The organism is Geomonas paludis, from assembly GCF_014193585.1.
Classification (GTDB): Bacteria; Desulfobacterota; Desulfuromonadia; order Geobacterales; family Geobacteraceae; genus Geomonas; species Geomonas paludis.
The window spans coordinates 1-57,671 of the sequence record NZ_BLXY01000013.1 but is presented as its reverse complement, the minus strand read 5'-3'; the positions used below and the strand labels follow the sequence as shown (position 1 = coordinate 57,671).

The 57,671-nt window shown below is 60.7% G+C and carries 50 protein-coding genes and 2 pseudogenes; 37 read left to right on the top strand and 15 right to left on the bottom strand.

The genetic code is table 11. The annotated features are described in order from the left end of the window. Positions 1 to 445 precede the first annotated feature (445 nt). The 5 genes from H7687_RS19010 to H7687_RS18990 form a co-directional block, all read right to left on the bottom strand. The gene (locus H7687_RS19010) at positions 446 to 1,000 is read right to left on the bottom strand and encodes a recombinase family protein (protein ID WP_183350344.1); all 555 of its coding nucleotides are present in this window, start codon (positions 998 to 1,000) and stop codon (positions 446 to 448) included. A 187-nt stretch (positions 1,001 to 1,187) separates the two neighbouring features. Next, positions 1,188 to 1,946 (bottom strand): metallophosphoesterase family protein, encoded by a 759-nt coding sequence (locus tag H7687_RS19005; RefSeq protein ID WP_183350342.1) that lies wholly within the window; start codon positions 1,944 to 1,946, stop codon positions 1,188 to 1,190. 764 nt (positions 1,947 to 2,710) lie between these two features. Beyond that, complete coding sequence (locus H7687_RS19000; RefSeq protein ID WP_183350340.1) at positions 2,711 to 3,205, bottom strand: hypothetical protein; 495 nt, start codon at positions 3,203 to 3,205, stop codon at positions 2,711 to 2,713. Between the two features lie 11 nt (positions 3,206 to 3,216). After that, positions 3,217 to 3,768 carry an HNH endonuclease signature motif containing protein gene (locus H7687_RS18995; protein ID WP_183350338.1) on the bottom strand — a complete coding sequence of 184 codons (552 nt, stop codon included), beginning with the start codon at positions 3,766 to 3,768 and terminating at the stop codon, positions 3,217 to 3,219. Continuing rightward, on the bottom strand, positions 3,765 to 4,130 hold the full coding sequence (locus tag H7687_RS18990) for a hypothetical protein (RefSeq protein ID WP_183350336.1): 366 nt from the start codon (positions 4,128 to 4,130) through the stop codon (positions 3,765 to 3,767). The genes H7687_RS18995 and H7687_RS18990 overlap by 4 nt, the downstream gene beginning before the upstream one ends. Positions 4,131 to 4,275: 145 nt before the next feature. On the opposite strand from H7687_RS18990, the gene H7687_RS18985 reads away from it, so the two are divergent. After that, positions 4,276 to 4,674 carry a helix-turn-helix domain-containing protein gene (locus H7687_RS18985; RefSeq protein ID WP_183350334.1) on the top strand — a complete coding sequence of 133 codons (399 nt, stop codon included), beginning with the start codon at positions 4,276 to 4,278 and terminating at the stop codon, positions 4,672 to 4,674. A gap of 429 nt (positions 4,675 to 5,103) precedes the next feature. On the opposite strand, the gene H7687_RS18980 is transcribed toward H7687_RS18985, so the two are convergent. From H7687_RS18980 to H7687_RS22230, 3 genes and pseudogenes are all read right to left on the bottom strand, one after another. Beyond that, positions 5,104 to 5,697: a hypothetical protein gene (locus H7687_RS18980; RefSeq protein ID WP_183350332.1), complete on the bottom strand. Its 594-nt coding sequence runs from the start codon at positions 5,695 to 5,697 to the stop codon at positions 5,104 to 5,106. Positions 5,698 to 6,503: 806 nt separating this feature from the next. After that, positions 6,504 to 7,967 carry a Fic family protein gene (locus tag H7687_RS18975; RefSeq protein WP_183350330.1) on the bottom strand — a complete coding sequence of 488 codons (1,464 nt, stop codon included), beginning with the start codon at positions 7,965 to 7,967 and terminating at the stop codon, positions 6,504 to 6,506. Between the two features lie 270 nt (positions 7,968 to 8,237). Continuing rightward, positions 8,238 to 8,402, bottom strand: a pseudogene (locus tag H7687_RS22230) (helix-turn-helix domain-containing protein); the annotation flags it as partial. Between the two features lie 400 nt (positions 8,403 to 8,802). Between H7687_RS22230 and H7687_RS22225 the strand changes: the two are divergent. The 3 genes from H7687_RS22225 to H7687_RS18955 all read left to right on the top strand — a co-directional run bounded on the left by H7687_RS22225 (position 8,803) and on the right by H7687_RS18955 (position 10,756). After that, entirely contained in the window at positions 8,803 to 8,982 is a 180-nt protein-coding gene (locus H7687_RS22225; RefSeq protein ID WP_371877588.1) for an entericidin A/B family lipoprotein, read from the top strand. A gap of 364 nt (positions 8,983 to 9,346) precedes the next feature. Further along, entirely contained in the window at positions 9,347 to 9,724 is a 378-nt protein-coding gene (locus H7687_RS18960; RefSeq protein WP_183350324.1) for a hypothetical protein, read from the top strand. A gap of 894 nt (positions 9,725 to 10,618) precedes the next feature. Next, a complete protein-coding gene (locus H7687_RS18955) occupies positions 10,619 to 10,756 on the top strand; it encodes an entericidin A/B family lipoprotein (RefSeq protein ID WP_183350322.1) in 138 nt (45 codons plus the stop codon). Between the two features lie 202 nt (positions 10,757 to 10,958). On the opposite strand, the gene H7687_RS18950 is transcribed toward H7687_RS18955, so the two are convergent. Together H7687_RS18950 and H7687_RS18945 are read right to left on the bottom strand one after the other, a co-directional pair. After that, entirely contained in the window at positions 10,959 to 11,354 is a 396-nt protein-coding gene (locus tag H7687_RS18950; RefSeq protein ID WP_183350320.1) for a hypothetical protein, read from the bottom strand. Between the two features lie 125 nt (positions 11,355 to 11,479). Then, the gene (locus tag H7687_RS18945; protein ID WP_183350318.1) at positions 11,480 to 13,024 is read right to left on the bottom strand and encodes a multicopper oxidase domain-containing protein; all 1,545 of its coding nucleotides are present in this window, start codon (positions 13,022 to 13,024) and stop codon (positions 11,480 to 11,482) included. A gap of 492 nt (positions 13,025 to 13,516) precedes the next feature. On the opposite strand from H7687_RS18945, the gene H7687_RS18940 reads away from it, so the two are divergent. Next, positions 13,517 to 13,939 carry an arsenate reductase ArsC gene (locus H7687_RS18940; protein ID WP_281376735.1) on the top strand — a complete coding sequence of 141 codons (423 nt, stop codon included), beginning with the start codon at positions 13,517 to 13,519 and terminating at the stop codon, positions 13,937 to 13,939. 241 nt (positions 13,940 to 14,180) lie between these two features. On the opposite strand, the gene H7687_RS18935 is transcribed toward H7687_RS18940, so the two are convergent. Together H7687_RS18935 and H7687_RS18930 are read right to left on the bottom strand one after the other, a co-directional pair. Continuing rightward, the gene (locus tag H7687_RS18935) at positions 14,181 to 14,459 is read right to left on the bottom strand and encodes a hypothetical protein (RefSeq protein WP_183350316.1); all 279 of its coding nucleotides are present in this window, start codon (positions 14,457 to 14,459) and stop codon (positions 14,181 to 14,183) included. Positions 14,460 to 14,513: 54 nt separating this feature from the next. Then, complete coding sequence (locus H7687_RS18930; RefSeq protein ID WP_183350314.1) at positions 14,514 to 14,801, bottom strand: hypothetical protein; 288 nt, start codon at positions 14,799 to 14,801, stop codon at positions 14,514 to 14,516. Positions 14,802 to 15,084: 283 nt separating this feature from the next. Between H7687_RS18930 and H7687_RS18925 the strand changes: the two genes are divergently transcribed. Then, positions 15,085 to 15,330 (top strand): hypothetical protein, encoded by a 246-nt coding sequence (locus H7687_RS18925; protein WP_183350312.1) that lies wholly within the window; start codon positions 15,085 to 15,087, stop codon positions 15,328 to 15,330. Positions 15,331 to 15,456: 126 nt separating this feature from the next. Next, a complete protein-coding gene (locus tag H7687_RS18920; protein WP_183350310.1) occupies positions 15,457 to 15,786 on the top strand; it encodes a hypothetical protein in 330 nt (109 codons plus the stop codon). Here the strand turns inward: H7687_RS18920 and H7687_RS18915 are convergent, their stop codons facing one another. Beyond that, the gene (locus tag H7687_RS18915; RefSeq protein WP_183350308.1) at positions 15,787 to 17,049 is read right to left on the bottom strand and encodes a glycerate kinase type-2 family protein; all 1,263 of its coding nucleotides are present in this window, start codon (positions 17,047 to 17,049) and stop codon (positions 15,787 to 15,789) included. It lies immediately after the preceding gene. Positions 17,050 to 17,361: 312 nt separating this feature from the next. Then, the gene (locus H7687_RS18910; RefSeq protein WP_246405008.1) at positions 17,362 to 17,712 is read right to left on the bottom strand and encodes a hypothetical protein; all 351 of its coding nucleotides are present in this window, start codon (positions 17,710 to 17,712) and stop codon (positions 17,362 to 17,364) included. 323 nt (positions 17,713 to 18,035) lie between these two features. Here H7687_RS18910 and H7687_RS18905 point away from each other — a divergent pair, with 323 nt between their 5' ends. From H7687_RS18905 to H7687_RS18870, 8 genes are all read left to right on the top strand, one after another. Continuing rightward, positions 18,036 to 19,658 (top strand): methyl-accepting chemotaxis protein, encoded by a 1,623-nt coding sequence (locus H7687_RS18905; RefSeq protein ID WP_183350304.1) that lies wholly within the window; start codon positions 18,036 to 18,038, stop codon positions 19,656 to 19,658. A 208-nt stretch (positions 19,659 to 19,866) separates the two neighbouring features. Then, positions 19,867 to 20,631 carry a substrate-binding domain-containing protein gene (locus tag H7687_RS18900; protein WP_183350302.1) on the top strand — a complete coding sequence of 255 codons (765 nt, stop codon included), beginning with the start codon at positions 19,867 to 19,869 and terminating at the stop codon, positions 20,629 to 20,631. 68 nt (positions 20,632 to 20,699) lie between these two features. Next, positions 20,700 to 21,458 carry a substrate-binding domain-containing protein gene (locus H7687_RS18895; protein ID WP_183350299.1) on the top strand — a complete coding sequence of 253 codons (759 nt, stop codon included), beginning with the start codon at positions 20,700 to 20,702 and terminating at the stop codon, positions 21,456 to 21,458. Positions 21,459 to 21,500: 42 nt separating this feature from the next. Further along, the gene (locus H7687_RS18890) at positions 21,501 to 23,951 is read left to right on the top strand and encodes a methyl-accepting chemotaxis protein (RefSeq protein ID WP_183350297.1); all 2,451 of its coding nucleotides are present in this window, start codon (positions 21,501 to 21,503) and stop codon (positions 23,949 to 23,951) included. An 84-nt stretch (positions 23,952 to 24,035) separates the two neighbouring features. Then, the gene (locus tag H7687_RS18885; protein ID WP_183350295.1) at positions 24,036 to 24,710 is read left to right on the top strand and encodes a heavy metal response regulator transcription factor; all 675 of its coding nucleotides are present in this window, start codon (positions 24,036 to 24,038) and stop codon (positions 24,708 to 24,710) included. Beyond that, the gene (locus H7687_RS18880) at positions 24,688 to 26,127 is read left to right on the top strand and encodes a heavy metal sensor histidine kinase (RefSeq protein WP_183350293.1); all 1,440 of its coding nucleotides are present in this window, start codon (positions 24,688 to 24,690) and stop codon (positions 26,125 to 26,127) included. Before H7687_RS18885 ends, H7687_RS18880 begins: the two co-directional genes overlap by 23 nt. After that, the gene (locus H7687_RS18875; protein ID WP_246405006.1) at positions 26,114 to 28,327 is read left to right on the top strand and encodes a hybrid sensor histidine kinase/response regulator; all 2,214 of its coding nucleotides are present in this window, start codon (positions 26,114 to 26,116) and stop codon (positions 28,325 to 28,327) included. The genes H7687_RS18880 and H7687_RS18875 overlap by 14 nt, the downstream gene beginning before the upstream one ends. Positions 28,328 to 28,425: 98 nt before the next feature. Then, a complete protein-coding gene (locus H7687_RS18870) occupies positions 28,426 to 30,327 on the top strand; it encodes an LTA synthase family protein (RefSeq protein ID WP_183350291.1) in 1,902 nt (633 codons plus the stop codon). Between the two features lie 316 nt (positions 30,328 to 30,643). On the opposite strand, the pseudogene H7687_RS18865 reads toward H7687_RS18870, so the two are convergent. Further along, positions 30,644 to 31,386: pseudogene (locus tag H7687_RS18865) on the bottom strand (glucose 1-dehydrogenase). A gap of 268 nt (positions 31,387 to 31,654) precedes the next feature. On the opposite strand from H7687_RS18865, the gene H7687_RS18860 reads away from it, so the two are divergent. From H7687_RS18860 to gatB, 22 genes are all read left to right on the top strand, one after another. Then, on the top strand, positions 31,655 to 31,960 hold the full coding sequence (locus H7687_RS18860; protein WP_246405004.1) for a BrnA antitoxin family protein: 306 nt from the start codon (positions 31,655 to 31,657) through the stop codon (positions 31,958 to 31,960). A 197-nt stretch (positions 31,961 to 32,157) separates the two neighbouring features. Next, entirely contained in the window at positions 32,158 to 32,913 is a 756-nt protein-coding gene (larB, locus tag H7687_RS18855; RefSeq protein WP_183350289.1) for a nickel pincer cofactor biosynthesis protein LarB, read from the top strand. Then, positions 32,910 to 34,067 carry a nickel pincer cofactor biosynthesis protein LarC gene (gene larC, locus H7687_RS18850; protein WP_183350287.1) on the top strand — a complete coding sequence of 386 codons (1,158 nt, stop codon included), beginning with the start codon at positions 32,910 to 32,912 and terminating at the stop codon, positions 34,065 to 34,067. The genes larB and larC overlap by 4 nt, the downstream gene beginning before the upstream one ends. Continuing rightward, positions 34,064 to 34,513: a phosphatidylglycerophosphatase A family protein gene (locus H7687_RS18845; RefSeq protein ID WP_183350285.1), complete on the top strand. Its 450-nt coding sequence runs from the start codon at positions 34,064 to 34,066 to the stop codon at positions 34,511 to 34,513. The genes larC and H7687_RS18845 overlap by 4 nt, the downstream gene beginning before the upstream one ends. Then, positions 34,510 to 35,754, top strand: a complete 1,245-nt coding sequence (locus H7687_RS18840) for a competence/damage-inducible protein A (RefSeq protein ID WP_183350282.1) — start codon at positions 34,510 to 34,512, stop codon at positions 35,752 to 35,754. The genes H7687_RS18845 and H7687_RS18840 overlap by 4 nt, the downstream gene beginning before the upstream one ends. Positions 35,755 to 35,792: 38 nt before the next feature. Next, positions 35,793 to 37,763: an ATP-binding protein gene (locus tag H7687_RS18835; protein WP_183350280.1), complete on the top strand. Its 1,971-nt coding sequence runs from the start codon at positions 35,793 to 35,795 to the stop codon at positions 37,761 to 37,763. 331 nt (positions 37,764 to 38,094) lie between these two features. After that, the gene (gene recA / locus H7687_RS18830) at positions 38,095 to 39,111 is read left to right on the top strand and encodes a recombinase RecA (protein ID WP_183350278.1); all 1,017 of its coding nucleotides are present in this window, start codon (positions 38,095 to 38,097) and stop codon (positions 39,109 to 39,111) included. A gap of 3 nt (positions 39,112 to 39,114) precedes the next feature. Continuing rightward, a complete protein-coding gene (locus H7687_RS18825) occupies positions 39,115 to 40,278 on the top strand; it encodes a type IV pilus twitching motility protein PilT (protein WP_183350276.1) in 1,164 nt (387 codons plus the stop codon). Beyond that, positions 40,279 to 40,740: a regulatory protein RecX gene (locus H7687_RS18820; protein WP_183350274.1), complete on the top strand. Its 462-nt coding sequence runs from the start codon at positions 40,279 to 40,281 to the stop codon at positions 40,738 to 40,740. A gap of 339 nt (positions 40,741 to 41,079) precedes the next feature. Further along, positions 41,080 to 43,707 (top strand): alanine--tRNA ligase, encoded by a 2,628-nt coding sequence (gene alaS, locus H7687_RS18815; protein WP_183350272.1) that lies wholly within the window; start codon positions 41,080 to 41,082, stop codon positions 43,705 to 43,707. A gap of 164 nt (positions 43,708 to 43,871) precedes the next feature. Then, positions 43,872 to 45,011: a hybrid sensor histidine kinase/response regulator gene (locus H7687_RS18810; protein ID WP_183350270.1), complete on the top strand. Its 1,140-nt coding sequence runs from the start codon at positions 43,872 to 43,874 to the stop codon at positions 45,009 to 45,011. Between the two features lie 96 nt (positions 45,012 to 45,107). Further along, the gene (gene argB, locus H7687_RS18805) at positions 45,108 to 45,986 is read left to right on the top strand and encodes an acetylglutamate kinase (protein WP_183350268.1); all 879 of its coding nucleotides are present in this window, start codon (positions 45,108 to 45,110) and stop codon (positions 45,984 to 45,986) included. 176 nt (positions 45,987 to 46,162) lie between these two features. Next, on the top strand, positions 46,163 to 47,356 hold the full coding sequence (locus tag H7687_RS18800) for an acetylornithine transaminase (protein WP_183350266.1): 1,194 nt from the start codon (positions 46,163 to 46,165) through the stop codon (positions 47,354 to 47,356). A 225-nt stretch (positions 47,357 to 47,581) separates the two neighbouring features. After that, a complete protein-coding gene (gene argF, locus H7687_RS18795; RefSeq protein WP_183350264.1) occupies positions 47,582 to 48,493 on the top strand; it encodes an ornithine carbamoyltransferase in 912 nt (303 codons plus the stop codon). A 54-nt stretch (positions 48,494 to 48,547) separates the two neighbouring features. Next, on the top strand, positions 48,548 to 49,768 hold the full coding sequence (locus tag H7687_RS18790; RefSeq protein WP_183350261.1) for an argininosuccinate synthase: 1,221 nt from the start codon (positions 48,548 to 48,550) through the stop codon (positions 49,766 to 49,768). A 61-nt stretch (positions 49,769 to 49,829) separates the two neighbouring features. Continuing rightward, the gene (locus H7687_RS18785; protein WP_183350402.1) at positions 49,830 to 50,267 is read left to right on the top strand and encodes an NUDIX domain-containing protein; all 438 of its coding nucleotides are present in this window, start codon (positions 49,830 to 49,832) and stop codon (positions 50,265 to 50,267) included. A 102-nt stretch (positions 50,268 to 50,369) separates the two neighbouring features. Next, on the top strand, positions 50,370 to 51,509 hold the full coding sequence (locus H7687_RS18780; protein ID WP_183350259.1) for a hypothetical protein: 1,140 nt from the start codon (positions 50,370 to 50,372) through the stop codon (positions 51,507 to 51,509). 271 nt (positions 51,510 to 51,780) lie between these two features. After that, positions 51,781 to 53,157 (top strand): argininosuccinate lyase, encoded by a 1,377-nt coding sequence (argH, locus tag H7687_RS18775; protein WP_183350258.1) that lies wholly within the window; start codon positions 51,781 to 51,783, stop codon positions 53,155 to 53,157. After that, positions 53,158 to 53,928, top strand: coding sequence for a fibronectin type III domain-containing protein (locus H7687_RS18770; protein ID WP_183350256.1), 771 nt, complete (start codon positions 53,158 to 53,160; stop codon positions 53,926 to 53,928). A gap of 89 nt (positions 53,929 to 54,017) precedes the next feature. Continuing rightward, positions 54,018 to 54,305 carry an Asp-tRNA(Asn)/Glu-tRNA(Gln) amidotransferase subunit GatC gene (gene gatC, locus H7687_RS18765; protein WP_183350254.1) on the top strand — a complete coding sequence of 96 codons (288 nt, stop codon included), beginning with the start codon at positions 54,018 to 54,020 and terminating at the stop codon, positions 54,303 to 54,305. A gap of 12 nt (positions 54,306 to 54,317) precedes the next feature. Then, entirely contained in the window at positions 54,318 to 55,775 is a 1,458-nt protein-coding gene (gatA, locus tag H7687_RS18760) for an Asp-tRNA(Asn)/Glu-tRNA(Gln) amidotransferase subunit GatA (RefSeq protein WP_183350252.1), read from the top strand. Between the two features lie 171 nt (positions 55,776 to 55,946). Further along, positions 55,947 to 57,386 carry an Asp-tRNA(Asn)/Glu-tRNA(Gln) amidotransferase subunit GatB gene (gene gatB, locus H7687_RS18755; RefSeq protein WP_183350250.1) on the top strand — a complete coding sequence of 480 codons (1,440 nt, stop codon included), beginning with the start codon at positions 55,947 to 55,949 and terminating at the stop codon, positions 57,384 to 57,386. Positions 57,387 to 57,671: the final 285 nt, after the last annotated feature.

The following is a 57,671-nucleotide window of genomic DNA, read 5'->3' as shown; positions in this document are numbered from 1 at the left end:
GAACGGACACTGGAGAGGTAACAATCCCCAGCGGCTAACAAAAACGCTTTCAAAACCATGTCTCGAGCGGTTCCAAAGGCAGCGGCAACGGCCGCCCCTCTCTATGGAACGCCTTGCGTTTGTTGACGTCTTACGCGCAGGTTAGCCCAGGGAACGGAAGTTGACTGTCCGGGGGGGGGCAGTATAGTTTGTGCAGTATTAAAAGAGCAGTGGAGGTGAACGGACGTGCGCACAATCGCCTGAAAATCCCGCCGACTGACATACTGCTCATGCGCCCGAAACTGCTTTTATTGTCTTAAGATAGGAGAGCAGGAGTTGCTTATACCAGATTTAGTCATTGGAAAGGACAGGGCAGGAAATCGGACGGGATGTTGATGAAAAGAGGATGGGTGTTCCTAAAATCTGCATGCTTGCATATGTCAAGAAAAGGCACTGGAGCCACCTTCTAGACACGCAGGTACTGATAAAGAGTCTCACGCGAGATACCCATCTCGCGGGCAAGAGCGGCACGTTTCTCCCCTGCGGCGGTCCGCCGCTTCAAGTCTTCAACCTGCTCGGGTTGCAGCACTCGTTTCCGGCCGCCGTAGACTCCCTTCTTCTTGGCTTCGGCAATGCCTTCCATCTGCCGCTCGCGGATCAGTGCTCGCTCAAACTCTGCCACAGCCCCTAGGAGGGACAACAGCAAGTTCGACATAGGCGAGTCCTCGCCGCTGAAGATCAGATTCTCCTTTATGAACTGTACCTTGATGCCACGGTCGGTGAGATCCTTGACCATCTTCCGCAGGTTGTCGAGGTTCCTGGCTAGTCGGTCCATGCTGTGAATGATGACCAAATCCCCTTCTCTGACGAATTCGAGCATCCGCTTCAGTTCGGGACGGTTCATGTCTTTTCCGGAGAGACGGTCCGTAAAGGTCTTGTCGAGGTTCAGACCTTCAAGCTGTCGGTTAATATTTTGCTCTTCCGACGAAACCCTGATGTACCCTACCCGCTGCCCCTTCATGTGAACCTCCAGCTTCCCAGAAAGTGTCAGGGTTCCTCTTAAACCTTCACTGCGACCATGTCAGAAAACAATCAAGGGACCACATTCTGACGCTTTTCAGAACTGCATTTACTGTGTATTTTCGGTATACCCCAATTTGACACCAGCCGGCGGGCTTGCCTATGCACCTATACCACCCATTGCACCGTCATTCATGTCGCCCGCAATCCGTACAGGTTCCGTCTTCATTAAGATAGTCAGCCAGCAGTAAGCACCTGGTGCATCGTCTACGTCGATCAGGTAGCGGTAGCGCGATGACTTGGCTCGTCTGGGTGTCAAACAAAAAGACACTTTCCCTGTTGCTCTCTGTGTTCAGCGCTATATATTTTTCAGCCACCTCGGGTTTCTCGAATGAGGTGTGCCCGAAAAGTTGATGAATCCCCGTATCTAGCCAGAGTTTTTCCTGCCTCAGGTCAAACCAAAAGCATCCGCCAAGGGCCGCTGCTCCGTCCCTGGCAATCCCTATATCGAAAATGCTGTGGTTTTCCCCACGGTAGAGCCACCCGTTCATTGCTTCATTGATCCTGGTGGCGACCTGTTGAGCGGGTTGCCCTAAAGTCAATTTTGTGCTGCACCCTGCGTGGGTGCAGAGCCAACCATCCACAACGTAGGCCGCGACGAATCGCCTATGGTTTACCTCGACGACCTCTTGTATCACCGTTTCCCGATACTGAAATCCACTGCAGCGGAAAGGTGGCGGCACTAGGTAGTGCAGATCGTGGTTCCCCCACAGGAGCACAGTGGGACTATCTAGGAGTAGTTGCAGGGCTTCCAGTTGGCGTTGCAGTGGCTCCAAGGGAGAGTCCAGATAGTCGCCCAAAGCGATATGTTCCTGGTCGGGCCGATACTCAAGGAATGCCCGAACCTTCTCGACGTTGCCATGAACGTCGCCTACGATGATTGCCATCATCTCCTCCGGTTGATAGATCGATAATTACCCCGTCCCCAACAGGAATCTTGAACAGTCCTATTGTGGCCACTTGCTCCTCAGCCCCCTGCCTCGTTTTGAACCACCTCTATCGTTGGACATTCCTCAGCAATCACAAATGCACAAAACTCTTCGCCAGCCCCTTCGCGCGGTTGGTTCCTGATGGCTGCATAAAACTCGTCGTTCCTGATCCCCAAGGGGATAGCCTTTCCTCCGATATGAGCATTTACCCTGTCAATGTACCTTCCCCCGGATTCTCCGCAAAAGCAAGTGCGGTAGGTACCCAGCCTTAACTTCACAATGTCACGACAGCTTGCGCAAAATATCAATTTCATGGAGTTTCACCTACCGGCTCTTTATCGATGCACAGACAATCTGAGTTTTCGTGAAGGAGTGCTATTGCAGTTTCATACTCGGCTGATACATTATCGGCGACAATAGCTCTGACACGACAGACGTGCGACCATACATATTGTCCGTCAGGGTCAGCCCCTGGCTTCCCCTTCAGCCTGTATACTCTGCCAGACTTGGTAACCGCTTCAGCCTTAGATGCGTCAAAGCTTGTTATTGGGGTACTTACCCGTCCTTCGCGATCTTCCATGTTGTACCCAACCAAGTACCGCTCTCCGGTCTGTGCTGCCATAACAGACCACCGGATGAGGTTAATTGACGGCTGCTCAGAAGGCGGTGGGGTTGCCCAAATGCTTCCCGCTATCGCTTCTGCCATAATCTCTTCTAAGGTTTTAGCCATATAGGTCCTCCCTGTCTAAGCTGGGTTCTGGCCCCAACTCTTCGGCAAATACGTACCACATCCTTACGCCCAGCAAATTCTCCAGATATCGCTGTTGCGCTATCCGCGCGATCCGCACGCGTTTGTACATGTCACATTGGTCAGCGCATGAACTTTCCCCCAGAGCCAGTTCGACTTTAAAAAGTTCACCCAGAGGCTCGTTCAGAGCAGTGGCGTAGTAAACGTCCACCTCACCCCTTTTCCCCTTCGGAGCTCTATGACGGTCTTCGGACCAACTATCCAACAAAAGGTTGGCACTCGCCGTGAAAACATAGTCCGGCACAGGCCTGTAGCCGAACTCCCACTCATTGACACGCGTCCCGGGAACGGCTTTTTTCACTAACCCCTTGTAATAGATCGAGATGTACATGCCCATCTGGCTCATGGTCAGGTGAAGCGCTTGGCGTATTCGCCTGATATCAATTGTGACTATATATTTTGTCGCCATCCCTGCTTCCTTTAACCTTCCAACTGCCAGCCTTTACGTAGGTCGTCCAACTCTGTGGACCGCCGAACAAAGTCCCGAGTCAGCCTGTAGCGATTAACGATGTAGTCGATGCCTGTACAAGACTGCGCAAGATGTTTCAGTCGTACGTGCAGTTCGCGATGTAAGCCTTTCGGCAAAGCAACCAGGTTAGATGGATCATTATCTAAAGGATGCTCATTTACATGGTGAAGAACCCAGCCTTCTGGCACCTTTCGCGCGTGGCACCTTTCCCAGACAACAATGTGCTCAAACCGACTGATACGTTTTCGTATGCTTGGGAAGTACAGGGTCAGCAGGCGATAGCCTTGGGAGGTTCGAGTTACCTTCGCGTTACCCCATTGTGGGTCTATGCTTTCAACCACGAGGGCCTGCGTAACCACAACCTTTTCCACTTTTTTGGCGGATTTCGCAGTGTGGCGCCGCGTCACGAAAAAGGCTGCGCAGTCACGGTTACAGTAACGCTGGCCAGCATTTGTGACCAGCATCTCGCGACCACAGTGTAGTGTGACAAGGTGCTTCTTCATACCGTCCCACCAGCCTTCCCATAAAACAACCGTGCTTGTACAAACGAGGCACTTTTGAAAAGTGCATCTCCCGACAGCTCAAATAGTGCGAGGTGGGGCAATGCGCCAATGCCATCATGAACCATCTGCAACTTGACCCGTAACTCAAGCGCAAAACCCAGGACCTCCCTCTGTGAACCGGGAGCAGGCAATCCGGTCTTGGCACGCCTCAACCCCAGTGCAAAGCTTGCAAGTCTCACATATGATTTAGTGTCCTTTTCCGCCACGGCCAACAAAGCCTCAGCAGCCTCCACAGACAATTCATCAAGGTTAAGAAAGACATTTTGAGAAATCCAGACCTTCCAACTTTCAGCTGCCTTCATAGCACCCTCGCAAACCCGCAGTCACCATTATTGTAAACCTATAGTTAACTATACTCTCCAAAACGCACCCACGTCAAGAAAAAAGTGACTTCTAGTCAACAACCTTTCTTGCTAAAGCGGATACACAGATGCTATAGAAGGGGGTATGGATACTAAAGAGGGTGGGTACACCGACGCAAAAAGCAGCGACCGCAAACTCCTAATCAAACGCTTAGATCAAGCCATGGCTGACAAGGCCTTAACAGCTGCGCAACTCGCAGATAAGCTTGGCGTCACCAGGTCTGCTATTAGCTATTTCAGAAGCGGAAAGCGTCAACCAGGGCGCGTGATGCTAGGACGAATGGCAGATGCCTTATCGGTAACGGTTGATTACCTGCTTGGCGAAAGCGAACAACCGGATGTTTCTGACTTGCTGAAGAACAGACTGATCATGCAGTTAGTGGGCTACTTTCAGGAACTGAGCGATGAAGACCAGCAGAGAGTACTGGATATGGTCAAACTAATCTGGCAGACCGCTAATAGGCGCTCTGGAAGAGTAGAGTAGGATTGGGACGGAACAACCCCTCACCGCTGCCGAACTTGAGAATATAATAAAGGACTACGTTGACTATTGGAGCGATCCTCTCGGCAAAGGTGACCTAGACGTAGCGGCCGCTGACCGCCTAAAGAAAGAAGCTTTACCGATCGCACAACAATTGTTGTCGATGCTGAAAGATAGGGAGTAACCTTGCTGGGAAGCTGTTAAAAGCAGAAGCCGGTGCCCACCATGGGTGACCGGCTTTTTTTGGCCATTCGGATTCTATGGTGAAATTCCACCTTACTATTCGGATACCCTGAATTTGGAGGCTGGGTAGGCGCCGATCAGCCAGAAGAACAAGTACAGCTTGATCGCGGCGTTGCGCCAAGCGAATCCTTTGCTGTGGTATGGGTCATCGGCTATTCTCGGCTAGGGGGACAGAGCTTGGCAGCGGCATTATTTCTTTTTTTTCTTTTCGCTGACATTGTGTGTTTCGCACATAAAGACGCATATTATATTTACGAACAAACTAGCAATCAACAGGTAAATGTTATAATGCTTTATATTTAAGTATAAAGATGCGATTACTATTACTGTCATAAATGGCAGCACTAATATGTTTGATAATTTGGCCAACATATTTGAATATTTTTTAATACTTCCAAAAATACAAACTAAAGCAAAGACTTCAGGGAAAACGATGAAATATTTAATCGTCATATTTGCTGGCAACAATTTATGAAAAGTAATAAAACCGATAAATACCGGCATTACAAATATCAAGGCAATATTGATTATTATCGCCATTAGTGAATGTGGTCCATCCGGATCCCACGAATCAGTTTTATGGGCGTCTTTAGAACCATAATTGTTTGTCAGCACTTTGTAATGAGCAACCCCGTCAGCGTGTTCACTTGAAAGGCCATTGGCTTTGTTTCTACGATACTCTTCATCGTAGTCTTTCTGTTTATCTGCGTTTTTATAAAATCTCCGACCTTGCTTTTCGTCGTAAGAGTTACCCATCAACAGATCTATAGGGTTCTGCTTCATATTTTGTCTCCAATATCACCAATTCGTATCAACTGAACGATACTAGATATCGCGTATGATATGTGTGCAGTTTGATCCGCAACTTGCCGTGATAGACACACCTATATTTGTGAAAACGTACTTGATTTCGACTCCCCAACTTTCGATGTCAGCTGCGCCCATTGCTGATGACATGTTGTCGACGAATTGATTGAGGGACTGAAGCTCTTCATCAGTTAAATTCAAAGCATTATTATCAATCATTTCCACCTCTTCCAAAACCTTAACATTTTGGCACCTCTACGCCGTGAAGGCCTTCGCCCGCATTGATAAGGCCCGGCAGTTTTCAGCAGCCAAAATTGATAGATCCAAAATGGCATTAAAGCTTTCTTTTGTCAATTTTATGGAAGATTTTTTCGTCGAGGTACATTTGGTGAGTACTCAACGGTGGACAGATCGGCGATTCCAAGCACCGCACCGGGTTAAAATCCTACCCGTTAGCCAATGCGGGCGCAATGAAGCGGTTGATGTGTGCGATGTGCTGACGGGACGCCTATCTTTCCATGGCGGCCAGGATCTGCCCAGGGTCGGGGAACTCGCGGAAACTCGTCTTCTGCCCCCTGAACTTTCAGAACACGCTCCAGGCACTGCCCACAGAAACCTCTACGCAGGTGAATCCGAGGCTATGCGCTTCCCGCCCGGTCTGTCGCTTGTTCAGTCTCATGATTTCCTCACTTCCGCCCGGTGATGCAGCACAAAACCGGCTATTTGGAGAGTAAGGTAGAAATTCCACCATCAAATCCTAATGGCCCTTTTTTATGTGACCATTACCTTTCGCCTTCAAAGATGTGCAACCGCTTGTCGTCGGCAGGATCCTCGAACGCATTGCACTTTGCCATCTGATACTTGGCGGTTTCGTAACCTCGAAAGTCAATGCTATGGACGAACTTTTGCGCGAAGGACATCACCTTGATGAACGATTCCGGCTGCTGATGGTTGGTAATCCTCTTCAACGAGCTCACATATTCATTTCTGAAGACGGACGGGACGATGATCCGAGTCTGTTCGGTTGCGACCAACTCTGCGTTCATCATGGCCCTGGCAGTCCGGCCATTTCCATCATCAAAAGGATGCACCTCTGCCACAAGGAACATTATTAGTAGGGCGCGGGCAAAGGGGTTTTCCAGCGCGGTGTACAAGCCAAACCCCTGCAGCAATGTTCCTTTAACAAGAGCGGGATCAACAAACCTGGTCGCCCCGGCATAGTTGACCTCTTCCTTAAACTGACCCGGATGCTTATCAGGCCGTCCAGTCATGATCTCCGAATGCCTTGAACGGAGTAACTCGAGGAATTCCTCAGCGGATCGAGGAGTCCGGCGCATATCATCGAGACTGCTTACGACCCGGTAGGTCCCTATGATGTCGTGGCCATCGCTGGGCCGGCTCAAAGGAACGAGGCCGGTGTCGATGATGTCCTTCGCTTCGTCGACTTCAAACTGTGTCCCCTCAATGTAATTGGAAAAATATGCATCGAAGAACCCGATGTTGTAAAAGGCACTTCCGGTGGCCTTCGTAGGCATAGGTTCATACACCAACTGGGCCAGAGCCGCCCTCAGGGCCTCCGCCTTCATCAGAGCATCTGCGTCGTACGGGACCCCCAACTGCTGGGCCTTGGCAACCGGGTTGACCAGGGCTGCCTGACGAGTACCGAGCAAGGCGCCAATTATCTTGTCGAGCTTTTCGAACTCCCGATTGTACCCGAGCGCATCAGAGATTTCTCTGGCCTGATCCCTTAACCGGTTAATCCCATCTTCCTTCTCGGCGTTTAGGATGTCGACCAGTTTCCTCTCTATCTCCTCTATATCCACGTTCTTAGACTCTTCCCCTCTCACACGAGAAGGTGTCAGGTTTTCCAAAAGCATACGGGCGCGCGAGGACATGTAGGCTGACACGAACGGCATATCTGAATCGAGCCTACCCGGCCCCTTCAACTGAACGAAAGTGACCCCAGGCAGCGGAATCGTCCTGAGATACCCCCCTGTCACGTATATCTTCCCTCCTGGAGAAATCCTGGATTCGAAGGCTGTGCGATGACTCACGATGCAGCCGGGGAGGATGATGCCAAGGATCATCGCCCAGTTCTGACGGACCAGCATCGAAACATCGTCATCTACTTTGCTGGTGTAGAGGTTTGGGCCGATCTTACGGACCCTACCAGCGTCCACTTCTTTAGAAATGTGCTTTGATGTCTCAGTTGTCGAACTAAAAAAAGGGGGCATTTTTTTAAACATAACAGCCTGTACCTCTTTCCCGAAGTGCGTTTTTTTGTTATTAACTGCTCGCTACGGGTGATTTTTTAAAAATAGATACGATTTTTTATAATTAACCACCGTCAGCTCGACCTGCTATTTTTTCAACTTAAGAGCCCGGCACGAGCCTTCCACGCCTATTTTTTGTTATTAAGTAGCACCTTTGGGAAATTTTGTAAATATAAAGGCAATATTATATGATTAAGCGAGGTCGTCAGGGTAGACCATCTCAGATGGTTGATGCAAAATTAGCTACCACACGTCCGGGTTGCGGTTGTCCGTACGCCAGTCCGCCTTTGTCTGCAGCAAGAGTTCGCAGTCTAGGGCGGACAGCAGTTTGAAGAGGGTGTCGACCCGCAAGGCGTGACGACCTTGCTCAATGCGCGAGATCATCGCCTGATCCAGGCATATCAAGGCACCGAGTTCGGTTAAATTCGAAACCGGGCACCTAACATCGTGGAAAAATCAGGCCTAGACTTTCACTGAACTTTCACAAGCCCTACTGATTTCGGATGGATTTCACCAGACTTCATTGGACTCTGGCTGGTGGGGTGAGTTGTTTAAGTATCTGATATCACGTTAGTTGCCTATTTCTCTGGGGGGCTTGCACTAGCCTTCGAATCCCTATCTCTCCGCCATTAAAAAGAAAGGCCAGTCATAGTGACTGGCCTTTCTTTTTCTATCTCATCCGATCAAGGGAAGAACGGTCCTGCTTTCTGTTCCAGTCCACATTTCTCCTTAACTGGGACAATTCTTTTGGTTATAATGAGAGAAGTTGTGCCAGTAGGTATCGCATTATGCGTCAGGTAACTTGAGAATGAAGTGTGGGTCTCGCAGGCCCTCAGGAAAGGAGAGAACGATGAAGCGGAAAATAGCTGCTGCCGTAGCCGTTATACTCGCCTGCATGTGGACCTTGACCGGGTGCCACACGGTCAAAGGCTTTGGCGAGGACCTGCAAAGCGGCGGAAGAGCCATTGAAAGGGCTTCAGGGAGATAATCCCAAGGCCGGTCGACGACGACCGGCCTTTTCTTTTGTGACTAACTCCTTGCTCGCCTCCCCCCCCCATCCCCCCCCTCCGTCTCACCCCACACCGGACTGTCGAGTTCAACTTTTGACCCCGTGTTCATTTTTAGGATTTTTTAATACCGCTAGATACTTACCCGGCGTCGCCTGCCCTTGGGTGTGCGAACGGAGAACAGGCGAGAGTGAAAGCGGTGTTCAAGTGGCAGGCAGTAGGGCAGCAAAAACACGTGTTAAAACAAGCTAATAATCATCCACCTCCGCCACACGCCCAATTTGGCACGTCGGGTGAAATGATCCTGTACAGGAGTTCAACCACACCAAGACACGGAGGTAAGCCATGAACGAGTACGTTTTCAACTCAACCGGCCCGGACGCCATCTACCTGGCAAACATCAACATCTTCTTCCCCGTTCTTTTCAGCCTCGAGCTCTTCAAGAACGGGTGGCCCGAACACAAGTTCGGGTCGCAGACAGTGCTGCAAAACGACGCGGACTGGTACCGGCAGATGTACGAAAGCGGACTGACGGGAAACCGGCTGCACATAGCAGCCCGGAAGTCGGCGCGTGAGAACCTCAGTGGGCGCATCCAGAAAATTTTGCGGTACGCCACGGTGATGGCAGATGAAAACGATGTGAAGGCCCTGCTCAATTCAGGCGTGGTCACCTACAAGACCAGGAAGAAAGCTCGCAGGACCGCAAAGCCCGCTCAATCCTAAACAGCACGAGGTGCTACCGATCACCTCATCTTCGCTAGCCCCTCCATCACCCTTCCATGCGTAAAGATACCCCGACGGAACCACACCTTTGTCAGGTGGGGACCACGTCGGGGTTTTTCATTCATTTGGGGCACCAAACATCTGCGCACCCGGGCCGCCTCCGCACTCCCCATCGTCGTACGAAAAACAGGAACTACATTTACTAATGTAAGGGTATCTTGAATTTAAAGCAGACCTGCTTTTTCTAATGTAGGGGCGTGTTTAAAATAAAGAAGGTCCGCAGATAAAAAAAGGAGGCCGGCACATGCCAAAAGCAGGTGATGGAACATGAAGGCAGGGTCTGGCACATCCCATCCACACGGTTTTAAAAAGAATGGCCATTACTGGGACCTCGCTTGGGGTTCATTTATTGTGAAATAGGTTCACGGGGAATGGAATAGCCCCACTTCTACGCCGGTTGAAAGGCCGGGTTATTAATTAGATACTCCGCTCAAATTGACCAGGCCCTGCTTTGAATCGACCATGACAATGTTTAAAATAACCATGGCCTGTTTCAATTCGAACAAGACCCGGTTTAAAATAACCATGGCCTGCTTCATTTTAACAGCGGTCGTACTTCTTTTAGAGACGACCTCCCCGCGTTTACCTGCAAGCCGCTAGAAATCCCCTCGGGTTCATCTCGCGCTTAAACGCCTCATCAAAAGTTTCATTGCCGCCTCGCGCAATTCAACCGTCATCCCTGCAACATTAAATTGATGCTGCCAGGTTTGCCTCCGCCCCCATAGGCGTCCCTCTCAAGACGCTATTTGCGATCTTTGGGCGGTCGTGATAACATTAGCTGTCGCCAATACAACAACAAACGGTTCTTCTGCAAGAACAGAAAAGGAGGACATCATGAAACGTAAAGTCGCAACTGCAGTCATGCTCACTCTGACCACTCTCTGGGCTCTGGCAGGCTGCCACACCGTCAAGGGGGTCGGCGAAGACATGCAAAGCGGTGGCAGGGCCATCGAAAATTCTTCCGGGCGATAGTTTCTGTCCCGCAGCGAAACGAAAAGGCCAGTCGCAAAGACTGGCCTTTTTCTATGGCTCTTTCAAACCTAAAGTCCTTCACCGAAGGGGGGACTGGCTCCGCCAGGTGCCTGTCCCCTTAGGTTTCGGTAAGGGGGCGGGGACGGAATGGAGCGTCCCGCAAGAGGGACAGGCACCTAACGGAGCCAGTCCCTTCCTACAATTACTTCTGTACTGAGCGCACGACTCTCCCGCGTATCGCGAAGGCCAGACGGGCCAGGCGGCGGTGCGGGTAACTGGGATCGACGATGGGTATCCCTTCCCTGCAGGTCACCAACCCCTCCTCCTGTGCCCTTTCGAAACAGTCGTGGGCAGCGTTTCTCAGGGTGTCGAAAAAGAAGATGGATGAAATCATGGCGGTGTAACAGGCAACCCCCAGCACCTCGTGGGACATGAGCCCGCTGGCGTAGCCGCCAGCGGCCACCAGGGCAACATAGGGCGCGCTTACCAGCGCCGTGTAGAAGATCAGCGTCGCCCGGGCCCGGATCGCCGCCTTGGTAAGCCGCACCCCTTCCCAGGGATCTTCTTCATCGAAATGGTAGTAGTCACCTTCCCGCATAGCACCCTCCTACTCTGGCGACGCACCGGAATTCGGCCTTGACATTGTACCGGATAATCGCAGAGCAGGGAACCGTTGTCACGAGGTCCTCGTGCCAGTCATCTCCTGATGTCGCCATCATCCTTTTACATCCCCATTGGGCCGGACATGAGGTGCCAGGCGCCCATCATCCCGATGTCTTCGTGTTCGACGATGTGACAGTGGAACATGGTCATGCCGTCGTAGTCCCTGACCGGCACCAGCAGGGTCGCACTCCCCATCTTGGGGATATTGACAACGTCCTTCCACGCCGGCGCGGTCGTGTACAGGGAGGCGTATCCGGGATCCCCGCCGTTGATCGAAAGCACCTGGCACGGGTTCACATGCTGGTGGAAGGGGTGGTCCATGCCGCTGTTGTTGTACACCTCCCACACCTCATAGTCCCCGACCATGGACATGGCGGTGTAGCAGTTGTTCATGCCGGTGAAGGAGATGCCGTTTATGTAGCCCTTGCCCATCATCATGCCGAGGGTGATCTGCTTGCGGGGCAGCATGGCGAGGTCGATGGTCTGCCTCTGCGCCTGCGGGTTGATGGTGGCGGGAATGCGGTCGTCCATCAGGAGTCCGGAATAGGCAAGGGTGAGCAGGGTGATCTGCTGCAGACCGCTCATCCCGCCGCGGTCATAGGGCAATGACAGCAGCTTGAAGGCGCCGCCTCCCTGGTCGGCTTTCACGAGCACGTCGATGCGCTCTCCAGGCGCCAGGATGATCGTGGAGAGGGGGTAGGGACGGTCCAGAAGGCCGCCGTCGGTGCCGACCAACTGCATGGTGTGCCGGTCGAGGGCCAGCTTCAGGTAACGCGCGTTGCAGGCGTTCACGATCTGCCAGCGCTGCACCTGCCCCGGACGTATGTTCAGCACCGGGTTCACCCGGCCGTTGATCATGACCAGCTTCCCTTCCTTGCCGTGCATGAACTGGGAGGTGGAGGTGTACGGCTCGGGAACGCCGCTTGCGATGGTGAGGTCCTTGATCATCATTACGTGCGTTTCCACCCCGGCCAGGGGGCTTGTTGCGTCATCGGCTATCACCAGCGGGCCGGCCAGACCTCCCCAGTACTGCTCGGCCACCGTCCCGTGGACGTGGGGGTGGTAGAAGTTGAGGTGCCCGGGTTCCTCGCAGGAAAGGTCGTACTCGTAGTCGAGGGTTGCCCCGGGGGCGGCCATGCGCATCACGTTGTCCGACATGAGGGAAGGAGATACGTGCAGCCCGTGGGTATGGAGGTTGGTGATGTTGCGGGGATGCCCAAGGATATTGGTGGCGGTGGTCTTGGGAAGCATGTTGACCAGGCGGACCTTTAGCTTTTCCCCTTTGGCGGCCGTCACCATGGGGCCAGGATACATGCCGTTGTAGGTAAGCAGCGTCACCGCCGTTCCGTTTACCTTCAGCCGCGCCTGCTTCACCTGGAGTTCGTAGACACCCGAAGCGTCTTTGACAGCGGCGGGAATGTCGTAGAACGCTCCTCCTGGCGCAGGGTCAACGACGCTGACAGTTCCACCCATCCCGCCCCCACCCGTACCGCCGCCCATCATGGCGGCCCTGGCCAAGGCGGGATGCAGCGCAGCGCACGCTCCCACAGCACCGACGGATGCCAGTGCCAGAAATTCCCTCCGGGTGGTCTTGTTTCCTTTCATCGTCTGTACCTCCGTGTCAGGCAACTGGACACGCATCCGTGTCAGAAGTCCACCAGGCCGGCCCCACGTCATGCCATGCTCACTGAAAGGGCCTGCGTTCCTGAATGATGGCATGAATTCTTACCGAAATTTTCCCCGTGGCAAGCACGGGAATTGTTATTTTTTACCCACAATACAGCAGCTTAGGGAAGCGGCGCCCCCCCGGGGTGTCAGAGGTAGATAGCGGTGAGACGGGATGCGGTTGCGACACCATGCACAGCTGCTATGAACCGGACCACCGGCACCATAGCGACATGGTCCCCTTCAGGATTGACTATATCCGCATCGGCGGATATAGTCGCCGCCGTGAAAGATCTGCTCTTACTCTACAGGTCACTGGCGGACGAAACGCGACTGCGCATCCTGGCGCTCCTGCTCGGCGCGGGAGAGCTCTGCGTGTCAGGCACAGTTGCTGTTGCAGCTACAAGCCGCTGAACCACATTCGGAGAAGCCGTGCAGCCTACAAAAAAGATCCTTTTCCTTTGCACCCACAACTCCTGCCGTTCCCAGATGGCAGAGGGGCTGGCCAACCACTTCCTCGGCGACAGGTTCGAAGCCTACTCGGCCGGGACCGAGGCAACGCGCGTCAACCCGCTGGCGGTCAAGGTCCTGGCGGAGATGGGTATCGACATTTCCGGGCACCGGTCCAAGACCCTCGACGAGTTCGACGGCGAGAGTTTCGACTACGTGGTGACCTTGTGCGGAGACGCCAACGACAAATGCCCGCTTTACATCGGCGGCACGCAGCGCAGCCACCACGGCTTCGACGATCCTTCGCGCTGCGCCGGGACCGAGGAGGAAGTTCTGCCGGAGTTTCGCCGGGTACGCGATGAAATCAAGACGTGGCTATTGGAGTACTTTGGAGTGCGCAAATAACGAAGACCTTTTCCGCACCTGTCCGTCCTTGACTGCTGGCTGACACTCTGGTCTTCACCGCCATGGCACTGGGTGTGGCGCAGCGCGGTGCAGATGGCCTAAAGGTGCGCCAGGTGCAGGTCCGCACCGCGGAGAAGTTCGGCCGAGGGGAAAGAATACGCAGGGCCGGTTGTGACGTGAAACGACAAGTGGGCACCCCGGCCCGCGGGTGCCCACATTGTACTTCTGCCTGTGACAGGACCTATTTGCCGCCCAGCGCCGTCTTTACCTTCTTCAGGGTATCGATGTTCTTCTGCAGGCCGCTTACGTTCTTCTCCATTTCGGTGATGGTGGTGCCCAGCTGGGCTACGCTGCCGATCACGCCGCCGCTGCCGGCCGCCCGCTGCAGCAGTTCGCTCCCCAAGTCTCCCATCTGGGCGTTTGCCCTCTGCTCGGTGATCGAGCCGCAGACATACCCTGCCACAAAGACCACGGCAAAGGCCGCGACCCGCAAGCTGTAGATGACGCTTTTCTCTTTCATGTCAGCCCCTCCCTGATGGTCCACTCACTGTGCACCGCCGCGCCGCTTGCCGGCCTACTTTTTCTTCTCCTTTTTCTCCGGCTTGGCGGCACCGTCCTTGGCCTCGATGCTGGCGGCTTTCATGCTGTACATGATGGTTACCTTGCTGCCGACCTTCACGTCACCGGTTACCTTGGTGTCCTTGTCCTTGGCGATCTGCCACTTCTCGCTCCCCTTCTGCACTACGATCATGTCGTCCTTTACTTCCAGCACCGGACCGGTGACCTGGTAGGTCTTGGGGGCTGCATAGACAGTGCTGGCGGCAAGCAGAGTGATTCCCGTTAAAGCTGCGATCAGTTTCATTCCGTTTCCTCCCTGAGATTTGTGAGTGTAGAACGCTAAATTGATAACAGCTTGCCGACGCAAGTCAAACGGCGACGACCGGCGAAACGTGCGAACGACGAGGCATCGCGTCTTGCCTCATTTGCGGTAGCCGCTGAAGCAAATAAGGCAACCTTGCGCCCCTTTCTGCGGCACGGCTGCTCCGACTTCACGTAAAAACAGCAAGTTGCCACACCCCACCGCGCTGGCACGACTGATGCTCTAGAAAGGGAAGAAGTCCAACTTTAAACCAGGAGATTCACAAATGAAAAAGATCGTCTCTTCCGTAGTTGCTGCTCTCGTTGCTGTTGCTTTCGCTGGTGTTGTTTTCGCTGCTGACGCTGCTCCGGCTGCTCCGGCCGCTCCGGCTGCTGAAGTGAAAAAAGAAGAAAAAGCTCCGGTGAAGAAAGCTGCTAAGAAGAAAAAAGCAAAGAAAGCTGCTAAGAAAGCCGAGAAGAAAGAAGCTGCTCCGGCTGCACCGGCCGCTCCGGCTGCTCCGGCTGCGAAGTAATCCAGTTTTTACCTGCAGCATCAAAAGCCGCCCGTTGCTCGACATCGGGCGGCTTTTTTAGTTTCACCAGGCAGCACGCTGTAAAGTAGCGACTCGCCCCGCGCCGGGGCACCTCAGGGGTGTATCATGCGGAAGGTTCTCAACGCCGGGCGGGGATGGGTAACGGCGGGATATGTGCTGGTCGTGTTGCTGGGGTACGTCGACTACCTGACCGGCGACTACTCACTGCTGCTCTTTTACCTCGCCCCGGTGTCCCTCATTGCCTGGCAGGGAGGACGGCGCGGCGCCCTCCTGGTATCACTGCTCGCCGGCCTGGCGCGCTACGTCTCCGACTACTACAGCCACTCTGCCTTGACCTTCAAACCCTGGCAATCGCTGGAAGACACGGCACTCATCGTCGCGGTTGCCTTCCTGGTCCTCGTGATGAAGAAACTGATGACGGAGAGCCGGGTCTGATCAGCCGGTAACGAGAATGGCCCTGAAATCGTTCACGTTGGTGAGCGTGGGGCCGGTAACCAGTCTTTCGCCGAGGGTAGCAAAGAAGCCGTGCCCGTCGTTGTCGTCGAGGCTTTGCCTGGGGTTGATCCCCAGTTGCCACGCCCGCGCCAAGAGGTCAGGGCTCACGAAGCCCCCCGCTGTCTCTTCCTGTCCGTCCACCCCGTCGGTATCACCCGCCACCGCATAGATCCCCTTTTCACCTTGCAGCGCCAGCGCGAGCGCCAACAGAAACTCCACGTTGGGTCCGCCGCGTCCGCCGCCGCGCACCGTCACCGTGGTCTCCCCTCCCGACAACAGGACGCAGGGCGCGGCGAAGGGCTGCCCGCGCCGCGCCACCTGCAGCGCCAGCGCCCCCAGCGCCTTCCCCACCTCCCTCGATTCACCTTCGATGCGGTCGCTGAGGATGTGCGCGGCGATGCCGTTGGCTTGCGCGACCTGCGCCGCCGCTTCCAGGGCCGCCTGCGGCGTGGCGACCAGGCGGAACCGGGCGCCGCCCAGGCGCGGGTCGTCCGGCGGCACCGATTCCCCGCGCCCGGACTCGAGACACGCGCGCAACGAGTCGGGCAGCCGGATGCGGTAACGGTCCACGATGGCGAGCGCATCGGCACAGGTGGTGGGGTCACCTACGGTGGGTCCGGAGGCGATGTCGGCAGGATCATCGCCGGGAACATCGGAAATGGCCAGGGTAAGCACGCGGGCCGGGTGGCAGGCGGCGGCAAGCCTCCCTCCCTTGATGGCGGAGAGGTGGCGCCGGACGCAGTTGATCTCGGAGATGCCGGCTCCGCACCGCAACAGCTCCCGGCAGAGCTCCTGCTTGTGCGCCAGGGTCACCCCCGGCAGGGGCAGCGGCAACAGGGCCGAACCGCCGCCGGAAATAAGGCAGATAACGAGGTCTTCCGGGCTAAGGCCGCGCACCAGTTCGAGCATCCTTGCCGCCGCAGCGCATCCCGCCTGGTCCGGGACCGGATGCGCGGCGCTCACCACCTCGATGTACCGGCAGGGCACCTCGTAGCCGTAGCGCGTCACCACGAGCCCCGCGGAAATCTCGCCGCTCCAGGCGTCTTCGAAGGCATGCGCCATGGCTGCCGACGCCTTCCCCGCTCCGACCACGACGAGCCTCCCCTTGGGCGGCGCCGGTAGGTGGCGCGCCAGGCAGTACTCGGGACGCGCCGACAAAACGGCGGCTTCAAACATCTGCTGCAACAGCTTGCGCGGCTCCATGGTTCCTCCCGTGCGGTGTTTGGTCCCTCGATAGATACAACAGTGAGGTGGTCCGGCGCAACGGGGAATGCGCACCAAACAAAACGCGATCGGCGACTATCTTCCGCCATGCCCATCCCCCTCTCCCTCCGGGAGAGGGCTGGGGTGAGGGCGCTGCAATAGGCAATAATTGTGTTTCGTGGCACCTCCCTCACCCGCCCTTCGGGCACCCCGGAGGGAGAGGGAACCAGCGGAACATTCTCGCTAACCAGGAACAAAAAAAGCCCGCGGGATGTCCCGCGGGCCCCTTGCGTCACCATCGCTCGGTATCGGTTAATACTGCTCCCTCTTGATCCAGCCGTACTTCTCCCCCGCATAGAAGTGGCCGTGGCAGGAATACGGGCCGCTGTTGTAGATATCCACCACCATCACCTCGCCGCACACCGGACAGGGAGGGGTCGGCTGTTCCCTGTTCTTCGCCTCCGCTCGCAGGTCTTCGAGTTGGCTTTCCAGCATCTCGATGCGCGCCACCAGTTCGCGATCCAGCAGGTGCTCCAGACACCCCTGGACGCCGCATCTCTGCTCTTTGCCGTCCACCAGCACCGGGTGCTGACACTCGGTGCAGCTGCAGTCGACCTGGAAATTGCCGCACAGCGGACAGCGGTTTTCTTTGATCTCCGGCAACGCAAAGCATCCGGGTGGATAAATGTAACTCAGAATGGATCGGGCCATGTCTCTTCCTCCCACTGCCAGCCAGTCGCTGCGCAGAACTGGCGGCTAAAAGTTGCGGAAACGGCACAACGGTTAACATCCTGCCATAAAAATTTCATAATGCAAAAAGCAACACTGACACCGGCAACGTGGCAGCGTCCCCCCGGAATCTGAGACCGCGCAACGGGCGAGAGTGGGACAAATCGAACTTAGCATTGAGAATTCACCAATTTTGTTCAGAAAAAACGCACCGATGAGAAGGCACAAGCAGCGCCATTGAAATATGAGGAGGAACTATGCTGGCACGTCTCAAAGTGGGAACCAAATTGCTTTCGGCTTTTCTGCTGGTCGCGGTGCTAAGTGCGGTGGTCGGCGGTATAGGCATTCTGAAGATCCGGCAGATCGACGACGCCGACACCCATCTCTACGAGGCAATCACGGCACCGCTAGCCGATATCGCGCAGATGTCGATCGCCTTCCAGCGGGTCCGCATCAACCTGCGCGATTTCGTCGAAGCAAAGCAGGAGAGCGAACGGCAGGAAGCGCTGGCGACGATAAAGAAGCTGCGCAAGGAGGTCGGTGACCGGGCAGAAAAATTCAAAAATGCCCTCGACACCGACGAGGAACGCAAAGGTTTCAACGAGTTCATAGAGTCGCGCAAGGTCTACGGGAGCTACATCGACCAGGTCACCAGGCTGGTCCAGGCAGGCAAGGCCGAGCAGGCCATGGACCTCATGCACGGGGAGGCCAAGAAGGCGGCCCTGCACGAACAGGAACAGCTCAACAAGCTGATGGAACTGATGGAAGGCCAGGGCAAAGCCGCCTCGGACGAGAACACGGAAGTGGCTGACGCTGCCACCGTCGTGATGTCCGTCCTCGTGATCGCCAGCCTGGTGATCGCCGTCGTCTGCGGGTTGGTGATCACCAGGATGATCACCAGGCCGCTGCAGGCTGCGGTGGGGGCTGCCAGCGCCATCGGTGCCGGCGACCTCACCGTCTCCATCGAGGCCACCTCCGGCGACGAGACCGGGCAGCTCATGATTGCACTGAAGGCGATGACGGACAACCTGCGCAGCACCATCGGCAAGGTCGCCGACACCTCGGCGCAGGTCGCCTCCGCGGCCAACCAGTTGCACGCAACCTCCGACCAGATCGCCACCGGCGCCGAGGAAGTGGCGGCCCAGGCCGGCACCGTGGCCACGGCAGGCGAAGAGATGTCGGCCACCTCGTCGGACATAGCGCGCAACTGCCAGATGGCGGCGGAGGGGGCCAAACGCGCCTCAAGGACCGCCGAAAACGGGGCAGAGGTGGTGCAAGGCACGGTAACGGTGATGGGGCAGATCGCAGCGAAGGTGCAGGAAACCTCCAGGACCGTCGAGAGCCTGGGCGAGCGCAGCGACCAGATCGGGGCCATCATCGGCACCATCGAGGACATAGCGGACCAGACCAACCTGCTGGCGCTGAACGCCGCCATCGAGGCGGCCCGCGCCGGGGAGCAGGGACGCGGGTTTGCCGTGGTGGCGGACGAGGTGCGCGCCCTGGCGGAAAGGACCACCAAGGCCACCAGGGAGATCGGCGAGATGATCAAGGCGATCCAGAGCGAGACCAGGGGGGCCGTCGTCGCCATGGAAGAAGGGGTGCAGCAGGTCCAAAGCGGCACCGCCGAAGCAGCCAAGTCGGGCAGCGCGCTGCAGGAGATCCTGGAGCAGATCAACGACGTGGCCATGCAGATCCACCAGGTGGCGACGGCAGCCGAAGAACAGACGGCGACCACCAGCGAGATCTCCAGCAACATCGTGCAGATAACGCAGGTAGTGCAGCAGACCTCGCAGGGGGCGCAGGAATCCGCCGCTGCGGCAGCACAGTTGCGCATGAACTCCGAGGAACTGCAGCATCTGGTGCACCAGTTCCGGCTTTAGCTGTCCAAAGAGGAGCCGGACTTTCCCGGCTCCTCCTCCCGCCACACAACTACTGCCACTGTTTCAAGAAGAACCTCTCCCTGTCATAACCTCGTCACCGTTCACTCAAATATTACTTTCAAGTTTCGTTACAGTGTGTCGAATAGAGCACTTGCGGCTAAGTGACAATGGCCTTTTACACTTCATCTTGTACCTAGGAGGAATGACTATGAGAGCAATGCGTGTTGCGGCAGCAATTATTGTGTCCGTACTGGCAGGTGTCGCCGCCCAGGCCGGCGCCGAGGAACTGAAGATCGGAGCTGGGGGCGCGCCCACCGAGAATATCCTGAAGCCGATCCGCACGGCTTTCGAGCAGGCCTCCGGCCTCAAACTCTACATCGTCGCCTCTGGTCCGAAGAACGCTTTCGTGGACCTGCAGAAAGGTGAAGTGGACGCCGCCGCGGCAGGGCTCAGCTACCAGGACTGGCTGGCGCTGATGAAGAAAGAAGGAGCGGAGGTGGCGCAACCTGCTGCCTTCACCCCCGTCGTCGTCGGCAAGGATAAGATCAAGGTGCTGGTAAACAAGGAGAACAAGGTCAGCCAACTGAGCGCGGAACAGTTGCAGGGGATCTTCTCGGGAGAAATCGGATCGTGGAAGGAGGTCGGCGGAGAGGATGTGCCGATCCTGTTGGTGGTCGGCAAGCTGACGCCGGGCACCAACAGCATGTTCTTCAAGAAGTTCCTGGGCGACAAGGCGGTCGCCAAGGACGTCATCGACGCCACCACGGCCGAGGACGTCAGGCTCAACGTGGCCTCGAACCCCTCCGCCATCGGCTTCGGCCCCCTCTCACTGGTGGACGAGTCGGTCAAGGCGGTGCAGGCGCCGGAGCTGGCGCGCGACATCACCCTGATCACCAAGGGAAAGCCCTCGGCCAAGGTGCAAAAGCTCCTCGACTTCATCAACGGCGAGGGGAAAAAGTACATCAAGCAGTAACGCGGCGGTTGCAGCCGGCGCTACTTTCTGTCTCGCTAGAGACCCACTAAACCAGGAGGGGACGCAGCATGAAAAGAGGTATCATCAGTCTGGCACTTGTTGCTTCGATGGCCTTCGGCAACACCGCGATGGGCGAAGAGATCAAGGCGGGAGGGGGCGGCGCCCCCATCGACGGCTATCTGAAACCGGTGCAGGAAGCCTTCGAAAAGAGCACCGGCATCACGCTGAAGCTAAACTTCAGCAGCGCCACCCTCGCCTTCAAACAACTGGCGGCAGGGGAGTTGGACCTTTCCACAGCCGGCCTCGCCTACCCCGACCTGCTGAAGACCGCCAAGAAGGAGAATATCGAGGTTGCCGATCCCTCCGCCTACGTCGCCACCGAGATCGGCGCCAGCAAGATCTACACGGTAGCCCACAGGGACAACCCGGTCGCCGCTCTCACCATGGACCAGCTGAAGGGGATCTTCACCGGCAAGATCACCAACTGGAAGGAGGTGGGAGGCAACGACGCCCCCATCCTGATCGTCCTTTCCTCGATCAACCCCGCCACCAATGCCGCTTTCAAGAAGCTCGCCCTGGGCGATGCTCCCTTTGCGGCCGACGTGGTCGACGCGGGCAGGTTCGAAGACGTGCGTGAAAAGGTCGCCGCCAACCCCGAGGCCATCGCGTTCGGCCCGGTCACCATGGTGGATGCCACCATCAAGACCGTGAAAACCCCGGACGTTGCGCGGCCGGTGATCGTGATCACCAAGGGCGCCCCCTCGGCCAAGGTGCAGAAGCTGATCTCCTTCATCAAGGGCGAGGGGCAACAATACATCAAGCAGTAACCCGACTACCGTTTCCCCAGCGCCACAGATCGGAGCAGAGGCATGACCATCAAGACCAAACTGACCCTGAACGTAGTCACCGTGATCCTCATCGTCGCCGGTGTCGCCATCGCCAGCATCGTCGGCATGCGCTTTGTCGACAGCAAGCTCCAGGATCTCACCCAGCGCAGCACCCCGTTCCAAATGAGAACGGTAGAGTTCCAGCGCGAAATCCAGGAGGCAACGGCCGACCTGATCAAGGCCAGCGCATCCCGAAGCAGCACCGAGTTCGAGGCAGGGAAAACCGAGGCCGAAAAATCGCTCGCCGTGGTGGAAAAGGGCCAGGGTGCGCTGCAGACCCTTTCCGGGGACGTGAGGCTCGAGGCGCACCAGGCGCTGACCAGCATCGCCGGCGAGATCTTCACCGTCACCAGGGGCAAGTTGAAGGCCGAGGAGGACGCGGCCGCGGCCAACAAGGCCATCACCGAGCGTATGCGCGAGGCGACCGCGCGCCTCAAGGAACTGGATGCCAAGATCAAGGGGCTGCAGTCCTCCAGTTCCACCTCTTACAGCAGGTCGGTGACCGAGACCAAGGGGGTCTCGGACCGGGTGCGCAACGTCGAGGCGCTCAAGCTGACCCTGAAGGATTTCCACCTGGGGCTTTTGGAGGTGAGCAAGGCGCAAGGAAAGAAGGCGGTCCTCATCTCGCTGGCCAAGTGCAACTCGGCGATGAACAAGGCGCTGCAAAACGAGCTGGCGAAAAACTCCGGCAGCATCTCAGCCGACCTCAAGTACCTGAACAGCAGGATCGCCCCGTTCGGCAAGGCGCAAGGGGCCGCGGTCGAGCCCGGCGCCACCGACACTTCGGTGCGGGACCAGCTCTTCTCCGAGATCACCCAGAAAATGAACGCGGTGAATTTGGTCCTGGAGCAGGAGGGGGCCATGGCGGCTGACACCCTTGCCTCGGAAAGCCGCAAGCAGTCCTCCTATTTCAACAATTCAACCGTGGCCACCTCGGTGATGGCAGGCAATTCCGAGCTCCTCTCGCTCGGGCTCAAGGTGGACGGGCTCGCCTCGCGCCTGTTCACGGCGGGGAGCGCCAAGGAGGTCGTCGCCATCGAGACCGAGCTGAACGGAATCTTCGGGCGCATCGGCCAGGTGGACGCCCAGCTCGCCAAGTCGCTCGCCAGACTGAACGCGCGGGGCGAGGCGGCGCTGCTGCACCAGGCGGAGGGGGCGCTCTCCGCCATCAAGGGGCTGCTCTTCGTGAAAGACGGCGTGCTCTCCAAGATCCGCAACCGGCTCGACATGGAGGCCAAGGCGGCCGCCGCCATGGGTAAGCTGCGCGAGATCGTCAAGCAACAGGCGGAGAGCGGGCAGAAAACGGTGAGTGTCGCCCAGGTGGACCAGGAAAAGGCGATCACCACCGTGAACAAGATGGTGCGTTTCTCCACGCTGCTCATCGCCGCCATCAGCCTCGGCGCCGTCCTGTTCGGCATCATCTTCGGCATCTGGGTGTACCGCTCCATCTCCAGACCGCTGGCCCAGCTCCTCTCGGTATCGCAGGCGGTGGCCAAGGGGGATCTTGCCGTGCACATCGACAGCAAGAGCGGCGACGAGGTGGGCAAGGTGCAGTTCGCCATGGGGGAAATGGTCGACAACCTCAGGGGAATGGTGGGCAAGATCAAGGACGCCACCCAAAGCCTGGCCAGCAGTTCCGAGGAGCTCTCGGCGACGGCGGTGGCCCTGGAGCAGGGGGCCGAAGAGCAGACCGCCCGCATCGACCAGTCCGCGACCGCCATGACCGAGATGACCCAGACCACCATCGAGGTGGCCAGAAACTCCAGCGACACCTCGGATGCGGCCACCAGGATGAAGGAGATCGCCGAACGCGGCAAGCACGCCATGACGGAAACGGCCCGGGAGTTGGACCGCTTCGCCGAGTCGGTACAGCAGGCGGCCCAGAAGGTGGAGTCGCTGGGCAAACAGTCCGAGGAGATCTCCGACGTGGTCACCCTGATCAACGACATCGCCAACCAGACCAACCTCTTGGCCCTGAACGCGGCCATCGAGGCGGCCCGGGCCGGCGAGCAGGGACGCGGCTTCGCCGTGGTCGCCGACAACGTGCGGGAGCTGGCCGAGCGGACCGGCACCGCGACCCAGGAGATTGCGCAGACCGTCAAGACCATGCAGAACAGCGTCCGCTCCTCGGTCGACTACATGCATGAAGAAAGGGAGTCGGTGCAGAAGGTCCAGGGGCAGGTGCAGCAGACCCTGGTGGCCATCGGCGAGATCGTGAGCTACGTGGAACAGGTGGCGGACATGGTGCAAAGGATCGCGGTGGCCGCCGAGGAGCAGTCCTCCACCAGCAGCGAGGTGTCCCAGAACATGGAGGGGGTGCACGAGATCGCCAGGGAGCTCAGAAGCTCCTTCACCGACATCAGGCACTCCTCGGGGGGGCTGTCCCAGCTCGCCACCGAGCTCAACGGCATGGTGGGGTGGTTCAGGGTCTAGGCACTCTTTTTTATTATAGTTATCGCGTCCGGCACTCCAATGATATATACTCTTGCGGGTAATTCATGAGCAGTGGGGAGTCGGATGCGCATCCTGATCATCGAAGACGAGCACAAGGCCGCCAACTACCTGAAAAAGGGGCTCACCGAGAACGGCTTCAGCGTCGACATCGCCAACGACGGCGAGGACGGCCTGCACCTGGCAGTGACCGAGCAGTACGACCTGATCATCCTCGACGTGATGCTCCCCATCAAGGGGGGGTGGGCCATCATCCAGGAGCTCAGGGAGGCCGGCAAGGACGTCCCGGTGATCTTCCTGTCGGCGCGCGACTCCGTGCACGACCGGGTGCACGGCCTGGAGCTAGGCGCCGACGATTACCTGGTGAAGCCGTACGCCTTCTCGGAGCTTTTGGCCCGCATCAGGATCATCCTGCGCCGGCACCCGCTGCAGCAGACCGAACTGCTCAAGATGGCGGACCTGGAACTGGACCTGGTCCGGCACAAGGCCAGGCGCGGCGGCCAGACCCTCGACCTCACCGTCAAGGAGTTTCAGCTGCTGGCGCTGATGCTCAGGCGCCGCGGCGAGGTCCTCTCCCGCACCACCATCTCCGAGCAGGTCTGGGGCATCAACTTCGACAGCGACACCAACGTTGTGGACGTCGCCATCAGGAGGTTGAGGAAAAAGGTGGACGACCCGTTTGCCCTGAAGCTCATCCACACCATCCGGGGGGTCGGCTATGTCATCGACGAAGCGGCCTGACCGTCCCCGCTCCAGCTCCATCACGGCCCGGCTGGTGGGTTTCTACCTGGTCGCCACCCTGCTCATCCTCCTTTGCACCAACTGGTTCCAATTCAAAGCCCTTTACAAAGACCTCGACTTCGAGGACAACGACTTCCTGGTGGAGCGGATCGGGACGCTCAGGGACATCATCGCCCGCCACCCCGACGCCCTGCGCGACCAGATCCCGGTGAACAAGCCGGGGCAGCCCAACCGCCACCTGGTGCGGGTCCAGGATGCCGTGGGGAGTACGCTCATGCAGTCCCCGGAGATGGCGGGACTGGCAGTCGACCTGTTCCCCCCGGCGGTGACCAGCGCCGAGAAGATCGGCCGCGGCCGCAAGTACCGCGCCCCGGACAAAAGGCACTACCTGCTCAACGCCGCCTGGGCGGAGCGGGGGGGCAACCCCCACTACCGGCTGATCCAGGTCGCGCTGGAGATCACCGACGAAGACGCGCTGATGTCGAAGTACCTGATCCGCACCGCGGCCGCGGTGGTGACCGGCCTGCTGCTGGCGGCACTCCTGGGAGTGGCGATCACGCGACGGGGATTGCGGCCGCTGCAGGAGATGGCGGACAAGGTGGCGCACATCACCGAGGCGGACCTGCACCAGCGCGTCGGGACGGCCAACTGGCCGCGCGAGCTGAACCAGCTCACCGTGGCGCTGGACGCCATGCTGGGGCGGCTGGAGGAATCCTTCGGCCGGCTTTCCGAATTTTCCGCCAACCTCGCCCACGAGCTGCGCACGCCGATCAACAACCTGCGCGGGGAGGCCGAGGTCGCGCTCTCCCGGGCGCGTTCGGAGGAGGAGTACCGCCGCATCATCGAGTCCGCCATCGAGGAATACGAGCGCCTGTCCCGCATGGTGGGGGACATCCTGTTCCTGGCGCGCCCGGACCGGGCCTACCAGCCGGTCCTGATCGACGCGAGGGCCGAGGTGGAGCGGCTGGCGGAGTACTACGGCAATTTGGCCGAGGAGCAGCACACGGCGATCGTGATCGAAGGGGACGGAGAGGTGAGCGTCGACCCCAACCTGTTCCAGCGCGCCGTGGGCAACCTCATCTCCAACGCGCTGCACTACGGCTCCCGCTTCGGGGAGATCCGGGTCAAGCTGCGCGGGACCGACGACGGGGGCCTGGAGATTGCCGTCGAGGACGACGGCATGGGGGTGGACCCGGCCGAGCTGCCGCGCGTGTTCGACCGGTTCTACCGCTCGCCGCAGGCCCGCCAGATCTACAACCAGGGGAGCGGACTGGGCCTTGCCATCGTGCGCTCGATCATGAACCTTCACGGCGGCACCGCCTCGGTAGCCAGCCGCCCCGGCGCGGGGACCGTGGTGACCCTGCGCTTTCCGGCACCGCCAGACGGGGACACAGGAGCATCCGTTGCCGAAACATGACCATCAACCTGCCGACGCCGCATCCTCCGGGCCGCTGATCCAGAACCAGACGGTACGCATCGTCGCGATCTACGCCATCTTCGGGCTGGCCTGGATCTACGGTTCCGACCACATCATCGACCTGCTCATCGAGGACAAGGGGACGCTGCTGCAGATTGCCGTCGCCAAGGGGTTCGTCTTCATCCTCTGCACGGCGACCCTGCTGTACGTCCTGATCAACCGCCTGCTGGGGCAGTTGGCCGAGGCGGACCGCGGGCGCCTGGAGAGCCTGGAAAATCTGAGCCAGAAGAACGCCCAGCTGCGCCTGTTCTTCGAGGCGGCCCCCGCTTCCCTGGCCATGTTCGACCGCGACATGCGTTACATCGAGGTGAGCCGCCGCTGGCTTGCCATGTACGGCCTGGGGGATCGCGACATCCTGGGGCTGTCGCACTACCAGGTCTTCCCGGAGATTCCCGAACAGTGGAAGGAGTGCCACCGCCGTGGTCTGGCCGGGGAAACTCTCCGGGCGGAGGTGGACCAGTTCCTGCGCGCCGACGGCTCGGTCCAGTACGTACGGTGGGAAATCCGCCCCTGGTACCAGGCTGCGGGAGAGGTCGGCGGCATCGTCATCTTCACCGAAGACATCACCGACAGGATAAGGTTCGAGAAAGCGCTGGAGGCCAACGAGCGTTTCCTGCGCCTGTTGACCGACCACCTGCCGGGACTGGTGGGATACTGGAACGCGAACCTGACCTGCGGCTTCGCCAACAGGCCCTACCGCGAGTGGTTCGGCAAGAATTCGGACGAGATCATCGGCACGACCATGCGCGAGCTCCTGGGGGAGGAGCTTTTCATCCAGAATGAGCCGCACGTGCGCGCGGTCCTGGCGGGAGAGCCGCAGCAGTTCCAAAGGACCCTGGTGAAGCGCGACGGCGGGACCGCCCACGTCTGGTCCCACTACATTCCCGACGTCGTGGACGGCTCCGTGCGCGGCTTCTACGTGCTAGTGTCCGACGTCACCGAGTTGAAACGGGGCGAGGTGGAAAGGCAGCGGCTGGAGCACCAACTGCAGCAGGCCCAGAAGATGGAGTCGGTGGGGCGGCTGGCGGGGGGTGTCGCGCACGACTTCAACAACCTGCTCACCGTGATCATGGGGCTGGCCCAGTTGGGGATGCGGGAACTGGAACCGGGACACCCGATGCTGGTGAGGCTGGAGGGAATCCGGCAGGCCGCGGAGAAGTCTGCCGCGCTCACCAGCCAGCTTTTGGGCTTTGCCCGCAAGCAGACCATCGCGCCCAAGGTGCTCAACCTGAACGGCGCGGTGGAAGAGATGCTGAAGATGCTCAAGCGCCTGGTGGGAGAGGACATCGACCTCGCCTGGAACCCGGGCAAAAACCTCTGGGACGTCTGCATGGACCCCTCGCAGCTGGACCAGATTCTGGCCAACCTCTGCGTCAACGCGCGCGACGCCATCGCCGATGTCGGCAAGATCACCATCGAGACCGGCAACGTCTCCTTCGACGCCGAGTACTGCAACGCGCACTTCGACTTCGTCCCGGGCGACTATGTCCTGCTGGCGGTGAGCGACGACGGCTGCGGCATGGACCACGAGACCATGGCGCAGATCTTCGAGCCCTTCTTCTCGACCAAGGAGATCGGGCGCGGGACCGGGCTGGGGCTCGCCACCGTGTACGGCATCGTGAAGCAGAACAACGGCTTCATCAATACCTACAGCGAGCCGGGAAAAGGGACCACCTTCAAGATTTACCTGCCGCGTCACGCCGAGCAGGGGGGCCGGGCGGTGCCCGAAGCCGCCGCGGCGCCGGTCCACGGCGGCAGCGAGACCATCCTGCTGGTCGAGGACGAACCGAGCATCCTGGACGTCACCGTGTCCCTGTTGGCCCTGCAGGGCTACCATGTGCTGCCGGCATCGAAACCGGGGGATGCGCTGAAGGTCGCGCAGGAGTACGGCAACAGGATCGACCTGGTGATCACGGACGTGGTGATGCCGGAGATGAACGGCAGGGAGCTGGTGCGCAGGGTGCTCCCCTTCTGCCCCGGGGTCAAATGCCTCTACATGTCGGGCTATACCGCCAACGTCATCGCACACCACGGCGTGCTGGACCAGGGGGTGAACTTCATCTCCAAACCGTTCACCAGCACCGACCTGGCGGCAAAGGTGCGTGCCGTGCTCGACACCAAAGGTGGAGAACTGGTCTAGCCACATGACAAAAATGTCATCTTTCTGCAATGCAACGGCAAGGAGAACTCCCATACTATAGGCGTTGCTTTGCACTAGAACACAAAAGAGGTTAACCTATGCCGCAACGACGACTGGGTCTGGTCGCCTTCGTCTCCTGTACCTTCCTCGCAGTCAGCACCGCCATCCGGATCATGCTGGCGGCCGCCACCCCGAAAGGGGCCGGCCTCAAACTCTCGCTGCTGCTAAAGGCCGCTGCCGCCGGCGTCTACTTCGACCTGGCCACGCTCGCCTACGCCATCGTGCCGCTGGCGCTCTACCTGATCCTGGTCCCGCGCCGGGTGGCCACGCACCGCTGGCACATCTGGCTGGTCCGGTTCTTCTTCGCCCTGTTCGTCGGCGTGCTGATCTTCGACATCTGCGCCGAGTTCATCTTCTTCGACGAGTTCGGCACCCGCTTCAACTTCATCGCCATCGATTACCTGGTCTATACCCAGGAGGTGGTCGGCAACATCCGCGAGTCCTATCCCCTTTCCGCCATCTTCTCCGGGATCGGAGCCGTCGCGGCGGCGGTGTGCTGGGTGCTGAGAAAGCCGCTGGCCCGCGGGGCGGAGCTGACCTTCAACGGCCCCTACCACCGCACCGGTTTCCTGCTCCTGCTCCCCGTGGTCCTCTCCTACGGCGTGGTCAACATCTCCCAGTCCGCCATCTCCAGGAACAACTACGCCAACGAGATCGCCGGCAACGGGGTCTACAACCTGTTCGCCGCCTTCATCAACAACGAGCTCCCCTTCACCAGGTTCTACCGCACCCTGCCGCAGAACCAGGTCAACGCGCGGCTGAGGACCCTGGTGGCGGAGAGGAACAACAGCTTCGTCGATCCCAAGTCCGAGCGTTTCACCCGCGCCATCCGCGCCGAGGGCCCCGAAAAGCACCTCAACCTGGTGGTGGTGGTCGAGGAGAGCCTGTCGGCCGAGTACCTGGGCACCTTCGACAACAAGAAGGGGCTGACCCCGAACCTGGACCGCCTGGCCTCCCAGTCGCTTTTGTTCACCAACCTCTACGCCAACGGCACCCGCACCGTGCGCGGTCTCGAAGCCCTCACCCTCTCGGTCCCGCCGCTGCCGGGCACCTCGATCGTGAAGCGCCCCAACAACGGCGGCTTCCGCTCCTGGGGCGAGATCATGAACGCGAAAGGGTACCAGTCCAAGTACATCTATGCCGGTCACGGCTACTTCGACAACATGAACGCCTTCTTCTCGGCCAACGGCTACTCCATCGTGGACCGCACCGACTTCGCCAAGGACGAAATCACCTTCGCCAATGTATGGGGCGTCTGCGACGAGGACCTGTTCCGCAAGGTGATCAAGGAGGGGGACAAGTCCTTCGCCGCCCGCAAGCCGTTCTTCTCCATGGTGATGACCACCTCCAACCACCGCCCCTTCACCTACCCGGCGGGAAGGATCGACATTCCGCCCAAGAAAGGGCGTAACGGCGGGGTGAAGTACGCCGACTACGCCATCGGCAGGCTGATCGCCGAGGCGAGCAGCAAGCCCTGGTTCAAGGACACCATCTTCGTCATCGTCGCCGACCACTGCGCCGGCAGCGCCGGCAAGACCGACATCCCGATCAAGAAGTACGAGATCCCGCTCCTGGTCTACTCACCGGCGCACATCAAGCCGGCCCGGGTCGAGAAGATGATGAGCCAGATCGACGTCGCCCCCACCGTGCTGGGCCTGATGAACATGAGCTACCAGAGCGACTTCCTGGGACGCGACGTGTTCAAGGAATCGGGGCAGGCCCCGCGCGCCTTCATCTCGACCTACCAGAAGCTGGGCTATTTAACCGAGAACGAGCTCCTGGTGCTGGGGCCGAGGCAGTACGCGGCACAGTACAAGGTGAACCGAAAGACCGGCGACGCCAAGAGCGAGCCGGTGACCGACGCCATGCTGACCGACATGCTCGCCTACTACCAGGGCGCGGACTACCTGTACCAGCACAGGTTGAACCGGATCAGGTAGGGACGGAAAGAACAAGCTGCGGCGCAGAGCCGCTACAACGACAAACGGGACGCAGCCGAAGGGGCAGCGTCCCGTTTTATTTAGGGGGGGTAGCAGAAGGGACGGGCTCCGATAGGTGCCTGTCCCTCTAGCGGGACGCTCCATTCCGCCCGCCCAGCTATTCCCTGGGTCCCAAGCTCCAGCTTGGGACCCCCATATGGTGCAAAGCTCCAGCTATGTATCCTAGGAAGCTGGAGCTTCTGAAAGGCTTTGCGTTCCCAAGGTGGACCTTGGGAACGAGATCAATCCCCATCCCCTCTCCCCCCGGGGAATGACGCTACTCCTCGTAGATCATCTTGCGCGTCATGCCGCCGTCGACCACGAAGTTCTGTCCGGTGATGAAGCCGGCGCGCGGCGAGGCGAGATAGAGCACCAGTTCGGCGATGTCCTCCGGCCGGCCGACCCGCCCCACCGGATGCTGCTCGTGGTCTACCGGCCGCAACTCAGCCTCGGCGCCGTTGTGGATCCATCCGGGGCTCACGCAGTTGACCCGGACCTCCGGCCCAAGGCTCATGGAGAGGGCATGGGTGAGCGCCCTCCTTTGCTGGCGGAGTAGGCCTCGGTATCCGCTTCCGACTGCAGCGCCCGGGTGGACGCGATGTTGACGATGCTGCCGCGGCTTTCCTTGAGGTGCGGGGCCGCGTGCTTGGTGCAGAGGAACACGCCGGTCAGGTTGGTGCCGATGACGCGGTTCCATTCGGCAAGCGCCAGCTCGTGTACCGGCGCCGCGTGGGCCCGGGCCCGCGCCGCGTTGTTCACCAAGAGGTCCAGCCGCCCGAAACGCGCCAGCGCCTGGTCGATAAGCGCCTGCACCGGCTGCTCGTCGGCGACGTCAGTCTGAACGGCAAGGACCGCGTCCGGCGCATCGAGCATTGCCGCCGTCTCGGCAAGTGCCGCGCCTTCTATGTCAGCCAGCACCACCGCGTACCCTTCCGCCAGCAGTCGCTGCGCAATCCCCCTCCCGATCCCGCGTGCGGCTCCAGTTACCAGCGCCACCAGCTTCGGTTCCCTTTGTGCCATCTGCAACCTCCGCTTGCCAAGTTCAGCAACAGGCTCCAAACGTACAACAGCGATGGCTTGTTCGCAATAAAAGGTTCCTACAAAGACAAATCCCCCCTGCCCCCCCTTCGAAAAAGGGGGGAACGTAGTGGCTCGTGCAATTCTTCGAAAGCACATCACGCTCACTGCACGGTATTTCCGTGGGGCTCACTGTGCTCCACCAGCTTGACCGTACACGCAAACCTCCCTACAATGACGGAGTCAAGCACCTTCCAAGAGGCCAACGAACGTGAAAAAGCAAAGTTTGAAACCGTCATCGCAAACCGAGTGGGACAAGGTCGATGCCATGAAGGATGACGAAATCGACTACTCGGACCTGCCGGAACTGGGGGACGATTTTTTCGAGAAGGCGAGCTTTGTCCCCGCCAAGCAAACTATTACCATACGCCTGGATTCCGACGTGGTGACCTGGCTGAAAGAAGCGGGCAAAGGGTATCAGACCAGGGCCAACAGGATCCTTCGTACGGTTATGGAAGCACAGCGCAAGAAGGGAATGGCCTCCTCTGCCGGCCGAAAGAGATCCGGCACTCCCTAAACCCTCTCAAAGGCCTCCTCTACAGGGAGGCTTTTCCTTTGTACTCCGGCACGTTGCAAAGCAGTGACACAACCCGCCCCGCCGTCTCTCAGAAAATTTCCTGCTCCTGCCAAAAATCGCATTTTTTAGCAGCGAATCCTCCCTTTGTATGTTAGCCTTAATCCCATTTTCCAACCTTCGGAGGCGGCTTCATATTCATGCAAAACAAGGTAATTGAAAAGGTCCTCCAGGAAGTACGTGAGGGGGCACTCGACGTCCCCCAGGCGCTGGAGAGATTGAAGCACCTCCCCTTCGAAGATGTCGGCTGCGCCACCGTCGACCACCACCGTACGCTGCGCCAGGGCTTCCCCGAGGTGATCTTCGGGCAGGGCAAGAGCGTGGCCCAGATGCGCACCATCATCGCGGCACTCCTGGAGAAGGGGGGCAACGTCCTGGCGACGCGGGTCAACGGCGCCAAAGGGGCGAAACTCAAGGAACTCTTCCCGCAGGCCATCTACCACGCCGACGCCCGCGCGCTCACCATCGAACAGCACCCGGTGCAACTGCGCGGCCGGGGCAAGGTGCTGGTGGTCTGCGCCGGGACCTCGGACATCCCGGTGGCGGCCGAGGCGGTCCTCACCGCGCAGATGATGGGCAACGAGGTGGAGAAGGTCTACGACGTTGGGGTGGCCGGTTTGCACCGCCTGCTGGCACGGCGCGGCACCCTGGCGGAAGCGTCGGTGATCATCGTCGTGGCGGGGATGGAAGGGGCGCTCCCGTCGGTCGTGGGCGGCCTGGTGGACAAACCGGTGATCGCGGTGCCGACCTCGGTGGGTTACGGCGCCTCCTTCGGCGGCGTGGCGGCACTGCTCGGTATGCTCAACTCGTGCGCCGCCGGGGTGACGGTGGTGAACATAGACAACGGTTTCGGGGCGGCCTACGCGGCAAGCCTCATGAACAGGATTCACGGATGAAGGTACTGTATTTCGATTGCTTCGCCGGGATCGCAGGCGACATGACCGTGGCCGGCCTGATCGAACTCGGACTCCCGCTGGAGACGCTGCAACAGGAACTTTCCTCGCTGCCGCTGTGCGGCTACACGCTGGAGAGCCGCAAGGTCGAGCGCCACGGCGTCTCCGGTACCTCCTTCAAGGTCACCCTCACCGAAGAGGACCAGCCGCACCGCCACTACTCCGGCATCGCCGCCATGATCGAGAAGTCGGACCTCAAGCCGCGGGTCAAGGAACTCTCCCAGCGCATCTTCCTGAAACTGGCGCAGGCCGAGGCGAGCGTGCACGGCGTGCCCCTGGAGCGCGTGCACTTCCACGAGGTGGGCGCCGTCGACTCCATCGTCGACATCGTCGGCACCGCCATCGGCCTGGACTACCTCGGTATCGACCGGGTCTGCGCATCGGGCCTTCCCTACGGCCACGGCTTCGTCAAGACGGCGCACGGCCTACTTCCCGTCCCGGCGCCCGCCACCGCCAAGCTGATGGAGGGGATCCCGCTCGGCCCCGACGTCGGCCCCGGCGAACGGGTCACACCGACGGGTGCGGCCATCGTCGCGGCACTGGCGGACAGCTTCGGCCCTCCCCCGGTGATGACCGTCGCGGGGACCGGCTACGGCGCCGGAGAAAAGGACTTCCCTGAGCTCCCCAACCTGCTCCGGCTGGTGCTGGGGGAAAGCGCCGAGCACAAAGAGGCCCAGGAGGTGCTGGTCCTCGAAACCCACATCGACGACATGCCGGCCGAGATCTTCGGCTTCCTCATGGAACGCCTCATGGAGGCGGGGGCGCTGGACGTCGCCTTCTCGCCGCTGCAGATGAAGAAAAACCGCCCCGGCACCAGGCTCACCGTGATCGCCAAGCCGGGCGACCTGGAGCCACTCTCCGGCCTGATCCTCTCGGAATCGAGCGCCATCGGCCTGCGCTACTACCCGGCCGGCCGCATCACCCTCCCCCGCTCCTGCGAGACGCGGACTACCTCGCTGGGCGAGGTGCGGGTCAAGGTGCTGGGCAACGGGCGGGTGACGCCGGAGTACGATTCCTGCCGTGACATCGCCCTCAGGAAGGGGATGCCGCTGGTCGAGGTGTACCGGACCGTGGAGAGGGAGTGCGGCAAGGGATGAAAAAGTTCGTGATCATTTCCGCCACCTGGTTCGGCACCGGATTTTCACCCTTCGCCTCGGGAACGGTCGGGACGGTCGGCGCCATCCCGTTCTTCCTGCTCCTTTCGGGCATGCCGCTGTGGCTCTACCTGCTCACCACGGTCGCCTTCACGCTGTTCGCCTGCTGGAGCGCGGGGTTTGGCGAAGAGCTCTGGGGCGAGCACGACTCGGGCAAGATCGTCATCGACGAGGTCGCCGGCTACCTGGTGACCATGACCGCGGTCCCGGTGACCTGGCAGGGGGTCCTGGCGGGCTTCATCATGTTCCGCATCTTCGACATCCTGAAACCGCAGCCGGCGCGCTGGTTCGACCGCTCGCTGAAAAACGGCTACGGCGTGGTGCTGGACGACATCGTCGCCGGCATCTACGCCTGCGCCGCCACCCACCTGTTGCTGAGGCTTCTGTGAGAGTCGCCATCCTCTCCATAGGGGACGAACTGCTCACCGGCGAGGTGACCGACACCAACGCGAGCCACATCGCGGGGCGGATCTACGACTGCGGCGCGCGCGTCTTCCGGCACCTGACCGTCCCGGACGACGAGGAGGCGATCGCGCAGGCCCTCACCGAACTGGGCGCGGCGAGCGATGCCGTCATCGTCACCGGCGGGCTCGGCCCCACCCCCGACGACTACACCGCCCAGGCCGCGGCACGGGCGGCGGGAGTCGAACTGGAGTTGTCGCAGACGGCGCTGGACCACCTGGCCGAGTTCGAAAAGAGGATCGCCAAGCCGCTGCACCCGGCCAACCGGCGCCAGGCGCTTTTCCCCAGAGGATCCCGGCTCATCCCCAACCCGCTGGGAACCGCCTGCGGCTTCGTGATCGCCCTCGGCCAGGCCGAACTCTTCTTTCTCCCCGGCGTCCCGTACGAGATGGAGCGAATGCTGGCGGATACGGTGCTCCCGGAGCTTTCCAAGCGGCTCCCCGCTCCCTGGCGCCGCATCACGCTGAAGGTGTTCGGCATCCCGGAGGCGGCCATCGCCGAGCGGCTGAAGGGGGCCTTCCCGGCGGACGCCCCCGTGCAACTCGCCTACTGCGTGAAGTACCCCGAGATCCACGTGATCCTGCGCGCGGCGGCCAAGAACGGGAAGTTCCTGGAACAGGCGGCCGCCGAGGTGAGAACGAGGCTGGCGCCGTACCTCTTCGCCGAGGACGACGACAGCATGGACGACGTGCTGGCGCGGCTGTTCCGGGAGAGCGGGCTCACCCTGGCACTGGCCGAGTCCTGCACCGGCGGCATGATCGCCGCGCGCATCACCGACATGGCCGGCAGCTCCGCCTACTTCCTGGAAGGGAACGTGACCTACAGCAACGCCGCCAAGAGCCGGATGATCGCGGTCCCGCCGGAACTGATCGAGCGCCACGGGGCGGTCAGCGCCGAGGTCGCCCGCGCCATGGCCGAGGGCGCCCGCAAGGCATGCGCAAGCGACCTGGCCCTCTCGGTGACCGGCATCGCCGGGCCGGACGGCGGCACGCCGGAAAAACCGGTGGGCACCGTGTACGTCGCCCTGGCCGACGCCGGGTCGTGCCGGGTGGAACGCTGCAATTTCCAGGGAGACCGGGCCCGGGTCCGCTCCATAACCTGCTTTACCGCGCTGAACTGGCTGCGCGAATACCTCCTCACCCGCCATGGAGCAGCGGTCCCCGACTGACGGGGCCATAACTAGATGCTGGTACAGGGGAAACGACCTTGCACTTTGCGCCGCTGTTACTCATTGTCGCCTGCGAACTGCTGCTCCTTCTGATCGAGCAGTACACGCCGCTGCCCGGATGGCTGCACTTTGGCGTGTCTGTTTCGCTGGCGGCGGTGCTGCTATGCTTCGTGGCGCTCTTCAAGCAGCGCGAGGCCACCATGGTGGATGGCCTGCGGCGCGAGATCGGGGAGATGCAGCAGGAGGCGGCCAAGAGCGCGCGGCGTTACAAGAGCCTGCTGGAAGGGGCCGGCAACGCCATCTTCATCTTCAAGGTCGACACCGCCGAACTCGAGGAGGAAAACCGGCTTGGGCGCGAGCTGTTCGGCTTCACCAAGGACGAGCTGTCCACCATGGTGGTGCGCGACCTGCTCGATCCCAGCGAGCACGAGCGGCTGCGCACGTTCCTGTACCAGTTGGTGCGCAACGGCAAGGCCGACTGGGACGAGGTGCAACTCAAACGCAAGGACGGTTCCTCCTTCCTGGGCGAGATCAACGCGCGGCTCATCGACCTCGGCGACGAGCAGGTGGCCCACTGCCTGCTGCGCGACATCACCGACAAGCGCCGCACCGAGCGGGAGATCTGGCAGAGAAACCGCGAGCTCTCCATCCTCAACAACATGCTGACCAGCATGAACCTCGGCAAGGACCTGAAGACGGTGCAGGAAGGGACCCTGCGCCAGCTGATGGAGCTGCTCCAGGCCGAAGGTGGCACCCTCCACCTCTTCACCCCCGACACCTCCTCCCCTACCCTGTGCGCCTCGCAACACGCCTCACCCGAACTGGAACAGGTGCTGGGGGAAACCCTGAACAGCCCCGACGGCTTGCGCGATGTATGCGTCGTCCCCTTGGGCAGCGCCGGCGCAGGATGGGGCAGCCTCACCTCCATCCCGGTCAGCTCTCAGGAGCGCCTGCTCGGAGTGATTCACCTCATCCACCGCGTGCCCCACAGCTATACCCTGGAAGAGATGCGCTTCCTGGAGACGGTCGGCAAGCAGATGGGCAACCTCATCGAGCAGGTCAGGCTGTTCACCGAGCTCACCTGGAAGAGCGAGGAACTGCTGCGCTCGCACCGGCTGCTGGAAAAGAGCAGCCACAGCCTCTCCGTCTCCGAAACCAAGCTGAAGCAGAACCTGGCCCTGGTGGAGCGGGCGCACCTGGAGCAGGTCCGGCTGGACCGGATGAAGAACCAGTTCCTGGGCATGGTCTCCCACGAGTTCAACACCCCGCTTACCAGCATCATTTCCGGTGTGGATCACCTGCTGCAGCAGGGATGGAATTCGCAGGAGGACGCCTGCCGGGTCCTGGAGATGGTGCGCGACGGCGGGCTCAGGTTGAAGGCCCTCGTCGCGGACCTCTTGAAGCTGATCCGGCTGGAGGCGCGCCGGGAAGGGCTGGAGACCTCCGCCATCCACCTGAGGATGCTGCTGGAAAACCTCCTGGACCAGCTCCAGCCCCTGTTCGAGGAACGGGGCCAGGTGGTGACGCTGCGCGACCTGGATCATCTCCCCTTCTTCCAGGGGGACTGCGGCTACCTGGAGCGGGTCTTCTACGAGCTCCTTTTAAACGCCATCCGCTTCAGCCCCGAGGGGGGCGAGATCGTGGTGAACGGCCGGGTGGTGCAGCAAGAGGACCTGCACCAGCGCGCCCACACGCTCACGCGCTTCAACCCCGATTTCCTCAGGCGCTGCGGCGAGCGCTGCTACCTGGAAGTCGAGGTGCGCGACTGCGGCATCGGCATTCCGCTGCAGGAGCAGCAGGGGATCTTCGAGATCTTCTACGAGGTGGGCGAGATCAGGCACCATTCCAGCGGCAGGCGCCAGGGCAAGGGCGCCGGGCTGGGGCTGGCCATCGTCAAGGGGATGGTCGAGGCCCACGGCGGCATGGTCTGGGTGGAAAGCAGCGAGGGAAGTTCCTTCTTCCTGGTGCTGCCACTGGAGCAGGAGGCGATCCAGCCGGCGCTTTTCTAACGGCCGTTCAACGTTCAACGTTCGACGTTAACCCCGATCATTCGAAGTGGCGCGGGTGCCGTAGCAGCCCCGTTAATCAGGCAACAGTCGAACCTCACACCTTGAACGTTGAACCTTGAACGGCTTCCGCCTCTCCCGAAGTGGCACGGGAGCCGTAGCAGTGCGTATTCATCGGGCGACGGTCAAATCTTGAACGTTGAACGTTGAACATCGAACGTTTTTCCGTTTTGAACATTGAACGTTGAACCTTGAACGGTTTTTATGTTATGTGTGATTGGTTCCGGAACCAGACCCAAAATAGCGCCTGACAAGGCTAAGGAGATATAAAACGATGCTCGATAAGGAAAAAGCGGAAAAAGCCCTCGACCTGGCCATGAGCCAGATCGAGAAACAGTTCGGCAAAGGGGCCATCATGAGGCTGGGCAACGAGGAGGCGCTGCCGGACGTGGCGGCCATCCCGACCGGCTCCCTCTCCCTGGACCTGGCTCTCGGCGTGGGGGGCGTACCCCGCGGCCGCGTCATCGAGATCTTCGGACCGGAATCCTCCGGTAAAACCACCCTCGCCCTGCACGTAATCGCCGAGGCCCAGAAACTGGGCGGCATCGCGGCCTTCGTCGACGCCGAACACGCCCTCGACATCGGCTACGCCAGGAAGCTCGGCGTCAAGACCGACGACCTGCTGGTCTCCCAACCGGACACCGGCGAGCAGGCGCTCGAGATCGCGGAAACCCTGGTGCGCTCCGGCGCCATCGACGTACTCGTGGTCGACTCCGTCGCCGCCCTGGTCCCGAAAGCGGAGATCGAGGGGGACATGGGCGACTCGCACATGGGCCTGCAGGCGCGCCTCATGTCCCAGGCACTAAGGAAACTGACCGGCATCATCTCCAAGTCCAACTGCTGCGTCATCTTCATCAACCAGATCAGGATGAAGATCGGCGTCATGTTCGGCAACCCGGAGACCACCACCGGCGGCAACGCACTCAAGTTCTACGCCTCGGTGCGCATGGACATCAGGAAGATCGCCGCGCTCAAGCAGGGCAACGACATGATCGGCTCCCGCACCCGCGTCAAGGTGGTCAAGAACAAGGTAGCGCCCCCGTTCAAGGAAGTGGAATTCGACATCCTCTACGGCGAAGGGATCTCCAAGGAAGGGGACGTCCTCGACCTGGCCGTCGAGCGCAACGTGGTCGAGAAGAGCGGCGCCTGGTTCTCCTACGGCAAGGAGCGCATCGGCCAGGGACGCGAAAACTCCCGGCTGTTCCTCAAGGAGCACCCGGAGATCACCGAAGAAATCAGGGCAAAACTCACCGCTCCAGAACAAGACGCCCAAGCACCCGGCGCAGCCTAAACCATGCAACTTAACGAGATCCTCGGCATAGCCATGAAGGCGAAGGGGTCGGATATCCACCTGAAGGCGGGGCTTCCCCCCATCGTCAGGATCGACGGCTCCCTGCGTGCCATTCCCAACGCGGAACGGCTTTCCAGCGAGTCGGTCCGCAACATGGCCTTCTCCATCATGAACGACCGCCAGAAGCGGATCTTCGAGGAGAACTACGAAGTCGACCTCTCCTACGGCGTTCCGGGTCTCGGGCGCTTCCGCGTCAACGCCTTCGCCCAGCGCGGCACGGTGGCCATGGTGCTGCGTGCCATCCCGATCGCCATCCCGACCCTGGAGACGCTGAACCTGCCGCCGGTCCTCAAAAAGCTGGCGCTGGAGCAGCGCGGCCTGATCCTGGTCACCGGCACCACCGGTTCCGGCAAGTCGACCACGCTGGCCTCCATCATCGACTACATCAACGAGCACCGGACCTGCAACATCATCACCATCGAGGACCCGGTCGAGTACCTGCACAAGGACAAGAAGAGCCTGATCAGCCAGCGCGAGGTGGGCTTCGACACGCTCACCTTCGGCAAGGCGCTCACCTCGGCCCTCAGGCAGGACCCGGACGTCATCCTGGTCGGCGAGATGCGCGACTACGAGACCATCGAGACCGCGCTCACCGCGGCCGAGACCGGTCACCTGGTGCTTTCCACCCTGCACACCCTGGACGCCGCCGAGACCATCAACCGTGTCATCTCGGTCTTCCCTCCCTTCCACCAGCGCCAGGTGAGGATGCAGCTGGCCGGCATCCTCAGGGGGGTCATCTCCCAGCGACTGGTGCCGCGCATGGACGGCAAGGGGCGCGTTCCCGCCGTCGAGGTCATGATCGGCACCGCCCGCATCAGGGACTGCATCGACGACAAGGAAAAGACCAAGCAGATTCCGGACGCCATCGCCCAAGGTCACACCAGCTACGGGATGCAGACCTTCGACCAGTCGCTCATGCAGCTTTTGAGCAAGAAGCTGATCACCTACGAAGAAGCCCTGCGCCAGTCCAGCAATCCGGACGACTTCGCGCTCAAGGTTTCCGGCATCTCCTCCACCTCGGATTCCAGCTGGGACAACTTCACCGAGGAACCGGAAGCACCGGCCCAGGAAGGCAACGGTGCGGACCTGGTCATCGAGAAGTACTAGGTGCAGCGCGGAACGGCGCTGGAGTGCTGCCTGCGGGTGCTCACCCTGCGCGACCACTCCGAAGGGGAACTGAGGAAGAAGCTTTCCGGCAAGGGCTACGAGGAGGGCGAGATCGAGGCGGCTGTCGTTCGGATGAAGGAACTCGGCTACCTCGACGACCTGCGCTTCGCCCGCAGTTTCGCCTCTTCCGCACTGAGAAACGGCAAGGGAGTCGGGCCGAGGCTGAAGCTGGAGTTGTCTCGCCGCGGCGTCGCCGGGTCCATCGTCAGCCAGGTGCTGGAGGAGTTGGCACAGGAGTACAGCGAGGCCGAATTGCTGGCGCAGCTGATGGAGCGGCGTTACCCCGGCTTCGATGCCGCCAGCGCTACCGACAAGGAGAAGCGGCGCATCGTCGGGTACCTGCAGAGGAAGGGTTTCTCGCTGGGCGCGATCTTCCGGGAGTTGAAGGCACAGGAGGATTGAAAGGCGGGCAAGGATTGAAGGCGGGCGAATATTTTTTCGCCCCTACAGAACCCATTCCGGGTCCCTGGCACACACCTGTAGGGGCGAATAATCATTCGCCCAGTCCATCCCCTCGCCCTCCGGGAGAGGGTGGCCGAAGGCCGGGTGAGGGAGGTGCCATGGGCGATTCGATGCCCCGGGGCCGGCGTACCCTCTGTAAGAGGCGCCCTCACCCCAGCCCTCTCCCAGAGGGAGAGGGAGCACAGGAGCCCTCACCACGCCCCTCTGCCAAGGGAGAGGGAGATCCACAGCGCACAACCGTTACAAGGTTCAGATATTCCATTCTATTGAGGTTTTTTTATGACAGGCAAAGAGATCCGGGCGCAGTTCTTCAACTTCTTTCAGAAAAAGGGTCACACCCTGGTGGAGAGCTCGAACCTCATCCCGAAAAACGATCCCACCCTCTTGTTCACCAACGCAGGCATGAACCAGTTCAAGGACGTGTTCCTGGGCCTTGAGAAGCGCGACTACATCCGCGCCGTCACCTCGCAAAAATGCGTCCGCGCCGGCGGCAAGCACAACGACCTAGAGAACGTCGGCCGCACAGCGCGCCACCACACCTTCTTCGAGATGCTGGGCAACTTCTCCTTCGGCGACTACTTCAAGAAGGAAGCCATCGCCTACGCCTGGGAACTGCTCACCGTCGACCTCGGCCTCTCCAAGGACCGCCTCTACGTCACCGTGTACAACGACGACGACGAAGCCGCCGACATCTGGCATAACCAGGAAGGGGTGCCGCGCGAGCGCATCTACCGCTTCGGCGAGAAGGACAACTTCTGGTCCATGGGCGACACCGGCCCCTGCGGCCCCTGCTCCGAGATCTTCTGGGACAACGGCCCCGGCACCGGCTGCGGCTCCCCGGACTGCGCCGTCGGCTGCGACTGCGACCGCTACATGGAGATCTGGAACAACGTCTTCATGCAGTTCAACCGCGACAAGGACGGCACGCTGACCCCTCTCCCGAAGCCCTCCGTCGATACCGGCATGGGCCTGGAGCGCATCTCCGCCGTCATGCAGGGCGTCACCTCCAACTACGATACCGACCTGCTCCAGGGGATCATCCGCCACATCGAGACGATCTGCGGCAAGAAATACCGCGCCGACGAGAAGGACGACGTCTCCATGCGCGTCATCGCCGACCACTCCCGCGCCACCACCTTCCTGATCTGCGATGGCGTGCTCCCCTCCAACGAGGGTCGCGGCTACGTGCTGCGCCGCATCATGCGCCGCGCCGCCCGCCACGCCAAGATGCTGGGCGTATCCGAGCCGATGCTCTACAAGGTAGTCGACGCAGTCAACATGATGATGGGCGACGCCTACCCGGAACTGCTCGAGCGCGAGCACTACGTGAAGAAGGTGATCAAGGCGGAGGAAGAGCGCTTCATCGAGACCCTCGACCGCGGCCTCGCCATCCTGAACGAAGAGACGGCGGCGCTGAAAGCCAAGGGTGAGACCGTGCTCTCCGGCGAAGTGATCTTCAAGCTGTACGACACCTACGGTTTCCCGGTCGACCTCACCGCCGACATCGTCGAGGCGGAAGCGCTCACCCTGGACGAGGACGGCTTCGCCCTGTGCATGGAGAAGCAGCGCGTCAAGGCGCGGGAGAACTGGAAAGGCTCCGGCGAGCAGGGCCTTGCCGCCATCTACAAAGAACTGCACGGCTCCGGCATCACCAGCGACTTCGTGGGCTACGCCGAACAGACCGCCTACTCCACCGTGAGCGCCATCATCAAGGCCGGCGTCCTGGTGGAAGAGGCCAACGCCGGAGACGAGGTCGAAATCGTCACCGCCAAGACCCCCTTCTACGGCGAGTCCGGCGGCCAGGCCGGCGACACCGGCACCATCTCCACCGGCGCCGCGCACGTCGAGGTGGAAAGCACCAGCCGCCCCTTCACCGACCTCATCGTGCACCGCGGCAAGGTTGTCTCCGGTAACATCCGTAACGGCGAGGCCGTCGACCTGAAGGTCGCTTCGGCGAACCGCTCCGCGACCGCGAGAAACCACACCGCGACCCACCTGTTGCAGGCGGCGCTGCGCGAAGTCTTGGGCGACCACGTCAAGCAGGCCGGCTCCCTGGTCACCCCGGACCGTCTGCGCTTCGACTTCACCCACTTCAGCCCGATGACCGCCGAGGAGATCCGCAGGGTCGAGGTGCTGGTCAACGGCCACATCATGGGCAACGATACGGTCGACGCCCGCGAAATGCCGGCTGCCGAGGCGCTTGCCGCCGGTGCCACCGCCCTCTTCGGCGAGAAGTACGGCGACGTGGTGCGCGTGGTACGCGTGGGCGACGTTTCCTCCGAACTGTGCGGCGGCACCCACGTGCACGGCGCCGGGGAAATCGGCTTCTTCAAGATCATCTCCGAGGCGGGCATCGCCGCCGGCGTAAGGCGGATCGAGGCCCAGACCGGGCACGGCGCGCTGGCCGTGGTGCACCAGATGGAAGACGAGCAGAGAAGCATCGCCACCCTCTTGAAGGCAGAAGGGGTGAGCACCCTGGACCGCGTGGAGAAACTCCTGGCCGGCCAGCGCGAGCTGCAGAAGGAACTCGACGCGCTGCAGGCGAAGCTCAACGCAACCAAGTCCGCCGATCTGATCCAGCAGGTGCGCGAGCAAAACGGCGTCAAGGTGCTGGCCGTCAAGGTGGACGGCGACGCCAAGGGGCTGCGCGAGCTTTCCGACACGCTCAAGGAGCGCATCGGTTCCGGCATCATCGTGCTGGGCGCGGGCGACGCCGCCAAGGCGAACCTGCTGGTTGCCGTCACCAGCGACCTCACCTCGCGCTGGAAGGCAGGCGACATCATCAAGGCCATCGCGCCCATCGTGGGCGGCAACGGCGGCGGCAAGCCGGAACTGGCCCAGGCCGGCGGCACCAAGCCGGAGAACCTCGCCGAGGCACTGGAGGCGGTGTACCGCATCGTAGGGTAGAGAGATGGAAGGGGACTGGCTCCGATAGGTGCCTGTCCCCCTCAGCACTCTCCCCAAGAGCACAAAGGGGACTGGCACCTTGCGGAGCCAGTCCCCCGCTTCGGGGGAAGCAGTTAACTCGTACTTGCAACAGGCAGATATTTCAGCACCACCGGGACATGCCTATGCTCGAACTGACCGCCAATCACACCCAGGAACTCCTGCAGGACCGGGACAAGAAAACCATCCTCATCGTCGACGATGAAGGGGTGATCCGCGACCTGTGCCGGCGGGTGCTCAACGACTACCACATCGTCGAGGCGGGGGACGGGCAGGAGGCCTACGAGATCTTCCTGCGCGGCGGCATCGACGTCATCCTCACCGACGTGATGATGCCCCGCATGGACGGCATCGAGCTCCTGAAAAAACTCAAAGAACGCGAGCCGACCATGGTGGTCATCATCATGACCGGCTTCGCCGACAAGGACCTGATCCTCAAGGCCCTGAAGGCTGACGCGGACGACTTCATCACCAAGCCGCTCAACCTGCTGCAGTTGAAGAGCGCCATCAGCAAGGCGCTGGTGAAAAAAGCCCTCAAGGAAGAGATCGCCAACCTCAGGAACCTGGACCGGTTCAAGACCGTGTTCCTGTCGCTCATCTCCCACAAGTTCCGCACCCCCATCACCTCCATCTCGCTGTTCCTGCAAAACCTTGCCGCCGGCGTCATCGATCCGGCCGACGAGGGGGCCAAGGAGCACATCAACCTGATCTACAACGAGGCGTGCTACCTGGGCAACCTGGTCACCGACCTGCTCACCTTCTCCTCGGTCATGGACAGCGGCGCCGGACTGCACCTGGAGCCCTGCACCCTCAACCTGCTGCTGCCCAAACTGCTGCAGGAAGCGCAGGATGTCGCCGCCCGCCCCGGCGTCACCACACACGTCACCCTGGACACTGTCCCGGAACTGATGTTGGACCGCGACAAGGTGAGCTTCGCCGTGCGCCAGGTGATCGACAACGCCATCAAGTTCTCCAAGGAGACCGGCGTGGTCTGCGTCACGCTGAGAAACCTCGAGAACCAGTGCGAGATCACGGTCCAGGATGACGGCATCGGCATCTCACCGGAGCAGCTCCCCAAGCTGTTCGAGAAGTTCTACCAGGTCGATGCCGACCACACCGGGCAGGTGCGCGGTTTCGGGCTCGGGCTGTTCTACGTGCGCGAGTTCATCCGGATGCACGGCGGCACCGTCAGCATCGACAGCGAAGAAAATGTCGGCACCCGCGTCGTCATCACCCTCCCCAACAAAGCCAGCCAAAGCCCCTGATAACTCTGGGCTTCGCCCCTCTTTGAAGTTGATTATTTCCCCCTATCTGCTATATTACGTCTTTCTATGCCCTAATTAACGCTATAAGAGGCACTTATGCAGCATCTCATAGAAAAAGCCAGCACTCTCATGGAGGCCCTTCCCTATATCAGACGGTTCTCGGGGAAGACCATCGTCATCAAGTACGGCGGGCACGCCATGGCAGAAGAGAAACTGAGAAAGTCTTTTGCCCTTGACATCATCCTGCTCAAATACATCGGCATCAACACCGTGGTAGTGCACGGCGGCGGTCCCCAGATCAACGAGACACTGAAGCGCTACGGCATAGTGTCCGAGTTCGTGAAAGGGATGCGCGTCACCGATGCGGAGACCATGGGCGTGGTCGAGATGGTACTGACCGGCCAGGTGAACCGCGAGGTGGTCGGCTACATCAACCAGCACGGCGGCCGCGCCGCCGGTCTTTCCGGCAAGGACGGGAGTCTCTTGCTGTGCGAAAAGCTGCTCCAGGAAATCCGACGAGAGGACGGCGGGGTCGAGATGGTCGACATCGGCTTCGTGGGCGACGTCGTCGAAGTGAACCCCGCCATTTTGCAGGCATTGGAGAAGGGTGGTTTTATCCCGGTGATCGCGCCGGTAGGCGTGGGACGTGACGGGCAGAGCTACAACATCAACGCGGACGTGGTGGCCGGCAAGGTCGCCGCGGCGCTGGGCGCGGAGAAGCTGATCCTGCTTACCGACGTTTCCGGCGTCAAGGACAAGGAAGGGGAGCTGCTGTCCAGCATCCCGCTCGCCGACGTCCCCGCTTTGATCGACAACGGCACCGTCACCGGCGGCATGATCCCGAAAGTGACCTGCTGCACCGACGCGCTCGCCGCCGGCGTCAAGAAGGCCCACATCGTGGACGGCCGCATCGAGCACGCCATCCTTCTGGAGATCTTCACCAACGTGGGGATTGGGACGGAGATACAGGCCTAACGGCCTTAACGGCCTTAACGGCTTTAACGGCCGTTCAACATTCAACGTTCAAGGTTCGACACGGGTCTTACCTATGGCCACCCGGGCCGGTACGGCGCCGTCACAGTGAAAGTGCCGGGAAGGAAGTCCTCCCTCGAACGTTGAACATTGAACGTTGAACCGGTTTTGGAGGTTTTATGAATTCATCTGCCTGGATAGAAAAGGCTGACAAATACATCATGAAGACGTACGGGCGGTACCCGCTGGTGCCGGTGAAGGGCGAAGGGTGCTACCTCTGGGACGCGGACGGCAAACGCTACCTCGACTTCCTGGCCGGAGTCGCGGTCAACAACCTGGGACACTGCCACCCGAAAGTCACCGCGGCACTCGCCAAGCAGGCGGCGGAACTGATCCACTGCTCGAACTACTACCACATCCCGAGCCAGATCGAACTGGCCGAGCTTCTGTGCAACCTCTCCTTCGCCAACAAGGCCTTCTTCTGCAACTCGGGCGCGGAGGCGAACGAGGCCGCCATCAAGCTGGCCAGGAAGTACAGCCGCGAGAAATACGGGCTCGACCGCTACGAGATCATCACTGCCATCTCCTCGTTCCACGGCCGCACCATGGCCACCGTTTCGGCGACCGGCCAGGAGAAGGTGCAGAAGTTCTTCGATCCGCTCCTGCACGGCTTCCGCCACATCCCCTTCAACGACGCCCAGGCGCTCAGGGATGCCATCGGCCCCGGCACCTGCGCGGTGATGCTGGAGCCGATCCAGGGCGAGGGTGGCGTGGTGGTTCCCGACGCATCCTACTTCCAGGAAGTACGCAAGATCTGCGACGAGAACAACCTGATCCTGATCTTCGACGAGGTCCAGGTCGGCATGGGGCGCACCGGCAAGATGTTCGCCCACGAGCACTTCGGCATCACCCCCGACATCATGACCCTCGCCAAGGCACTGGCGGGCGGCGCGCCCATCGGCACCATGCTCGCCACCGACAAGCTGGCGGAATCCTTCACACCGGGCACCCACGGCTCCACCTTCGGCGGCAACCCCCTGGTGACCGCCGCAGCTGTGGCGACCGTGCGCGCCATCCAGGAAGAAGGGATCCTGAACCACACCGAGGAGATCGGCGAATACCTGATGGGCGAGCTGGAGGCCTTGGGCAGGAAGTTCCCGAGCCTGATCACCGAGGTGCGCGGCATCGGCCTCATGATCGGCGTGGAACTCGCCATCCCCGGCGGCGACATCGTCAAGACCGCCCTCTCCCGCGGCCTCTTGTTGAACTGCGCCCAGGAGAAGGTGCTCCGCTTCGTCCCGCCGCTCATCGTCGGGAAGAAGGAAGTCGACGAGATGATCGCCGGGCTGACTGGGATCTTGCAGGAACTTTAGGCGTTAACCTTCCCTCCCCTGCCCTCCCCCTCCGGGGGAGGGAGTTCCTGTCTCCCCTCGCCCTTCGGGAGAGGGGCTGGGGGTGAGGGCGTTGCAGCGCAGGGAAAGCATAGATACGAGAAGCACCCTCACCCCGACCCTCTCCCGGGGGGAGAGGGAGTGTGGACATAAAGGCAGCAAAGCCGCATTGCCGGCTATCAACTTTCGAAGCGAGAACCAGCGAATATGAACAAAGACTTCCTGGCGCTGAGCCAGTTCAGCAAAGCCGAACTGGACGCCATGTTTGCCCTGTGCAAGGACCTCAAAGCAAAGACCAAGAACCGCGAGGAACACCACCTCCTCAAAGGTAAGACCCTGGCCATGATCTTCGAGAAATCCTCGACCCGCACCAGGATCTCCTTCGAGGTCGGCATGTACCAGTTGGGGGGGCACCCGCTCTTCATCTCCAGCAAGGACTCGCAGATGGGGCGCGGCGAGCCGATCAAGGACACCGCCCGCGTCATGGCGCGCTACTGCGACGGCGTCATGATCCGCACCTTCGCCCAGGAGACCGTCGAGGAGTTCGCCAAGTACGCCTCCATCCCGGTCATCAACGGCCTCACCGACTTGCATCACCCCTGCCAGATCATGGCCGACGTGTTCACCGTGATCGAGCACAAGGGTAGCTACGACGGGCTCAAGTTCGCCTGGATCGGCGACGGCAACAACATGGCCAACTCCTGGATCGAGGCCGCCGCCATCTTCGGCTTCGACCTGACCCTCGCCTGCCCGGAAGGGTACGACCCGAACCCGCAGGTACTCGCCTGGGCCAAGGCGAACGGCTCCGCCAAGATCGTTATCACCCGCGATCCGAAAGAAGCCGCCAAGGACGCCGACGTGCTCAATACCGACGTCTGGGCCAGCATGGGGCAGGAAGAGGAGCAGAAGATCCGCGAGAAGGCCTTCGCCGGCTACCAGCTGGACGAGCAGCTGCTCGCCCTGGCCAAGAAGGACGCCCTCGTGCTGCACTGCCTCCCCGCGCACCGCGGCGAGGAGATCAGCGACGGCGTCATCGAAGGTCCCAACTCGGTGGTCTGGGACGAAGCGGAAAACCGCCTGCACGTGCAGAAGGCCATCATGGCCACACTGATGAAATAATCCGACCGGCCGCCCTCAGGGACGGCCAGAGCGATCAACGACAAAGGAGAACCCATGGCAAAGAAAGAAGTGAAAAAGATCGTCCTCGCCTATTCGGGCGGGCTTGACACCTCCATCATCCTCAAGTGGCTCAAAAACGAGTACGGCTGCGAGGTGGTGACGTTCTCCGCAGACCTCGGCCAGGGCGACGAGCTGGAGCCGGTACGCGAGAAGGCATTCAAGACCGGCGCCGACAAGGTGTACATCGACGACCTGCGCGAAGAGTTCGTACGCGACTTCGTGTACCCGATGTTCCGCGCCAACGCGATCTACGAGGGTTCCTACCTGCTGGGCACCTCCATCGCTCGCCCGCTCATCGCCAAGCGCCAGATGGAAATCGCCAAGATCGAGGGATGCGACGCCGTCTCCCACGGCGCCACCGGCAAGGGCAACGACCAGGTCCGCTTCGAGCTGGCCTACTACCACTTCAACCCGGCCATCACCGTCGTCGCCCCGTGGAGGGAGTGGAAACTGAACTCCCGCCAGGCGCTGATCAACTACGCCAAGCGCAACGACATCCCGATCCCGATCACCAAGAAGCGCCCCTGGTCTTCCGACCGCAACCTGCTGCACATCTCCTTCGAAGGGGGCATCCTGGAGGACACCTGGCTCGAGCCGCCCGAAAACATGTTCGTGCTGACCAAGGCTCCGGAGAAGGCGCCCAACAAGCCGCAGTACGTCGAGATCGAATTCGAGAAGGGTAACGCGGTCGCCGTTGACGGCGTGCGCATGACCCCGGCTCAGCTGCTGGCGCACCTGAACACCATCGGCGGCGAGCACGGCATCGGCCGCGTCGACCTGCTCGAGAACCGCTCGGTCGGCATGAAGTCCCGCGGCGTGTACGAGACCCCGGGCGGCACCATCCTGCGCGAGGCGCACATGGCGGTCGAGCAGATCACCATGGACCGCGAGGTCATGCACCTGCGTGACTCCCTGATCCCGCGCTACGCCGAGATGATCTACAACGGCTACTGGTTCTCCCCGGAGCGCGAGATGATGCAGTGCCTGATCGACGACTCCCAGAAGACCGTGAACGGCGTCGCCCGCCTCAAGCTCTACAAAGGGCACGTGCGCACCGTGGGTAGGAAGTCCGAGAGCGACTCCCTGTTCAACCTCGACTTCGCTACCTTCGAGAAGGACCAGGTCTACAACCAGGCGGACGCCGAGGGCTTCATCAAGCTGAACTCCCTGAGGCTCAGGATCCGTTCCCTGATGATGGCCAACAAGAACAAGTAGTTGAGCTGGCAGTAAAGGAGGGTCATAGGGGCACGAGGCTTTCGTGCCCCTATCCGCTTATATGGAGCAGAACGATTTCAAGGCCAGCCACATAGTGACGTCGGTGGTTGCCGTCATCATCGACACCGATGGCCGGGTGCTCCTCACCAAGAGGAATATTCCTCCCTTCCAGGGGGAGTGGGTGATGCCGGGGGGCAAGATCGACCTCGGCGAACCGATCGTGGCGGCGCTCAAGCGCGAGGTCTGGGAAGAGGTGGGCCTCGAGGTGGAAGTGGGGCAACTCATCGACGTGTTCGAGCACGTGACGCCGGGCGAGGACAACTACCACTTCATCATCATCTACTACCGCTGCACGCCGCTTTTCTGCGACGTGAACCACAACAAGGACGAGGTGGCCGAGGCCCGCTGGGTCGAGCCCGAGGAGTTGCCGAGCTACAAGATCCCCGCCGGCGCCCGCTTCATCCTGAGTAAGATCTTTGAAACAAAAAAGGCAGATTAAGATAAAGATTAAGACTAAGAAGTCTTGAAAGTAGTTACGGTTTTGTCGATTTCTTAATCTTAATCTTAGTCTTAATCTCGCTTCAGCCTCTCACAGGTCGCCATGGTCAAGATCGTCGAGAAACATGTCCAGCTCGATTTCCCTCTGGGTCATCACCTGCACTGCCTCATCGCGCAGATCCCGAACCGGCTGCAGCGGCGCGACCACCTGTTCCTGCTGGCGAACCCGGAGGAACAGTGGCACATGGTGCGCAGCGTCCTCGACCTGGTGGCCGACGGCGCGGGGAACCTGAAGCGGCTGCACTTCCTGCAGTTCCCGGAGACCTCGGTCCCGGTCTCACACTTCGACGACCTGCTCGACGTGATCGCGGAGCGCTTCCGCCCCAACACGGTGACCATGTTCGGCATGGAGCAGATCCGGCTGGAGCAGTACCGGGCGCTCTTGAACCGCTTCCAGGACGACAACGCCGAGGCGCTGGAGTGTGTCGAGCGCGACATCGACTCGGGCGACATCCTCGGCATGCCGGTCAACTGGTGCTGCATCGCCATTAAGGAAACGAGCGGCCGCCTGCGGGTCTTCCTGGAGGCCAAGACGCACCCATTCCGCGGCGAGGAGTTCCTGGACAAGGACCACGACCTGTACCGCGGGCGCCATTTCTACCTGTTCCGCGGCGAGCCGGCCTGCTTCAATTTCATGACGATCATCTGCCTTGATTACCTCTACCGGGACCTCTACTCCTCCAACATCAAGCAGATCATCGATCACTCCAACCGGCTCTTCTTCACCATGAGGCAGTCGCTGGACGCCCTGTTCGTGATCCAATGCAACCCCAAGCCCGAGCACAGTGCCTACCGGGACGTGCTGACCGGCTTCTACGGGGAGCACCTGGAGGACACCCCGGGGGTGCGCGAAACGGTGACGGTGTTCGGCAACTGCTCCGACGAGAGCGAGATCGAGGGGGTGCGCTGCCAGGGGTGCTACGGGGTTTCCTTCGTGGCCATCAGCGCGCGCCACAAGATGTCCCCGGTCCAGGAGCGGGAGTTCGCCAGCGACGACTTCGCCGGCGCGCCGGTGTGCCGCTTGCGGTTCGGCACCGGGACCAGGCTCTTCTACTTCAACCTGCCGCTCTACCACGAGCTCGACCCCAGAAGTTCGCGGGTGCCGTTGAAGGTGCACACGGTGCTGCGCTGGACCGACGGCGGCTGGATCAAGGCGAGCGGGGGGGAGGAGCACGTGCTTTGATCTCGTTCCCAAGGTCCACCTTGGGAACGCAAAGCCTCTCGGAAGCTCCAGCTTCCCTCGGATGCAAAGCTGGAGCTTTGGGCCATATGGGGTTCCCAAGCTGGAGCTTGGGAACCAGGAAAACATTCAACGCGGAGGCGCAGAGACGCAAAGTAAAAACTTGTGACGGGTAAAACTGTCTGGCTTTTCCCTTTGCGGCTTCGCGCCTTGGCGCCTTTGCGTTACAGAAGTTGCAGTTCTACAAAAAATCAGCAGCAGGAGATCGAAAGACATGTCCAAAGACAAACTGTGGGGTGGCCGTTTCACCCAGCCCACCGACAAGTTCGTAGAAGAGTTCACCGCCTCCATCAACTTCGACAAGCGCCTGTACCACCAGGACATCCGCGGCTCCATCGCCCACGCCACCATGCTGGGCCGGCAGGGGATCATCCCGGTCCAGGACGTCGAGCAGATCGTGCACGGCCTCCGGGAAATCCTGGACAAGATCGAAGCGGGCGATTTCGACTTCTCGGTCTCCCTGGAAGACATCCACATGAACATCGAGGCGCGCCTCTCCGAGAAGATCGGCGACGCCGGCAAGAGGCTCCACACCGGCCGCTCCAGGAACGACCAGGTCGCGCTGGACATCCGCCTCTACCTCCGGGACGAACTGGTGGAGATCTCCGCCTACATCGACCTCTTGATCGACGCGCTCATCTACCAGGCGGAGCAGAACCTGGGCGTCATGATGCCCGGCTTCACCCATCTGCAGACCGCGCAGCCCATCCTCTTCTCGCACCACATGATGGCCTACCACGAGATGCTCAAGCGCGACAAGGGGCGCATGGAAGACTGCCTGAAGCGCACCAACGTGATGCCGCTGGGCGCCGGCGCGCTGGCCGGCACCACCTTCCCCATCGACCGCGAGTACGTGGCGGAACTGCTGGACTTCCCCGAGGTGACCAGGAACTCGCTCGACTCGGTCTCCGACCGCGACTTCGCCATCGAGTTCTGCGCGGCCTCCTCGATCCTGATGATGCACCTCTCCCGCTTCGCCGAGGAGCTGATCCTCTGGTCCACCAGCGAATTCAAGTTCGTCGACCTCTCCGACTCCTTCTGCACCGGCTCCTCCATCATGCCGCAGAAGAAGAACCCGGACGTACCGGAACTGGTGCGCGGCAAGACCGGCCGGGTCTACGGCAACCTGATGGCGCTGCTCACCCTGATGAAGTCGCTGCCGCTGGCCTACAACAAGGACATGCAGGAGGACAAGGAGCCGCTGTTCGACACCATCGACACCGTGAAAGGGTCGCTCAAGATCTTCGCCGACATGGTGCGCGAGATGAAGGTGAACGAGGCGCGCATGAAGACCGCCGCCGCCGCAGGGTTCTCCACCGCGACCGACGTGGCCGACTACCTGGTCAGGAAGGGTATCCCGTTCCGCGACGCCCACGAGATCGTCGGCAAGGCGGTGCGCTACTGCATCGAGAACGAGATGGACATCCCGGAACTCTCCCTGGCCGAGTGGCAGATCTTCTCGCCCCGCATCGAGGACGATATCTTCGGTTCCATCACCCTGGAGGCGTCGGTCAACGCACGCCGCGCGACCGGCGGCACCGCGCTGGAGCGGGTCAAGGCCGAGATCGCCCGCGCCAAGGAAGGGCGCTAGATGGCGGCCGCGCGTCGTTTCCTGCCGGCCCTGGTCCTGGCCGCCGCGCTCTCGCTTTCTTCCGGCTGCGGCAAGAAAGGCGCGCTGATCCCGCCCGAGGCGCTGGTCCCGGCGCCGATCGGCACGCTGGCCGTGGCGCAGAAGGGCGCCGAGTTCCAGGTGACCTGGACCGGACCGGGCAAGCAGGAAAAGGGTGGCAAACTGGAAGACCTGGCCGGCTTCCTGCTCTACCGGCGCAACGTGCTCCCTCCCGCACAGGACTGCGAGGAGTGCCCGAGCGCCTACAAGCAGCTGACACTGGTCGACCTCGACCTCCCCGAAACGGTGCGCCAGGTGGGGGGCCTCTGGATCTACGACGACTTCGACCTGAAAAAGGGGCAGACCTACCAGTACAAGGTGCGCTCCTTCACCAGGAGCGGCGCGCAGAGCAAGGACTCCAACAAGGTGCGGCGCACGGCGGTCACCCCCCCCCTCCCCCCGGTGCTGGAGGCGGCGGGCTCGCCCAACGAGGTGACGCTGAACTTCGTGGGACTCCCCCCGGAACAGGGAACGGCGGCCGGCTACAACGTGTACCGGAGCAAAAAAGGCGAGCCGATGCCGCTCACCCCGCTCAACAAGGCGCCTCTGACCGGCAACACCTACCAGGACCAGAACGTGATCCTGGGGATAACCTACAGCTACGCCGTGACCAGCGTCGCCACCGCCGAAGGGCAGACCGTGGAGAGCGCGCCCTCCAACGTCACGGAAGCCGGGCTGGTGCTGCCGGAGTAGGTCCCGTTGCCTTTTCAGCCCTTTCATGATAATAACGCGGAACATCTTTTCACATCACGACGCCCACCAGGGGCGCATTTGGAGCAGGTATGAAGATCACGAGAAGTGAGGTGGAGCACGTAGCCAGGCTCGCCCGCCTGGAGCTTTCCGACAGCGAGCTGGACACCTTCACCGGACAGATGGACGGCATCCTCGCCTACGTGGAGAAGCTGAACGCACTGGACACCGAGGGGATCGTACCGACCTCGCACGCGGTGCCCATGGAGAACGCCTTCCGCCCCGACCAGCCCGCCGAGTCCATCGGCGTGGAAGCAGCCCTCGCCAACGCGCCGCTGCGCGCGGAAAGCTTTTTCAGGGTGCCCAAGGTCATAGAATAGGAGTGTTTTGCAATGGAAATTATCGACCTTACCATACACGAGCTGCACGAGAAGCTTAAGGCGAAGGAGGTCTCCTCCGTCGAGGCGACCCGCGCCATGCTGGATCGCATCGAGGCGGTGGACGGCCAGGTGAACGCCTACATCACCGTCACCCCCGAGCAGGCGCTGGTCGAGGCGGAAGCGGCCGACAAGCGCATCGCCGCCGGCGACATCGCCCCCCTCACCGGCATCCCCGTCGGCCTCAAGGACATCTTCATCACCAAGGGGATCCGCACCACCTGCGGCTCCCGCATCCTGGAAAACTTCGTCCCCCCCTACGACGGCACCGCGGTCGCCAAGCTGAAGGAGCAGGGCGCCGTGATCGTGGGCAAGCTCAACCAGGACGAGTTCGCCATGGGGAGCTCCAACGAGTCCTCCTACTTCGGGCCGGTGAAGAACCCCTGGAACCTCGAGTGCACCCCGGGCGGCTCCTCCGGCGGTTCCGCCGCAGCCATCGCCGCGCGCACCGCGACCGCGACGCTGGGCACCGATACCGGCGGCTCCATCCGCCAGCCCGCTTCGCACTGCTCCTGCGTGGGGCTTAAGCCCACCTACGGCCGCGTCTCCCGCTACGGCGTGATCGCCTACGCCTCGTCGCTGGACCAGGTCGGCCCGCTCACCCGCGACGTCACCGATGCGGCGTTTCTCCTGGGAGCCGTGGCCGGGCATGACCCGAAGGACTCCACGTCGGTCAACACCCCGGTCCCCGACTACGTCGCCGGGCTTGCCTCGGGCGTCAAGGGGCTGAAGATCGGTCTCCCCAAGCAGTACTTCATCGAGGGTCTCGACCCGGACGTGAAGCGCGCCATGGACGAGGCGATCGCCCTGTATAAGAGCCTGGGCGCCGAGATGCGCGAGGTGAGCCTGCCGCACACCGAGTACGCCGTCGCCACCTACTACCTGATCGCCACCGCCGAGGCATCCTCCAACCTGGCGCGCTATGACGGCGTCCGCTTCGGGCACCGTGCCGAGGACGCCCGGGGCCTGAAGGAGATGTTCGCCAAGACCCGTGCCGAGGGCTTCGGCTCCGAGGTGAAGCGAAGGATCATGCTGGGCACCTACGCGTTGTCCTCCGGCTACTACGACGCCTACTACGTCAAGGCGCAGAAGGTCAGGACCCTGATCATGCAGGACTTCCTGAACGCCTTCAACGAGGTGGACGTGCTGCTCACCCCGATCGCGCCGACGCCTCCCTTCAAGATCGGGGAGAAGCTGGCCGACCCGCTGCAGATGTACCTGTCCGACATCTTCACCATTCCGGTGAACCTGGCGGGCACCTGCGGCATCAGCATCCCCGCCGGTTTCAGCGCCGCCGGTCTGCCCATCGGCCTGCAGCTGATCGGCAAGCCCTTCGGCGAAGCCACCATCCTCTCCACCGCCTACGCGTTCGAGAAGGAGACCCAGTGGCACCTGAAAAAGGCGCCGCTGTAAAAGTCAAAACCATTGGCCACGGAGAAAATCTGAGAACTTCGGAGAGAACCGTGAACCAAAAAGACTCAAAAGACTTTGGGTTAAACCAAAAGCTTGTTTTGGTTTTCTCAGATTTCCTCAGATTTTCTCCGTGGCTAACGGTTTACAGCCTTTCGGTTTTTTGGAGCTCATATGAAATATCAGGTTGTCATCGGGCTTGAGGTGCACACCCAGCTCACCACCAACACCAAGATCTTCTGCGGCTGCTCGACCCGCTTCGGCGCCGAGCCGAACTCGCAGACCTGCCCGGTCTGCCTCGGCTTCCCCGGCGCCCTCCCGGTCCTCAACAAGCAGGTGGTGGAAAACGCCATCCGCGCGGGCCTGGCCACCAACTGCTCCATCACGCAGCGAAACGTCTTCGCCCGCAAGAACTACTTCTACCCGGACCTCCCCAAGGGTTACCAGATCAGCCAGTTCGACCTCCCCATCTGCCAGCACGGCCACCTGGACATCGAAGTGGACGGCGAAACGAAGCGGATCGGCATCACCCGCATCCACATGGAGGAGGACGCCGGCAAGCTGGTGCACGCCGACATCCCCGGGGTGGACGACTCCTGCGTCGACCTGAACCGCGCCTGCACCCCGCTGCTGGAGATCGTCTCCGAGCCGGACATGCGCTCTCCCGACGAGGCCATCGCCTACCTGAAGAAGCTGCACCAGATCGTCATGTACCTGGGCATCTGCGACGGCAACCTCGAGGAAGGGAGCTTCCGCTGCGACGCCAATGTTTCGCTCATGCCGGTCGGCTCCACCGTCTTCGGCACCCGCGCGGAACTGAAGAACATCAACTCCTTCAAGTTCATCAAGCAGGCCATCGAGTACGAGATCGAGCGCCAGGCCGAGATCCTCGACGACGGCGGCAAGGTGATCCAGGAAACCCGCCTGTTCGACCCGAACACCGGCACCACCCGCTCCATGCGCGGCAAGGAAGAGGCGCACGACTACCGCTACTTCCCAGACCCGGACCTGGTCCCGGTGCTGATCCCGGACCAGTGGATCGAGGACGTGCGCGCCACCCTGCCGGAACTGCCGGAGGCGAAGCGGGCCCGCTACGTCGCAGAACTGGGGCTTCCCGAGTACGACGCCGAGGTGCTGGTGTCGAGCCGCGAGCTGGCGCAGTACTACGAGGAGACGGTCGCCCTGTTCCCGCAGGCGAAGACGGTGTCCAACTGGGTCATGGGTGAGGTCTCCCGCGCGCTCAACGAGGACAACAACCGCTCCATCACCGACTGCCCGGTGACGCCCGCCCTTTTGGCCGATCTCTTGAAGCTGATGGAGAAGGGGACCATCTCCGGCAAGATCGCCAAGACCGTGTTCGACGAGATGTACCAGACCGGCAAGGCGCCGGAGAAGATCGTCGAGGAGAAAGGGCTGGTGCAGGTTTCCGACACCGGCGCCATCGAGGCCATGGTCGACGAAGTACTAAAGAACAACCCGGCGCAGGTCGAACAGTACCGGGGCGGCAAGGAAACCGTCTTCGGCTTCTTCGTGGGCCAGGTCATGCGCGCCTCCAAAGGCAAGGCCAACCCCGCGGTGGTGAACGAGCTGCTGCTGAAGAAGTTGAAGGGATAAAAACAAAGTCAACTGCATCGCACGCGGATCGAACGGAAAAAACGGAAAAGGCAGAATCAATCGTTTTTGGTTTAACCCAAAATCGTTTTTGAAGTACCCGCCTTTATCCGCACATTTCCGTCAAATCCGTGTGCGACGGTGTTATCGAACGGAAAAAACGGAAAAGGCAGAATCAATCGTTTTTGGTTTAACCCAAAATCGTTTTTGAAGTACCCGCCTTTATCCGCACGTTTCCGTCAAATCCGTGTGCGATGGTGTTATCGAACGGAAAAAACGGAAAAGGCA

Excerpts from the sequence above, each read along its gene's own strand:
- H7687_RS19010 (WP_183350344.1), bottom strand. The coding sequence starts at position 1,000 with ATGAAGGGGCAGCGGGTAGGGTACATCAGGGTTTCGTCGGAAGAGCAA.
- H7687_RS19005 (WP_183350342.1), bottom strand. The coding sequence starts at position 1,946 with ATGGCAATCATCGTAGGCGACGTTCATGGCAACGTCGAGAAGGTTCGG.
- H7687_RS19000 (WP_183350340.1), bottom strand. The coding sequence starts at position 3,205 with ATGGCGACAAAATATATAGTCACAATTGATATCAGGCGAATACGCCAA.
- H7687_RS18995 (WP_183350338.1), bottom strand. The coding sequence starts at position 3,768 with ATGAAGAAGCACCTTGTCACACTACACTGTGGTCGCGAGATGCTGGTC.
- H7687_RS18990 (WP_183350336.1), bottom strand. The coding sequence starts at position 4,130 with ATGAAGGCAGCTGAAAGTTGGAAGGTCTGGATTTCTCAAAATGTCTTT.
- H7687_RS18985 (WP_183350334.1), top strand. The coding sequence starts at position 4,276 with ATGGATACTAAAGAGGGTGGGTACACCGACGCAAAAAGCAGCGACCGC.
- H7687_RS18980 (WP_183350332.1), bottom strand. The coding sequence starts at position 5,697 with ATGAAGCAGAACCCTATAGATCTGTTGATGGGTAACTCTTACGACGAA.
- H7687_RS18975 (WP_183350330.1), bottom strand. The coding sequence starts at position 7,967 with ATGTTTAAAAAAATGCCCCCTTTTTTTAGTTCGACAACTGAGACATCA.
- H7687_RS22225 (WP_371877588.1), top strand. The coding sequence starts at position 8,803 with ATGAAGTGTGGGTCTCGCAGGCCCTCAGGAAAGGAGAGAACGATGAAG.
- H7687_RS18960 (WP_183350324.1), top strand. The coding sequence starts at position 9,347 with ATGAACGAGTACGTTTTCAACTCAACCGGCCCGGACGCCATCTACCTG.
- H7687_RS18955 (WP_183350322.1), top strand. The coding sequence starts at position 10,619 with ATGAAACGTAAAGTCGCAACTGCAGTCATGCTCACTCTGACCACTCTC.
- H7687_RS18950 (WP_183350320.1), bottom strand. The coding sequence starts at position 11,354 with ATGCGGGAAGGTGACTACTACCATTTCGATGAAGAAGATCCCTGGGAA.
- H7687_RS18945 (WP_183350318.1), bottom strand. The coding sequence starts at position 13,024 with ATGAAAGGAAACAAGACCACCCGGAGGGAATTTCTGGCACTGGCATCC.
- H7687_RS18935 (WP_183350316.1), bottom strand. The coding sequence starts at position 14,459 with ATGAAAGAGAAAAGCGTCATCTACAGCTTGCGGGTCGCGGCCTTTGCC.
- H7687_RS18930 (WP_183350314.1), bottom strand. The coding sequence starts at position 14,801 with ATGAAACTGATCGCAGCTTTAACGGGAATCACTCTGCTTGCCGCCAGC.
- H7687_RS18925 (WP_183350312.1), top strand. The coding sequence starts at position 15,085 with ATGAAAAAGATCGTCTCTTCCGTAGTTGCTGCTCTCGTTGCTGTTGCT.
- H7687_RS18920 (WP_183350310.1), top strand. The coding sequence starts at position 15,457 with ATGCGGAAGGTTCTCAACGCCGGGCGGGGATGGGTAACGGCGGGATAT.
- H7687_RS18915 (WP_183350308.1), bottom strand. The coding sequence starts at position 17,049 with ATGGAGCCGCGCAAGCTGTTGCAGCAGATGTTTGAAGCCGCCGTTTTG.
- H7687_RS18905 (WP_183350304.1), top strand. The coding sequence starts at position 18,036 with ATGCTGGCACGTCTCAAAGTGGGAACCAAATTGCTTTCGGCTTTTCTG.
- H7687_RS18900 (WP_183350302.1), top strand. The coding sequence starts at position 19,867 with ATGAGAGCAATGCGTGTTGCGGCAGCAATTATTGTGTCCGTACTGGCA.
- H7687_RS18895 (WP_183350299.1), top strand. The coding sequence starts at position 20,700 with ATGAAAAGAGGTATCATCAGTCTGGCACTTGTTGCTTCGATGGCCTTC.
- H7687_RS18890 (WP_183350297.1), top strand. The coding sequence starts at position 21,501 with ATGACCATCAAGACCAAACTGACCCTGAACGTAGTCACCGTGATCCTC.
- H7687_RS18885 (WP_183350295.1), top strand. The coding sequence starts at position 24,036 with ATGCGCATCCTGATCATCGAAGACGAGCACAAGGCCGCCAACTACCTG.
- H7687_RS18880 (WP_183350293.1), top strand. The coding sequence starts at position 24,688 with ATGTCATCGACGAAGCGGCCTGACCGTCCCCGCTCCAGCTCCATCACG.
- H7687_RS18870 (WP_183350291.1), top strand. The coding sequence starts at position 28,426 with ATGCCGCAACGACGACTGGGTCTGGTCGCCTTCGTCTCCTGTACCTTC.
- larB (WP_183350289.1), top strand. The coding sequence starts at position 32,158 with ATGCAAAACAAGGTAATTGAAAAGGTCCTCCAGGAAGTACGTGAGGGG.
- larC (WP_183350287.1), top strand. The coding sequence starts at position 32,910 with ATGAAGGTACTGTATTTCGATTGCTTCGCCGGGATCGCAGGCGACATG.
- H7687_RS18845 (WP_183350285.1), top strand. The coding sequence starts at position 34,064 with ATGAAAAAGTTCGTGATCATTTCCGCCACCTGGTTCGGCACCGGATTT.
- recA (WP_183350278.1), top strand. The coding sequence starts at position 38,095 with ATGCTCGATAAGGAAAAAGCGGAAAAAGCCCTCGACCTGGCCATGAGC.
- H7687_RS18825 (WP_183350276.1), top strand. The coding sequence starts at position 39,115 with ATGCAACTTAACGAGATCCTCGGCATAGCCATGAAGGCGAAGGGGTCG.
- alaS (WP_183350272.1), top strand. The coding sequence starts at position 41,080 with ATGACAGGCAAAGAGATCCGGGCGCAGTTCTTCAACTTCTTTCAGAAA.
- H7687_RS18810 (WP_183350270.1), top strand. The coding sequence starts at position 43,872 with ATGCTCGAACTGACCGCCAATCACACCCAGGAACTCCTGCAGGACCGG.
- argB (WP_183350268.1), top strand. The coding sequence starts at position 45,108 with ATGCAGCATCTCATAGAAAAAGCCAGCACTCTCATGGAGGCCCTTCCC.
- H7687_RS18800 (WP_183350266.1), top strand. The coding sequence starts at position 46,163 with ATGAATTCATCTGCCTGGATAGAAAAGGCTGACAAATACATCATGAAG.
- argF (WP_183350264.1), top strand. The coding sequence starts at position 47,582 with ATGAACAAAGACTTCCTGGCGCTGAGCCAGTTCAGCAAAGCCGAACTG.
- H7687_RS18790 (WP_183350261.1), top strand. The coding sequence starts at position 48,548 with ATGGCAAAGAAAGAAGTGAAAAAGATCGTCCTCGCCTATTCGGGCGGG.
- H7687_RS18785 (WP_183350402.1), top strand. The coding sequence starts at position 49,830 with ATGGAGCAGAACGATTTCAAGGCCAGCCACATAGTGACGTCGGTGGTT.
- H7687_RS18780 (WP_183350259.1), top strand. The coding sequence starts at position 50,370 with ATGGTCAAGATCGTCGAGAAACATGTCCAGCTCGATTTCCCTCTGGGT.
- argH (WP_183350258.1), top strand. The coding sequence starts at position 51,781 with ATGTCCAAAGACAAACTGTGGGGTGGCCGTTTCACCCAGCCCACCGAC.
- H7687_RS18770 (WP_183350256.1), top strand. The coding sequence starts at position 53,158 with ATGGCGGCCGCGCGTCGTTTCCTGCCGGCCCTGGTCCTGGCCGCCGCG.
- gatC (WP_183350254.1), top strand. The coding sequence starts at position 54,018 with ATGAAGATCACGAGAAGTGAGGTGGAGCACGTAGCCAGGCTCGCCCGC.
- gatA (WP_183350252.1), top strand. The coding sequence starts at position 54,318 with ATGGAAATTATCGACCTTACCATACACGAGCTGCACGAGAAGCTTAAG.
- gatB (WP_183350250.1), top strand. The coding sequence starts at position 55,947 with ATGAAATATCAGGTTGTCATCGGGCTTGAGGTGCACACCCAGCTCACC.